The organism is Bradyrhizobium sp. UFLA03-84, assembly GCF_002289535.1.
GTDB classification, from domain to species: domain Bacteria; phylum Pseudomonadota; class Alphaproteobacteria; order Rhizobiales; family Xanthobacteraceae; genus Bradyrhizobium; species Bradyrhizobium viridifuturi.
Map to the genome: position 1 here is coordinate 173,015 of NZ_NSJY01000009.1, position 54,494 is coordinate 227,508.

Sequence of the window (54,494 nt, forward strand, 5' to 3'; positions counted from 1 at the left end):
GCGCGACGGCACGCGGCGCGACCTGATCCGGGAATGCGGCCGCATCGCCGCGGGCGAAGGCCTCTATCAGGGCAGCGCCGAGGAATTGACACCGGTCCGGATCGACTGGCTCAGCGCTGTACCGCTTGGGATAACGGCCGCGCTGCTGCTGGCATCACCGCCGATCGCCGCATCGCTGGCGCGCGGCGGCTTTGGTGCGCACCTGCTCGATCGCGGGAGTATCAGGAAGATCGAGGGGGAGGATTTTTTAAACGGTGCCTCACCGCGTCGTCCTGGCGAAAGCCAGGACCCATAACCACCGCAGCTGATCGTCGACTGGGCTGTGGCCCCAGCCGAACTCAGCCATTACCATCGGTGGTTATGGGTCCCGGGTCGCGCTTCGCTTGCCCGGGACGACAAAAGGAGAAATCTCGTCTCGTCCTCACAACGGCTCATCATCATTGCCGTAGCGGTCCAGCTTCGGTGTGGCGATGTCGCCATCCTCGTAATAATCGTCATCCTGGGCGGCTCGTGGCGGAGGCTTCTTCGCCGGGTCGTCGGTCTTGTCCTTGATCCTGTCGCCGCCCTTGCTCGTCTTTCCGGCCTTGGCCATGCGTTTCCCCTGCACGGGTCAAATCAGCTGCCGGAACTCTACTCCAGTTCCCGGGCGCTTGTAACGTGAGCAAACGGTGCGGCGGGATCACCCGCCGCACCGCGCTTTGTTCGAGCATGATCTTTTCGTAAAACCGGTCCCCACTTTTCCGGATCATGCTCTAAAACGTCGCGCCGGCCTTGACCATGTAGGTGCGGCCGGGCAGCGGGTAGGCCGAGAAGCGGCCGGCCGTGAACGAGCTCGCGATGGCGTAGTCGTAGTACAGCGCGTTGAACAAATTGTTCACGCTGAGCGACCAGAAGAAGCGGTCAACCTGCCCGCTCAGCTTCAAATCGGCGGTGGCGTTGCCGGGAATCCGGCTCTGCGTGTTGCCCTGATCGTTGTCCATGATGCGCGAGCTCCAGGCCCGCACCGTGGCGTCGAACACCAGATAGTTCTGCCAGATATTCCAGGTCACACCGATGTTGCCGGTATAGCGCGACACCAGCGGCACGTCGTTGCCGGCCCACATGCCTTCGCGGAAGACGGCGCGGGTGATCGCCATGCCGCCGCGCAGGGTCACGGTGTCGCTGACCTTGAGCGAGGCGCTGCTCTCTGAGCCGTAGCGGCGGGTCGGATCGAGGTTGACGTTGTAGAACAGCACCGGGTTGAAATGGATCTCGTTCTCGAGGTCCATCAGATAGACGCTGGTCTCGACCTGAAACAGATTGGTCTTGACCCGAAAGCCGCCCTCGATGTCCTCTGACGTCTGGGTCTTGAGCTGGAAGTTCTGCGGGATCGGAGCAAACGTCACCGGGTCGAAAGACGGGCCGGATGCGACGCGCTCATCGACATCGGGGGTGCGGAAGGCGCGGGCGGCGCGGCCGAACACCGAGAACGTGTCGGTGAAGCGATGCTCGACGCCGACATGAGCCGCGTACTGCGTCTCGTTGCTGTCGAGCGGAGCCGCCTGGGTATCGAACGCGAACGGCGCGTTCGGGTCGTAGCGGTCGCGCGCCGAGACGCTGGTGTTCTGAACGCGCGCGCCGTAGGAGAAGTCGGTCGTCGGCAGCAGGCCGAGCGTGTGTTGCCAGTAGCCGGCGACGGTCTGCTGATCGATATTGTAGATGTGGAAGGGGTCGACGCCCTGATAGGCGCCGCGCGCCTCGCGGAACGTCGAATCGTAATAGTCGATGCCGGTCAGGATTGTCGACGGCATTCCGAACGCGACGTTCTTGACGCTGAGCCGCGGCGTCAGCGACCAAGTCTGCAGCGCCGCATCGTTATAGGTCGAGGCGAAGCTGATGGTCGGCACGGCGCCGAAGAAGCCGCTTTGCGTCTCGCGCTGCCGCCAGCCGCCATCGACGATGAGGTCGACGCCGTTGGTCAGCGTCTTGGTGAAGCCGGCCGTGACGCTTGATGTCTGCTGGTTGGCATAGTCGAACGGTGTCGCCGCGCCGCGGCGATCGGTGAGCAGCTCGTTGACGCCGATCGACGGATCGACCAGCCGCCCGCCGGGCAGGCCGAGTTTCTGGTCGCTGCCGGTGACGGTGAGGAAGGCGGACAGGTCCGACGTGTTGTAGTTGACGTTGCCGACCGCGCTGCGCTGGTCGAGCGCGTTGTTGACACGGTAGCCGTCGGACTTGATGCCGTTGCCGTAGAACGATGTGGACCAGGGTCCGGAATTGAGCGCCGCGGACACGGCCGCCATGCGGGTGTTGAAGGAACCGAACCCACCTTCGGCCCGGATCGTGGCCGGCGGACCGCCGGCGCCGGTCTTGGTGATGATGTTGACCACACCGCCCACCGCGTTGTCGCCATAGAGCACCGCGCCGCTGTTGCCTCTGACGATCTCGATGCGCGCGATCGAATCGAGCGGGATCGTGGTGAGGTCGAACCCGGCCTTGTCGACATCGTTGAGGCGGCGGCCATTGAGCAGGAACAGGGTATTGTCGGAGGCGAACGCGCCGAAGCCACGGAGGTCGACCGAGGTCTTGGCGCCGTTCGGTCCGCCGTAGAGCGATTGCAGCTGCACGCCCGGCACCTGCGCGAGAATCTCGGGCAACGACTGCACCGGCGAATGCGCGATGTCGTCGGCGGTGATCACGGTCGAGGAGGAGCCGACGATCCCGGCGAACTGGCGGCCGTCATCCGCGCCGCCTGCTCCGGTGGCGAGGCCGGCCCCGGTCGTGCCCGATCCGCTTCCGCTGCCCGTGTCGTTGCTCTGGGTGGTACCCGGCGCCGGGCGCCGTGGCGCCGGCGTTTCGTCAGCCGCCGGCTTGGCGCGCGTAACATTCTGGTCGCCCGGTTTGGTGACTTCGATCGCGGGCAGCTGATCGGGAGCGGGCGCCTGCTGCGCCTGCGCGGTCGAGACGATGATTGTCGGCACGATCATCGTCGACGCGAGCAGAAACGCGCGGCGCCGACGGGACGGGAAGAGGAACATAGGCGAGACCTCGGCAACGTCAGTGGCACGTCACCGCGAACCAGTCTCACCATGTGCTTGCAGCATCAGGTGAAGCTCATGCCTGTACTCCCCGACCGGCATCCTCGCGTGTGACCACGGCTGACGGCAGGTCTCCTGGCTCGCGGGTCGTTACCCTTCGTCGCCTTCCCAGGACCGAGTTTCCCAGTGGCATCTGACGAAGGATTCACCGCATACAGTTGCGGGGGCAGCCGCGGCCTTGGGGAAGTTTCCCCGCACCGCATTCCCTTTTCATCTCATCAAAGAACCGTCATGTTCATCTAGGGTTCGGCCGCGCAGCAAAGTCAATCCGGCGGAAGTCGGGCAATGACCACACGGCCACGGTTTTTGTCGAGTGTCGCTTGTCTGCCACGGCGATCGCTGTAAGAGCATGGGTCCAATGAGCGTGCAGGATTTTGCCTTGGCGGCCGAGGTCGCGGCGCGGCGCCGGTGGAGCGCCACCGCGGCGCTGCTCGCGCTCGTGGTCCTGCTGCTGGTGATCTCGCTCGGTGTCGGACCGGTGCGGTTGTCGCCGCTTGCGGTGATCGAGGCGCTGTTCGGCGGCGGCAGCGACGTCGCGCAGGTGATCGTGCGCGAGATCCGCCTGCCGCGCACCATCCTGGCGTTCGCCATCGGCGGCATTCTCGGGCTATCGGGCGCGGCGCTGCAGGGCCTGCTGCGCAATCCGCTGGCTTCGCCATCGCTGTTCGGCGCGCCGCAATCGGCGGCGTTCGGCGCGGTGCTGGTGATTGCGCTCGGCCTCGCCGATGTGCGCTCCTACGCGCTGCCGGTGGCGGCGATCATCGCGGCCTTCGGCTCGGTGTTCGCGCTGCTCGCGATCGCCGGCCGCAATGCCGGGCTGTTGATCCTGATCCTCGCGGGGCTTGCGATCTCGAGCTTTGCGGGAGCCGCCACGGCGCTGGTGATGAACCTCTCCAGCAATCCGTTCGTGGTGCTGGAGATCGCGTTCTGGCTGCTCGGTTCGCTGGAGGATCGCAGCTTCCAGCATGTGGCGCTGGCGTTGCCCTTCATCGTTGCGGGCGCCGCTATCCTGCTCAGCCAGGCGAGCGCGTTCCGTGCGCTGACGCTCGGCGAGGAGGCCGCGCAGAGCCTCGGCGTCAATGTCGGACGGCTGCGGCTCTTCGTCATCACGGGCGTTGCGCTCGGCGTCGGCGGCGCGGTCGCGGTGACAGGCTCGATCGGTTTCATCGGACTGGTCGCGCCGCACCTGATGCGACCGTTGATCGGCCACGATCCGGCGCGGCTCCTGGTGCCGAGCGCGTTCACCGGCTCGGCGCTGCTGCTCGCCGCCGATATCGCGGTGCGGATCATCCCCTCGACTTCGGACATCAAGGTCGGCGTGCTGACCTCGATCATCGGCGTGCCGTTCTTCCTTTACCTCATCATGCGCGAGCGCCGCGCGCTCGGCGGAGGCGTGGCATGATCTTGCTCACCGCCGGCGGTCTCCATGCAACGCTCGGCCATCGCGAGGTGCTGCATGATATTTCGCTGTCGCTGGCATCAGGTCACCTGGTTGCGCTGGTCGGCCCGAACGGTGCAGGCAAGACCACGCTGCTGCGCGCGCTTGCCGGGCTGATCCCGTCGGACGGTGAGATCCGGATCGGCGGCGATGCGCTGGGGTCGCTGCCGCTGCGCGAGCGCGCGAAGCGCTTTGCCTATCTGCCGCAGGGGCACATGGTGCACTGGCCGCTGCCGGCGCGCGACATCGTCGCGCTCGGCCGCTATCCGCATGGCGCCACCGACCCGGGGCGGCTGTCGCCGAGGGATGTGGAAGCGGTGCTGCGGGCGATGCAAGCGGTCGACGTCATCGAATTCGGCGATCGCCGCGTCACCGAGCTGTCCGGCGGCGAGCGCAGCCGCGTCGCGCTGGCCAGGGTGCTCGCGGTGGAGGCGCCGGTGATCCTGGCCGATGAGCCGACTGCATCGCTCGATCCACGCCACCAGATCGACGTGATGCAGAAGCTGCGCAATGTCGCCGACACCGGGGTGCTTGTGCTCGTGGTGACCCACGATCTCGGGCTCGCCGCGCGCTTTGCCGATCATGTGCTGGTGCTGTCGGAGGGGCGGCTGGCGGCACAGGGCGCGCCCGCTGAGGCATTGTCGGAAGCGGTGCTCGCCAGCGTGTTCCGGGTCAGTGCCTATCGCGCCGAATTCCGGCGCGAGGCCGTTATCGTGCCGTGGGCGGACGTGTGATGATGCGGCGTCTCGCAGCCTTGGCCGCCGCGGCATGGTTGATTTGCTGTGGTGCCGCGTTCGCCGCCGGACCGCGCATCGTCTCGATGAATGTGTGCAGCGACCAACTCGTGCTGTCGCTGGCCGATCCGGACCAGATCCTCGGTCTCAGCCGCTTCTCGCGCGACGCCTGGCAATCCTGGGCCGCCGAAAAGGCGCGAAACTATCCGCGCCTGTCCGGCGGGGCCGAGGATGTGCTGCCGCTCAAGCCCGATCTCGTCGTCGTCAGCCTGTTCGACAAGCGCGCGACCCGCGACTTGCTCAAGGCCCACGGGTTGCATCTGGTCGAATTCACCGTGCCGCGCACGCTGGACGAGGTGAGGGACCAGATCCGCGCAATGGGCGATGTGCTGCAGCATCCGGACCGCGCCAAGGCCGAGATCGCGCGCCTCGATGCGGCGATCGCCCGTGCGCGGGCGGAGGCGAGCACGCATCATTATCGCGTGCTGCCGGTGGAGCGGCGTGGCTTTGTCTCCGGTGACAGCAGCTTGATCAGCTCGTTGCTGACGGCGACGGGACTGACCAATGCGGCCGGCGAGCTCGGCCTCGGCGCGGGCGGGTTTGCGTCGCTGGAGGCGATCGTCAAGCTGCGGCCGGATTTCATCCTGGTGTCGGAGGCCGGCGATCGTGCCGAGGATGAAGGCCGCGCCTTCCTGCTGCATCCGGCGCTGGAGCGCTTCTATCCGGAGAGCAGGCGCATCGTTCTGCCCGAGCGGCTCACCGTCTGCGGCGGCGTGATGCTGGCGGATGCGTTGGATCGGCTGACGGAAGAATTGCAGCGCGTGACGAAGTAGGTGTTGCCATCGTCATTGCGAGGAGCGACAGCGACGAAGCAATCAATGCTTCCGCAAGCGGAGGAATGGATGGCTTCGCTTCGCTCGCAATGACGGCGAGTGACCTATCCCATCACCACCGGCCCACCGGCCTTCTTCCAGGCATCGATGCCGCCTTCGATATGGGCGGTGTTGGTCAGTCCGGCTTTCTTGGCGGCGGCCACGGCCATCGCCGAGCGCTCGCCGAAGGCGCAGAAGAACACGACGCGGCGGCCGGTCGCAGCTGCCACTTCACGCAACATGCCGCCGGGCTGCAGCGTGGCGCAAATCTGCGGATAGGGAGCGTGCATGGCGCCCGCGAGCGTACCGTGCTTGGCCCGCTCGCCGCTCTCGCGCAGATCGACCAGGAGGATATCGGGCCGGCCGAGGCTCGCGATGGCGTCGCGCGCGTTGAGCGCGAGGCCTTCCTTGGTGAGTTCGTCCTGGTGCAGGCCGACATGCATGTTGGCGGGCACCGCGACGTCCATCATCTTCGGGTTCGGCAGGTTGAGATTGTTCATCAGCTCGACATAGGCGTCGATCGACTTCACCTGGAGCCGCGGATTGTAGCGCTTCTCCTCGCCGATCGTGGAGACGGTGTCGCCCTTGTAGTCATGCGCCGGGAATACCAAGGTTTCCTCGGGCAGCTTGAGCAGGCGGTTGAAGATCGAATCGTACTGCGCCCGCGCGCTGCCGTTCTGGAAGTCGGTGCGGCCAGTGCCGCGGATCAGCAGCGTGTCGCCGGTGAAGACGCGGTCGCCCATCAAGTAACTATAGGAATCATCGGTGTGGCCGGGCGTGTACATCGCCTCGAGGCAGAGCCCCTCGATCGTCACCTTGTCGCCGTCGGAGACGCGCATCGACACCACGTCGGCCTTGCTCTGCTCGCCCATGATGGTGATGCATTGGGTGCGATCGCGCAACTCACCGAGGCCGGTGACGTGATCGGCGTGCAAATGGGTATCGACGGCCTTCACCAGCCGGAGGTCGAGTTCCTGCAGCAGCTTGCAGTAGCGATCGGCCTTTTCCAGCACGGGATCGAGGATCAGCGCCTCGCCGCCCGCGCGGCTCGCGAGCAGATAGCTGTAGGTGCCGGATACGCTGTCGAACAGCTGGCGAAAGATCATGACGGCTTACCTATTCTATGGGTCAAGTCGTTGAAAGCATATTATTTCATAGATGGGGTTGATTCAAAGCAAATCCATCCCCGTGCACACGCCATCCCCGTCACCCCCGCGCAACGGCTTTGCCGTTGTCGCTGGAGGTGCGCGCGAAGCGAGCCTCGAAGGGTGAACGGCCCGGGTCATTTCCGGGGATAGGCAATGCGCGCTGAATCATCCGGGCCGTCCATCCTTCGAGACGCGCGCAAGAGCGCGCTCCTCAGGATGACGGTCCAGGTTCGCGATTCGGGAACGAGAGGTGAGCCTCAAGGCCGAACGTAGCTCCAGCCCTGCTCCTGGAGCTCCATCAGATGGACCACACCCGACGGTACGATGGTGGCGTCGGAGACGACTGATATGGCGTGGCCCTCGGCCTTCTCCATGCCCTGCCTAGTGTTGCCGCAGGCGGAGAACTGGATCTTGCCCGGGAAGACGAAATCCTTGAGGCGCCTGATGCGGTCCTGCACCGGCGAGGTGTCGCTGCGCAGCATGTGCAGGCCGGGACCGTAGGTGACGATGTCGATCTCCACGTCCTCGTTCCTCGCGCGGTAGTATTCGATCACGTTGGTCGCGTTGTTGAGCGCCAGATTCATGACCTGCGGATCGTTCTGGTCGACCTGGATCGCGATGCGATGCGGCTTATCGGCGGCGAGTGCGCTCGTTGCGAAGGCGAGCGAAAGCAGCGCGGCGGCGGCGAGACGGCGAAGCATGGGAAGCTCACTTGAAGAGGCTCCGCTGTCACCTCGTCATTGCGAGGAGCGAAGCGACGAAGCAATCCATTCTGTCCCTGCGGCAAAGCATGGATTGCTTCGCTTCGCTCGCAACGACGGCAGAGCCTTACGGCCTCACCAGCGTGTAGCCGTTCTCGGTCAACAGCAAGATCTGTGCGACGCCGACCTGCACCGGCGTGGCGGCGGCGATGTAGTTCGGCCGCTTGCCGGTGCCGCGCTCGATCGTATCGACGGTGTTGAGGCAGATGTCGACCCGCGCGCCCTGCGCAACCAGGCTTTCCACCAGCTTGCGGTTGGCGTTATCGGGTCTCAGCAGGTCGATGCCCGGGCCGAAGGCGACGATCTCGACCGCGACCTTGTCGGGGTCGTAGTGCTTCATCAGATTGCTGGCGACGCTGAGGACCAGACCCTGTTTCTTCGGATCGTTGTCGGAGAGCTGCAGCACGACCTTGTGCTCGGCGAACGGCTTGTCCTGCAGCGGCGCGAGCTGGGCGCGGGCCAGCGGCGCCGCCAGCACAATCACAGCACAGCCGAACGCCGCGATCAGCGCGCGCCGCGTCATCCGTGCCTCGCAATGCCCAGATTGTCGTCGACGCCTTTCAGCGTCACGCCGGGTTCGTCGCGGTTCGGCGGCCGGCCGGCGCGCAGATGCTTGGCCACGACATCCCAGATCGGCGCGCCGTTCTGCTGGTTGACCGACGCCCAGCCCGCGACCTTGTAATGCTTGCCGGCTTCGAGATGCCTGCCGTTGCCGAGCTTCAGCTCGGAGATGCGCTTGCCGACGCTCTCGGCGGGCGTGCAGGTGTAGGCGAGGCCGCCGACGCGGACCATGTCGCCGCCCTGCTGATAATAGGGATCGGCGTTGAACAGATTGTCGCAGACGTCCTCCAGCACGTCCTTGATCTGGCTGCCGGTCATCGTCGCGACGTAGGTCTCGGGATAGGTGATCGCGGTCTCCGACAGCACGTCTTCCATGGTGATCGGCTGGCCGGCGAGCGTGGTGAGGCCCCAGCGGAAGCCCGGCGACAGTGCGATCTCGGCATTGAGCTCGCTCAGCAGCGCATCGCAGATCAACTGATCGACGGTGCCGGAGAAATTGCCGCGGCGGTAGAGCAGGCGGTCGGCGGTGCCGAGCTTGTCGCTCCATTCGTCGGCATGCGGATCGCGCATCTTGTCGATCAGCGCCTGCATCGCGGGATCTGGCTTCAACAGCTCGGCGAACACCGGCAACAGGCGGTAGCGGATATTGGCCACCTTGCCCTTGGCGAGGTCGAGATCGAGCACTCCGATGAACTTGCCGTTAGAGCCGGCATTAGTGACCAGCGTGACGCCGCCGGCATTGGTCACCGTGATCGGGATCGGGATCGCGTCGTGGGTGTGGCCGCCGAGGATGACGTCGATGCCAGTGACACGGCTGGCGAGCTTGAGGTCGACATCCATGCCGTTATGCGACAGCAGGATCACCGCCTCGACCTTGTCGTTGTTGCGATGGCCATCGACCAGCTTCTGCAGCTCGTCGTCGCGGATGCCAAACTTCCAGTCCGGCGTGAAGCGCTTCGGATGCGCGATCGGCACATAGGGGAAAGCCTGGCCGATGATCGCGACGCGATGGCCGCCGATCTCCTTGATGATGGACGGCTTGAACACCCGCCCCGAGGCCGGATCGAACGCCTTGGCGTCGTTGAATGCGGCTTCCTCGGTCAGGAATACGTTCTGCGCCAGGAACTCGCCCTTGAAGCGGGAGAGATTGTCGCGCAACACCTGCTCGCCATAGGTGAATTCCCAGTGCCCGGTCATCGCCTCGATGCCGAGCAGATTGGCGGCCTCCACCATGTCGGCGCCGTTCATCGCGTTAGCGAGCCCCGAGCCCTGCCAGAGGTCGCCGCCGTCGAGCAGGATCGAGCGCTTCTCGCCGACATCGGCGCGCAGCTTGTCGACCAGCGTCTTCAGATGGGCGAAGCCGCCGAGCCGGCCGAAGCGGACGGCGGCCTTTTCGAACTCGACGCAGGTGAAGGCATAGGCGTCGGCGCTGTCGGGCCGGATGCCGAAGCGGTCGAGGAATGCCTTGCCGACCAGATGCGGCGGCTGGCCGGCCATCGCGCCGACGCCGATATTGACGCCGGATTCGCGGAAGAACACCGGCTTCAGCTGCGCATGGGTGTCGGTCAAATGCAGGATGCGGGCGTTGCCGAAGCGTTCGAGGTCGTAGACGCTGGCGGTATCGGCGCTGCGCGCGAGGCGGGGCAGGCCGGCCACAAACGTCGCGGCAGCCGAAGCTCTCAGGAAATCCCGGCGGCGGATGATCATCGCTCTCTCCGCGCGGCCCGTGGCCTGCGCGCCTTTAACGAACTTCCATGTCCTTCCAGCGTTCCTTTTCGCTGGTGGCCTGGAAGATCGATGCCTTTGCCAGCGCCTCGGCCTCCTTGGCCTGGGCGACTGCGGTGTCGAAATCACCAGCCTCACCGGCCTTTTTTGCGGCGGCGAGCGTCGAGGCCGTGGTGGTCCACTGGTTGCGAAGGGAGCCTGCTTCCTTGTTGGCGGCTTCGGCCGCGGCGTAGGCCGCCTTGTAGTCGGCCTCGGAGGCGGCGAGCGCCGCGGTTGCGGTCGCGATCAGCAGCGCCGATGCCGCGAAGATGGCCCGCATCATGGCCTTGCTCCCGGCCCCGAAATCGGCAGGCCATTGCTGACATAGGACAAATAGTATTCGAGGTTGCGGTACTCGTCGTCCTGCGGATTGAGCGGCACGCCGCGGATCTGGCTGTTGCAGGTGGTGAAGCGGCGGCTGGTGGTGCCCATGCCGCTCCATTCCGAACGGTAGATCGGCATCGCGTTCAGGATGCCGAGCGCCGGCGCCAGCACCTCGGCGCGAATCCGCTGGCCCGGGCTCTGGATGTGGCAGGTGGCGCAGGAGAAATTGAGCTGGCCGCGGCGGGTGTAGAAATACTCCTTGCCCTTTTGATAGGCCTGAAGCGCGCGCGGATCGTTCGGGATCTTGATGTCCATCGGCCTGCCGCGCGAGGTGAAGGCCATGTAGGCGGTGAGCGCCGCCATGTCGTCCTTCACGTAGGAGAACGGCGCCTCGCCATTGGCCTCGCGGCAGCGGTTGAGCGCGAGCTCGAGCGTGACGACCTTGCCTTCCTTTTCGTCGAAATAGGGATAGTTCTGGCGGATGCCGATGCCCTTGTTCGGAAAGCAGTCGGCATAGGTCTTGCCGTTCTTGAACGGCGTCGAGAACATCTCCTTGCCGGCTTCGAGCGAGAACTCGTAGGGCGGAAACTCTTCCTTCTCTTCCCACTGCTTGTGCAGGTCCTCATTCATCGAATAGGGACCGTTGACGAAATCCTCGAGCTTCAGCTTGGGGAATTTGGTCGTGAAGAACTTCTGGAACGCGGCCTTGTCGGCGGCGGGATCGACGCTATCGGCCGCGTGCGCCGGCGCGAGCGCCAGCACGCCGAGCGCAAATGTCGCGATGGCCGCGCGGATTGCGTAGCGCCGCGTCATTGAATCTTCGCCGTCGTGGTGTCGGTTGCGCCCTTGTTGTCGACCCAGCTGATCTTCAGATCGTCGCCCTTCTTGCCGCCCTTGAAGGCGAACTTGACGTACGGGTCCTTTGACACGCCGCCGCCCCAGTCGGCGACGAACACCGGCTTGCCGTCATATTCGAACGTCAGCACCTGGATGAAATGCGGCGGGATGATCTCACCCTTGGCGTCCTTGACGAAGCCGGAATCCATCGGATGCTGGATCAGCGCCTGCACCTCGGTGGTGTCGCCGTTTGACGTGGCGCGCACGCGAATGCTCGATGCCATCTTGATTGTCCCTTGATTGAGCTCAGCCGCCGCAGCCGCCGACGGTGACCTTGATTTCCTTCTGGGCGCTGTAGAGCTTGCCGCCGGCCTCGACGATCACGGTGACGTTGCTGGTCTTGGCCATCTTGATGCGGTTGGCGACGCTCGGCAACGTGCCGGCCGGAATCTTGTACGATGCGATCAGCGAGATCGGGTTCTCGCTGACCAGGAACGAGATCGAGGTGACGTCTGATAGCGTCGTGGTGGCAGAGATCGGCACCACAGCGCCGTTCTCGGCGATCTCGGGCGCGTCCATCTTGACCTTGTCCGAGGGCTCGGCGGTCTTGCCGTAGAGCGCCTTGATCGCGTCGGCCAGGTTCTTCTGCTTGAACGCCTCTTCCGGATATTTGTCGTTGGCGGCGGCGAGCGCCTGCGGGACGTCGAACGGAATGACGCCAAGGCCGATCAGTGCGGCGACACCCGCGCCTTTCAGCAGCAGGCGGCGTGTTCCGGAAAATTCGCTGGTCGTGATGTTCATCGAAACATTCTCCTCAAGCGGTGCGGCGTCACAGCGTCTGCAGGAAGTCCACCACCGCGTTGATTTCCTTCTCGCTCAAGATCCGGTTTCGGCCGAACGGCGGCATCACGGTCTGCGGGTTGCGCTTGGTCTCATCGGTCACGATCGCGATCAGCTCGTCGCGGCTGTACTTCGCCTTCAGGCCGGTCAGCTCGGGGCCGATCGTACCGGGCAGCTCGCCGCCCTTGATGACATGGCAGGTCAGGCAATTGCCCTTGCCGCGGTCGAAAGCGAGCTTCTGGCCTTCGGCAGCAGACTGGGCCTGCGCGGGCATAGCCATGGCGATGCCGGCCAGCAGCGCCAGAACGAAGGCTGGCTTGGAGAAAGTGGCGATCAAGGACGTTTCCCGGGCTTCAATCTCGATGATCCCATCGCAATATAAAGAGTGGAAAGCACAAAGGCCATCGGCTGGCAACTTGGAGAATAGGCGCGTTGCGACGGGGTTAATGCCTTTGCGGAAATGGCCGCGGGCATGAAATCGCTTCCGTCACCCTGAGGTGCGAGCGAAGCGAGCCTCGAAGGGTGGACGGCCCGGCTGGTGGCCGTGCATCCTTCGAGGCTCGCAAGGGCTCGCGCCTCCAGCGACAAGGGCAAAGCCCTTGCGCGGGGATGACGGATCAGGCAGTCCGGCGGTTCCGCTTTTGCCAGGTGCGGCTACATACAGCTAACAGGAGAAGTGGCGTGGCGGAGTTTGTGGTGGAGTTCGGCAAGGACGGCAGGCCGGTCGAGGCGGACGGACGGCTCGACGCGGCGGCCTTCCACCGCAACCATCAGCCCATCTGGGCGGTCCTCAAGAATTACCTCGCCAACCGATCCGGCGACGTGCTGGAGGCCGGCAGCGGCACCGGCCAGCATGTCGTCCATTTCGCCCGCCAGACGCCCGACATCATCTGGTGGCCGAGCGACCTCCATGCCGCGCATCTGCGCAGCATCGAGGCCTGGCGCGTCCACGCCGGGCTTGCCAACATCCGGCCGTCGCAGCCGATCGATCTGTCTGATCCCGACTGGTCGCCGATGCCGCCGGACGGCAAAGGTCCGGACAAGCTGCTCGCGATCTTCTGCGCCAACGTGATCCACATCGCGCCGTGGCGCGTCGCCGAGGGCCTGTTCGCCGGCGCCGCGCGGCATCTGCGTGCCGATGGCCGGCTGTTCCTCTACGGCCCGTTCAAGCGCGGCGGCAAGCACACCGCGCTCAGCAATGCGGTGTTCGACACCTCGCTGCGCGAGCGCGATGCCGAGTGGGGCGTGCGCGACATCGCCGATCTCGAAGCGCTCGCGGAGCGCGTCGGGCTCAAGCTCGACGGCAGCTTCGAGATGCCGGCCAACAACATGATCCTGATGTTCGTGCGGAAGGATGTGGCTCAGTCGTAGGCCAAGCACCACCCATCCCCGCGTAGCCAGCAGCGTTCGTCGGGAATCTCCGCGTCGCGGATGAGTCGCGTCACCTTCTGCCAGCCGCCGCGGGCGAAGGCTTCGGCCAGGGCTTTTTCCGATCGTTCGTCGCGGCCGCCGTCGCAGGGAATGATCGCGACCCCCGATATCCAGTCGGCTTGATACTCCGCACCGTTGCGTTGGACCCGGAACACCGCGCCGGACCGCGCCACCTGCTCCGGCGTACCGCCCTTGAAGCCCTCATCCGATGTCAGCGGCAGGATCAGGCGGCCGCCCTCGGCGAGGCGGTCGAGCCAGCGCGCGGCGGGCCGGGTGCAGCCGGCATTGACGTAGATCACGTCGGCCGGCCCGAATGGCACCTGCGTGCCGTCACCCGCGATGATCTCGACATTCTCATAAGGGGCGAGATTGGCGCGGGCGCGCGCCGCAAGCTCCGGGTCGTATTCAATGCTGGTGACCCGGCCGGTCGCTCCGACCAGATGCGCGAGCAGAGCCGTGTAGTATCCGGTGCCGGTTCCGACATGCACCACGTGTTCGCCGTGAGCGGGTGCGGCCTGGTGCATCAGATGGGCGTGCAGCGAGGGCTGGCCGTTGTTGAGGCGGCGCTCGGGCAGCAGCGCGACCAGATCGTTGGTGTAGAGGTAGACCGGATCGGCATCGGGCGTCGGCACGTAGTCGCGTGTCCACCATCGCAGCATCATCCACGGTCCCGGACCGACGAAGTCCTCGCGGGGAATCGCGGCGAAGGCCGCGGCGAGGCGCGCATCGACGACGTTGGCGGCAGCCAGGATCTGCTTGGCATAGGCGGCGCGCAAGATGCGGAGTTCGGCTTGCGGGTCCATGGCCGCTGCCTCCTCTTTCATTGTGTCATTTGACACACCGGGGTGTGTCAAATAGCATACGTCAACGACGGAGGCCAGAATGAAGAGACGGCTTTATCCGGCTGTGCTGGAACGCGGTCCGCGCGGCGCGTTCGGGGCATGGTTTCCGGACTTTCACGGCTGCGTTGCGGGCGGCAAGTCGCAGGAGGAGGCGATCGAACGCGCCGAGCATGCGCTGGCGCAGGCGGTCGACGGCTGGGTCGAGCAGGGCAACGCGTTGCCGGAGCCGACGCCGATCGAGCGGATCGTGCCGCCCAAGGGCTCCGACGTCGCGGCGTTCTTCATGGTCGGCGTCGATCCGCCCGATCCGTCCGAGCGCGTCAATGTCTACTTGCCGAAAAGCCTGATCGCGCGCATCGACAAGCGTGCCGCCGAGCTCGGCATGAGCCGTTCGAGCTTCTTCGGCTTTGCGAGTTCGCTCGCGCTCGAATGGCCGGGCGGCTATCCGCGCGGCGCCCCGATCGCGCCGCGCTCCAAGGTGCACAAGACCGGCGCGCTACGCGCCGAGAAGCGGCCGGCCAAGAAGCCGGTGCGGTAGGCGGCGCCTGTTGGAATACATGTGACGTCGTCCTGGCTTTCGCCAGGACGACGCCAACGTGTGGGTATTCGAGCGGGCCATCCCCCGTGCGCCTCCCGCATGGCCTACGTCCGTTTGCGCTGGTTGATCGCCCTGCGCCTGCTCTCCATAGTGCCGGCAAATTCGAGGCTCCCGCCGGGGCTTCCATGCGGGAATGCCGATGATCGACGTGACAGCAGCCGATGAGACCAGCGATGACGCGCGGGCGCGCAGCAATGTGTGGCGGCTTGCGGCGGCGCAGGCGCTGACCGGCGCCAATTCGGCCGTGATCTTCGCCACCGGCTCGATCGTGGGCGCGACGTTGGCGCCCGACATCTCGCTCGCGACGGTGCCGCTCTCGATGTATGTGCTCGGGCTTGCCGCCGGCACGCTGCCGACCGGCGCGATCTCGCGCGCCTATGGAAGGCGCATCGCCTTCATCGTCGGCACCTTCTGCGGTACGCTCACCGGCGCGCTCGCCGCCTTCGCGATTCTGCACTCGTCGTTCTGGCTGTTCTGCGGCGCGACCTTCCTCGGCGGACTCTATGGCGCCGTCGCGCAGTCCTATCGCTTCGCGGCGGCCGATGGCGCCAGCGTCGCGTTCCGGCCCAAGGCGGTGTCGTGGGTGATGGCCGGCGGCGTGTTCGCCGGCGTGCTCGGGCCGCAGCTCGTGCAATGGACCATGGACATCTGGCCGCCTTATCTGTTCGCGTTTTCGTTCGTGATGCAGGCGCTGGTCGCGCTGGTGGCGATGGCGGTACTGTCCGGCGTCGACGCGCCGAAGCCCGCGGCGGCGGACCTGCATGGCGGCCGTCCGCTGCTCGAGATCGCCAGGCAGCCGCGCTTCGTCGCGGCGGCGCTGTGCGGCGTGATCGCCTATCCGATGATGAACCTGGTGATGACCTCGGCGCCGCTCGCCATGAAGATGTGCGGGCTCACGGTCAGCGATTCCAATTTCGGCATCCAGTGGCACATCGTGGCGATGTATGGCCCGAGTTTCTTCACCGGCTCGCTGATCGCGCGGTTCGGCGCGCCCGTCATCGTCGCGCTCGGCCTTGTGCTGGAGGCGGGGGCCGCGATGATCGGGCTGTCGGGCATTACGGCGCCGCACTTCTGGGCGACGCTGTTCGTGCTCGGCGTCGGCTGGAATTTCGCCTTCGTCGGCGCCTCCGCGCTGGTGCTGGAAACGCACCGCCCGCAGGAGCGCAACAAGGTGCAGGCGTTCAACGACTTCCTGGTGTTCGGCATGATGGCGATCGGCTCGTTCTCGTCGGGCCAGCTGCTCGCGCATTACGGCTGGAACGCCGTCAACATGGTGGTGTTTCCGCCAGTGCTGCTCGGGCTTGCCGTGCTGTCGCTGGCCTCGTTCGCCAGGCGGCGGGCGAAATTGCGCGCGGTGGAAGAAATCCCGGATCCGAGCATCTAAAGCTTTGTCTTAAGCATGATCTTTTCGGAAAACCGCTTCGCACTTTTCCGGATCATGCTGCTGCCAATTGCTGACACTTCGATCAGCTTCGAAATGATCGGCTTGCACGGCTCCTTACATCGTGAGAACGGATAATCCGGTCCTGACGATGTCGGAAGCAAGAGCAAGAAATGGACGCATCATCACCCACGCTGCCAGATGAATCCTCGCTTGGTTACGAGGGCTGGCGCATCGTCGTCGTCTGCTTCCTGCTTGCGACCTTCGGCTGGGGATTGGGCTTCTACGGCCAGAGCGTCTATGTCGCCGAGCTGCACAAGCTGCACGGCTGGCCGGCGTCGCTGATCTCGTCGGGCACCACCTTCTTCTATCTGTTCGGCGCCGCGCTGGTCGCCTTCGTCAGCGAGGCGATCAAGGCGTTCGGCGCGCGCAGCTGCCTGATCGCAGGCACCTTCGCGATGGCGGTGGCGGCGGTTGCGATCGGCGAGGTGCGCGAACCGTGGCAGCTCTATCTTGCCGACGCGCTGCTGGCGTTCGGCTGGGCCGGCACCAGCCTCGGCATCATCACCAACACGCTCGGCCTGTGGTTCGACAAGAAGCGCGGCATGGCGATCAGCCTGGCGCTGAACGGCGCGAGCTTCGGCGGCATCGTCGGCATACCGCTGCTGGTCGCGGGGATCGGCGCGTTCGGCTTCTCCGGCGCGATGATCGCGGCCGCGGTGCTGCTGATCGTGATCATGGTGCCGGTGATCCTGATCTTCGTCGGGCGGCCGCCGGCGCACCTGCACGCCGTGACGGCTGCGGCCGCCGATGCCCCGTCGGCGACCCAGGTGCGAGCCCGGGCGCTGCGCGACATCCGCTTCCTCTCGGTCTCGATCGCGTTCGCGCTGGTGCTGTTCGCCCAGGTCGGCTTCATCGTTCATCTGATCGCCTATCTCGACCAGGTGATCGGCCGCGAGCGCGCCACGGTGGCGATGGCGCTGCTGACCGCGATGGCCGTGGTCGGCCGGGTCTCCTTCTCCTTTGTGATCGACCAGCTCAACCAGCGCCTCGCGTCGGCGTTGTCCTTTGTCAGCCAGGCGATCGCGTTGGCTCTCATCATCAACGTGCACAATGACGTCGTGCAGATCGCGGCCTGCGCGCTGTTCGGCTTCTCGGTCGGCAATCTGATCACGCTGCCGGCGCTGATCGTGCAGCGCGAGTTCGACCCGCGGGCGTTCGGCGTGCTGGTCAGCCTGATCACCGCGATCAACCAGATCACCTATGCGTTCGGTCCCGGCGTGATCGGGCTGCTGCACGATCTCTCGGGCAGCTACACGCTGCCGTTCTACGGCTGCATCGGCCTGGAACTGATCGCGGCGGTGACGATCATGACCCGCGGACGAAGCCAGCAATCCCGGTTATGATTTTCGACGTGACTTCTTCGTCTTCTTCGGTGCCTCCATCTTCCCGGCCGCAGCGACCCGCAGCAGACGGCGGAAGGTCGGACATTCCATGTGGCTCGGCGCCGGGCAGACGGCGGCGTGGCGCAGGCCGTCGCGCATCGCGTTGAGCCTGCGAATGGTGCGGTCGAGCTCGTCCGCCTTGGTTGCCAGCATCTTCCGGTCGATCCGCGGCCTGCCGTCGGGCGCGAACATTCGTCCGATCTCGTCGAGCGTGAAGCCGGAGGCGCGGCCGAGCGCGATCAGCGCCAGCCGGTCCAGCACGGCAGGATCGAACAGGCGGCGCAGCCCACGCCGTCCATGCGAGGCGATCAGTCCCTTTTCCTCGTAGAAACGCAGCGTGGAGGCGCGAACGCCCGACAGTTCCGCTACCTCCGCGATGTCGATGTCCCGCATGGCTCTTGACCTCAAGTTCACTTGAACTGGCAGTGTGCAGCCTAACGCTTGCCTGGAGCAAGCATCATCGTTGCCAGCCAGGCAAGAAGGACGAGATCATGAGTACCGCATCACAGGACAGGGACGAGCAGGTCAAGCTCTGGAACGGCGCCGCCGGGCGCGCCTGGGTCGAGACACGGGACGTGCTCGAAGCGATGTTCGAGCCGCTCGAAGCGCTGCTGGTACGGGCTGTGTCCGATGTCGGGCCCGGCCGCGTGCTCGATATCGGCTGCGGCACCGGCGCAACGACGTTTGCGGTTGCCCAGGCGCTCGGCCCGCAGGGGCATTGTACCGGCATCGACATCTCCCAGCCGATGATCGCAGCGGCGCGCGATCGCGCCGAGCGGGAACGGCGATCCGCGGGCTTCATCTGCGCGGACGCGCAGACCCATCCGTTCACGCCGGCGAGCTTCGACATGATCATCTCGCGTCTCGGCGTGATGTTCTTTGCCGACCCGGCGCAGGCCTTCGCCAATCTCCGCCGCGCTGCCTGCCCGGGCGCTGCACTCCGTTTGATCGTCTGGCGGAGCGCCGCCGAGAATCCGTTCATGACGACGGCGGAGCTGGCGGCGAAGCCGCTGCTGCCGGATCTTCCGCCGCGGCGCGCCGATGCGCCGGGGCAGTTCGGCTTCGCCGACCGCAAGCGGGTCGAGAGCATCCTGGCGGATAGCGGCTGGGACGCGGTCGCGGTCGCGCCGATCGATATCGCCTTGAGTTTTCCGGCAGCGGAGCTGACCCGTTACGTGAGCTGGCTCGGCCCGGTCGGCACGATGCTGCAGGCGATGGAAGAGCCGCGTCGCTCGCAGGTGATCGACACCGTGCGCAGTGCGTTCGACCGCTATCTCGAGGCCGGTGAAGTTCGCTTCACCGCGGCCTGCTGGATGGTCGCGGCGCGAACGCCGGTGGAGGCTGCCAATGGCTGACGCCGTGGGCTATCTGGCGAGTGCGGTGCTGATCGGCACCGGCGCGACCGTCGCGATGGATATCTGGGGGATGGTCCGCAAGCATCTGCTCGGCATGCCGTCGCTGGATTACGCGTTGGTCGGCCGCTGGCTCGGCCACCTCGCATCCGGGCGCCTGCATCACGACCGCATCGCCGCGTCGCCGCCAGTTGTGGGCGAGCGGGCCGTCGGATGGGCCGCGCATTATCTGATCGGGATCGGCTTTGCCGGCGTGCTGCTCGCAATCTTCGGCCTCGATTGGGCGCGGCAGCCCACGATCGGTCCGCCTTTGCTGGTCGGGATCGGCACTGTCGCCGCGCCGTTCCTGATCATGCAGCCCGCGATGGGCGCCGGCATTGCCGCGAGCCGGATGCCGCATCCATGGTTTGCACGGCTGCAGAGCCTCGTGACGCACACGGTGTTCGGCCTCGGACTCTATGCGGCCGGCTCGCTGGTGCGCGCGCTGCTGCCATAGTCCGTATCACGAAATTACGCTGCGCGCTGCTTCAGCAATTCCTCGAGGTCGAGCCGACGCGTGAACATCGAAAGCTTGCCGTCCGCGCTGCGCGGCCACTCGGCTTCGGGGCGGTCCCAATAGAGCTCGACGCCGTTCTCATCGGGATCGCGCAAATACAGCGCCTGGCTGACGCCGTGGTCGCTGGCGCCGTCGAGCTGGATGCCGGCCGACAGCACCCGATGCAGCGCGTCGGCGAGCGCCGGGCGGGTCGGGTACAGGATGGCGGTGTGGAACAGGCCGGTGGTGCCGGGCGGCGGCGGACGGCCGCCCTTGCTCTCCCAGGTGTTGAGACCGATGTGGTGGTGATAGCCGCCGGCCGAGATGAAGGCCGCATCGGTCCCGAGGCGTTGCTGCAACTCGAAACCGAGCACGCCGCAATAGAAGCCGAGCGCCCGCTCGAGATCGGCGACCTTGAGGTGGACATGCCCGATCCGCGTGCCCGCGACGATGGGGGGATTTTCCGGCATGACCTGGCTCCGTTGGCATCAATGCCGTGCCATCAGGGCAGGGCTTCGCCGCCTGATATAGTCTGGATTTGCCGGGGCCGGAGCGATCCATTCGGAAACGCAGCGTTTCCGAATGACGCCACGGCCGGCCGGATCTAGCATAGCTCCGACAGCTCGCCGCCGGGCAGCTGGAATTCGAACGTGTTCAGCGTCATCGACACCATGGTGTAGTAGCCGCAGAGCCCGATCACCTCGACCAGGCCGCGCTGGCTCAGCACCTCGATCGCCTCGTCATACAGTGCCTTCGGCAGGCCGTGACCTTCGTGCAGCGCCTTGGCGACGTCGTAGATCACCCTGGCCTTGGGATCGTCGAAGGTCGGCGTCCGACGCACGCGAATGTCTTCGATGATCTTCGGGTCGAGCCCGCCCTTCAGTGCGAGGCGCTTGTGGGCATACCATTCGTAATGCGCGGTCCAGTGCCGCGCGGTGACGAGGATCGCGATCTCCGACAGCTTCGGCGGAAAGATCGTGTCGAAGCGCAAGACCTCGCCGAGTCGCGTGGCATGCCGCGCCATCTCCGGGCTGTTGAGCCAGGCCATCATCGGCGCTGGTGGCGCGCCGCGCTTGCCGGCAATCGACTCGTCGTAGGTTTCTTTCTGGGCGGCGTTCATTTCGCTAGGCGAAAGCAGTTTCAGCCGCATGTCCGTTTCCTCTTGTTTTTCAATCGCTACCCCGTCTCGGCGATACACCCGATCGCGCAAGGTGAGTAGCGACGCCAGAGCATGGCGCGGCCGCGAGGCATATTGAATTCGGCGGCTGCGTAGGTCTAAGGTCGAATCCAATTCGTCGATTTTGACTGGAAACGCACCATGGCTGACCTCGAGAAATTCCGCGCTGAGACCCGCGCCTGGCTGGAGCAGAACTGCCCGGCCGAGATGCGCAAACCGATGACCTCGGATGGCGACACCTTCTGGGGTGGCCGCAACACGAAATTCTCCTCCGAGGCGCAGCGGGTCTGGTTCGAGCGGATGCGCGACAAGGGATGGACCGTGCCGCATTGGCCGAAGGAATATGGCGGCGGAGGCCTCGACGGCGAGGAAGCCAAGATCGTGCGCCAGGAGATGGCGGCGATCGGGGCGCGCCAGCCGCTGACCTCGTTCGGCATCTCGATGCTCGGACCGGCGCTGTTGAAATACGGCACCGAGGAGCAGAAGAAGGAGCATCTGCCGAAGATCACCGCGGGTCTGATCCGCTGGTGCCAGGGCTATTCCGAGCCGAATGCCGGCTCCGATCTCGCCTCGCTGCAGACCCGCGCGGTCGGCGACGGCGACGACTACATCATCAACGGCCAGAAGATCTGGACCTCCTACGCCAACTATGCCGACTGGATCTTCTGCCTGGTGCGCACCGATCCCGCGGCCAAGAAGCACGACGGCATCAGTTTTATTCTCTTCGACATGACGTCGAAGGGGGTGTCCACAAAGCCGATCCTGCTGATCTCCGGCTATTCGCCGTTCTGCGAAACCTTCTTCGACAATGTCCGCGTGCCGAAGTCGCATGTCGTCGGCACCGTCAATCGCGGCTGGGATGTCGCGAAGTACCTGCTGCAGCACGAGCGCGCGATGATCTCGGGCATGGGCGAGCGCGGCGTCGGCCGTCCGCTCGGCCAGATCGCGGCCGACTCGGTCGGCGCGGATGCGCAAGGCAAGCTCGACGACGCGCAGCTGCGCAGCCAGATCGCGAATTTCGAGGTCGATGAGGCCGCGCTTGCCGCCGCCGCGGAGCGCGCGGTCGATCTCGCCAAGGCCGGGCAGTCGCATCCGGCGTTCTCGTCGGCGATGAAGTATTACGGCACCGAGCTCAACAAGCGGCGCTACGAGATCCTGATGTCGGCCGGCGGCATCGACGCCCTGGAATGGGAAAGCGACCGTTCCCGCGGCGGCGCCCGCCCGCGCGCCTGGCTGCGCACCAAGGCCAACTCGATCGAGGGCGGCACCTCGGAGGTGATGCTCGGCATCGTCGCCAAGCGCATCCTCGATCTGCCGGGGGCGTAGCTACCGGTCGTTCCGGGGCGGCGCGAAGCGGCGAACCCGGAACCTCGAGATTCCGGGTTCGATGCTGCCGCATCGCCCCGGAATGACGAACTCGGAATTTTTCTGCTTAGAACGTTAGATCGGATCCATCCATGGCCCTCGTCCTCACCGAAGAACAATCCATGCTGCGCGACAGTGCGCGCGGTCTCATCAGCGACAAGGCGCCGGTGGCGCATCTGCGCGGCCTGCGCGATGCCAAGGACACCACCGGCTTCTCGCGCGAGTTCTGGACAACCTTTGCCGAGATGGGCTTCTCCGGCCTCTTGGTGCCGGACCAGTTCGGCGGCAGCGGTCTCGGCTGCGTCGAGGCCGGCATCGTCATGGAGGAGATCGGCCGCACCTTGATGCCGTCGCCGTTCCTTTCGACCTCGGTGCTCGCCGCATCGGCCCTGTCGCGCGGCGGCAGCGAGGCGCAAAAGGCGCAGCATATGCCCAAGATCGCCAACGGCTCGCTGCTCGCGGCGCTCGCGATCGATGAGGGCGCCAAGCATCGGCCGCTGCAGACCAAATTGCAGGCGACGCGTGCCGGCAACGGCTTCAAGCTGTCCGGCGACAAGGCTTTCGTGGTCGACGGCCACACCGCCGACCTGCTGATCGTTGCCGCGCGCAGTGCGGGCAGCGCCGGCGACAAGAACGGGCTGACCCTGTTCCTGGTTGATCCCAAAGCCAAGGGGCTCGCGGTCGAGCGTACCGCGATGGTCGATTCGCACAACGCGGCGCGCATCGTGTTCGACAATGTCGAGGTCAACGCCGACAGCGTGCTCGGCGAGGTCGATCAGGGCTTTGGGCTGCTCGAGGGCGTGCTCAATATCGGCCGCGGCGCGGTCGCATCCGAAATGGTCGGCCTCTCCGACGAGGTGTTCGGCCGCACCGTGACGTACCTCAAGGAGCGCAAGCAGTTCGGCAAGGCGATCGGCGAATTCCAGGCACTGCAGCACCGCGCCGCCGAGCTCTACATCGATATCGAGATCACCCGCGCCGCGGTCCTGAAGGCGCTGCAGGCGCTCGATACCGATATCGCGAAGGCCGCGACTGCGGTCTCGGTGGCAAAAGCGCGTGCCGGCACCACCGCCACGCGGGCCGTGCAGGAAGGTGTGCAGATGCACGGCGGCATGGGCATGACCGACCAGTTCGACATCGGCTTCTTCATGAAGCGCGCCCGCGTCTGCCAGGAGCTGTTCGGCGACAGCAATTTCCACACTGACCAGCTCGCCAGCGGCAAGGGTTACTGAGCCGACGCGTCAGCGCCGCGTAACAGCGCAGCGCAACGACGCCGCACACTGTCATCTCCCGGCTCGACCGGGCGATCCAGTATTCCAGAGACAGTGGTGCTTGAGCGGAGAAGCCGCGACGTACTGGATCACCCGCTTTCGCGGGTGATGAGAGCGGAGGGTTGGCGGCCTGAGTAGGCCCGTCATTGCGGGCGACGCGAAGCAATCCACTTCACCGCGTGTGCGGAGCGATGGATTGCTTCGTCGCTATTGCTCCTCGCAATGACGCCGCAGAAAGGCTACCTGATCGGCGGTGCGTATTGCACGCCGCCGGCGTTCCAGAGCTGGTTCATGCCGCGCGGGATCTTCAGCTTGGAATCGGCGCCGACGTTGCGGTCGTAGACCTCGCCGTAATTGCCGACATGGCGGATGATGCGCACCGCCCAGTCCTTGGTCAGGCCGAGATCCTCGCCATAGGAGCCCTCGGTGCCGACCAGCCGCATCACTTCCGGCTTCTTCGACTTCAGCGCCTCGTCGATGTTCTTCGAGGTGATGCCGAGCTCTTCGGCGTTGATCATGGCGTAGAGCGTCCACTTCACGATCATCATCCAGTCGTCGTCGCGCTGCCGGACCACCGGCGCCAGCGGCTCCTTGGAGATGATGTCGGCCAGGATGGTGTGGTCGTTCGGCTTGGCGAGGTTGAGCCGCAGCGCATAGAGCTGCGAGGCGTCCGAAGTCAGCGTGTCGCACTGGCCGCTGTCATAGGCCTTCACCACGTCGTCGAGCTTTTCGAACTTCATCTCCGTGTACTTCATGTTGTTGGCACGGAAATAGTCGGCGAGATTGAGCTGGGTCGTGGTGTTGGCCTGCACGCAGACCTTGCTGCCGTTCAGATCGAGCGCGGAATCGATGTTGCGCGAGCGCGGGATCATGAAGCCCTGGCCGTCATAATAGGCGACCGCCGGGAAATAGAGGTCGTAATTGGTCTCGCGCGACATGCTCCAGGTGGAGTTACGCGACAGGATGTCGACCTTGCGGTTCTGCAACTCCTTGAAGCGCTCGCTGGCGTCGAGCGGAACGAACTTTGCCTTGGTCGGATCGTCGAAGATCGCCGAGGCCACCGCGCGGCAGAAATCGACGTCGAAGCCGGTCCAGTTGCCCTTGTCGTCCGGATTCGAGAAGCCCGGCAGGCCCTTGTTGACGCCGCACAGCACGTCGCCGCGGCGGACGGTGCGCTTCAGCGTGCGGGTGTCGTAACGCTCATAGGTGATGGCGGCGGCCGCAACCAGCGCGGCGACCGCGAGCCCGATCGTCAGGCCGCCTCGAAATGTACGCATGGGTTCTCTCTCGCGAATGATCGGGGGAAAAACAGGTCGGATATCGAAGGCGGGCGGGTAGCGATTACAGTTCGGGCTTCTGGCGGATGATCACCTTGGTGCCGACGGGGACGCGGTTGTAGAGATCGGCGACGTCGGCATTGACCAGCCGGAAGCAGCCGGACGAGATCGCGGTGCCGATGGTGTCGGGCCGGTTGGTGCCGTGGATGCGGTACACCGTGGTGCCGAGATACATCGCGCGCGCGCCGAGCGGATTGCCCGGGCCGCCCGCCATGAAGCGCGGCAGGTAGGGCTGGCGAGCGATCATTTCCGGCGGCGGCACCCAATCCGGCCACTCGGCCTTGCGGGTGATGGTCACGAGGCCCTGCCACTGGAAACCATCGCGGCCGACGCCGATGCCGTAGCGGAGCGCGCGGCCATTGCCTTGCACGAGGTAGAGATGGCGTTCGGCGGTGGAGACGATGATGGTACCCGGCGCCTCATTGGTCCGGTAGTACACGACCTGCTTCTGCCATTCCGGATCGAGCTCGTAGCTGTCGTCGGCGATCAGGCCCGGCTCGTCGGCGTCCGGGCGGCTCTGGGCGAAGCCATGCGATGTCGACAGCACGAGCGCGCCCGTGGCGATCAACATCCAGACCAGGTGACGAAGTTTCGTCATGCAAAGCTCTCCTTGTTGGCAAGCGGCCAAATGGTTGCTCCACCCAAATCGCTCGGAAGCATCAAATCTCAGCGGCAGCTTGATGGCAAGTTTAGGGCGGGCATCACACTATATCACTGTAATGCTTCCGTTTTTTGTCGGCGGGGCCGTGTGGGGTGCGGCCCCGCCGGCCTTATTTCGGCGCGATCCAGAGTCGCAACGCGAACGAGACCAGGGTCACCGTGCCGACGCCGCCGAGCCACAGCACGGCGAACCACAGCAGGCGCTGGCCGAGCGGCCGCTGACTCGGATCCGGCGGCATCAATGGTATCCGTGGCCGGGGCGTACCTTGCCGCGGAACACCCAATAGGCCCAGGCGGTGTAGCCGAGGATCAGCGGCACCAGGATCGAGACCCCGACCAGCATGAAGATCTGGCTGTTGGCCGGCGCCGCCGCCTGCCAGATCGTGATGCTCTGCGGCACGATGTACGGGTACATGCTGATGCCGAGCCCGGCATAGGACAGTGCGAACAGCGCCAGCGTCAGGAAGAACGGCTGGTGGTCGTTCCTGTTGCCGAGCGCGCGCAGCAACAGCGCGGTGACGGCGGCGACCGCGATCGGCACCGGTGCGGTCAGGATGATGTTGGGCCAGGCGAACCAGCGCTGGGTGTATTGCACGGCCAGGAACGGCGTTGCGATGCTGACGGCGCCGATCGCACAGAGCATCGCGACCAGCAGGATCCAGCTCAGCTGATAGGCGCGCTCGCGCAGCCCACCCTCGGTCTTCATCACCAGCCAGGTCGCGCCCAGCAGCGCATAGCCGATCACCAGCGCAATGCCGGTCAGCACGCTGAACGGCGTCAGCCAGTCCCACCAGCCGCCGGCGTAGTGGCGGCCCTCGACATGGATGCCCTGCAGGATGGCGCCGAGCGCGATGCCCTGCGCCAGGGTCGCGACCAGCGAGCCGCCGGCAAAGGCGAGATCCCATTTGTTGCGCGCCTTCTGGGTGCGCCAGCGGAATTCGAAGGCGACGCCGCGGAACACGAGGCCGAGCAGCATCGCGATCATGGGCGTGTAGAGCGCCGGCATCAGCACCGCATAGGCCAGCGGAAACGCCGCCATCATGCCGCCGCCGCCGAGCACCAGCCAGGTCTCGTTGCCGTCCCACACCGGCGCCACCGTGTTCATGATGACGTCGCGATCCGTCTTCTGCGGGAATAGCGGAAACAGGATGCCGAGGCCGAGGTCGAAGCCGTCCATCACGACATAGACGAACACCGCGAAGGCGATGATGAAGGCCCAGATCGTGGTCAGGTCGATCATCGCGCGCCCTCCACGGCAGCGCCGGCGGCCGGCGTGATGCCGGCGGCGCGCGCGGGGATGTTTGTTGCCGGGCCCTGCTCGCCGGGGTGCGGCGGCTGCGCCATCAGCCGCAGGATGTAGATCACGCCCGCGATGAACACGGCGAAGTAGACGATGATGAAGGCGATCAGCGAGGAGCCCACGGCGGGCGCCGCCAGCGGTGAGGCCGAATCCGTCGTGCGCAGCAGCCCGTAGACCGTGAACGGTTGCCGCCCGGTTTCCGTGGTGATCCAGCCGGCGAGCACCGCGATGAAACCGGCCGGCCCCATCAGCACCGCGAAGCGGTGCAGCAGCGGTGACTGGTACATCAGGCCGCGCCAGCGCATCAGCAGGCTGAACAGGCCGAGCCCCAGGATCAGGAAGCCGAGCCCGACCATGACACGGAACGCCCAGAAGGTGATCGGCACCGGCGGCCAGTTCTCGCGCGGCACGGTGTCGAGGCCGGCGAGCGGCGCGTCGAGCGAATGCTTCAGGATCAGCGACGACAGCTTCGGCACCTCGATCGCGTATTTCACCTTGGCGTCGCGCTCGTCGGGCCAGCCGAACAGGATCAGCGGCGCGCCGTCCTTGTGGCTCTGGAAGTGGCCTTCCATCGCCATCACCTTGGCCGGCTGGTGCTCCAGCGTGTTGAGGCCGTGCTGGTCGCCGGCGAGGATCTGGATCGGCGCCACCAGGGTCGCCATCCACATCGCCATCGAGAACATCACGCGCGCTCCGGCCAGATGCTGGTCGCGCAGCAGGTGCCAGGCGCCGACCGCGCCGACCACCAGCGAGGTGGTGAGGTAGGCCGCCAGCACCATGTGCACGAGGCGATAGGGGAACGAGGGATTGAAGATCACCTTGAGCCAGTCGGCGGCGACGAACTGGCCGTCGGCATTGATCGCGTGACCGGCCGGGGTCTGCATCCAGGAATTGGCCGACAGGATCCAGAACGCGGAGATCAGCGTGCCGATCGCAACCATCAACGTTGCCAGGAAGTGCAGTCTCGGGCCGACCCGCGACAGCCCGAACAGCATCACGCCGAGGAAGCCGGCCTCGAGGAAGAACGCGGTCAAGACCTCATAGGCCATCATCGGGCCGATCACCGGCCCGGTCTTGTCGGCAAAGGACGACCAGTTGGTGCCGAACTGGTAGGACATCACGATGCCCGACACCACGCCCATGCCGAACGCGACCGCGAAGATCTTCAGCCAGTAATTGAACAGGTTGATGTAGACCTCGCGCCCGGTGGCAAGCCACAGCGCCTCCAGCACCGCGAGATAGCTCGCAAGCCCGATCGAGAATGCGGGAAACACGATGTGGAACGACATCGTGAAAGCGAATTGCGCGCGGGCGAGTACGACCGCATCCCAGCCTTCGAACATTCCGCACCATCCATTGCCAATGCTCTGGGGCGCGATCCGGTCACGGCATGCGCATTCGGAATCGCGTCATCCCCGGCGTGGACCCTACCACGCCGGGGATGACGACAATACAGGACGGAACGTCCAATCAGCTATTGGCGTTGAGCAGCCGGGCGACGGTGCGGTCGATCTCGTCGTACTGCCCCTCGCCGGCGTGCTGGAACACGATCTTGCCGTTCTGGTCGATGATGTATTGCGCCGGCCAATACTCGTTGTGGTACGCGTTCCAGGTCTGCGAATTGTTGTCCTGCGCCACCGGATAGAGGATGCCGTGCCGCTTCAGCGCCGCCTGCAAATTGGTGGCCGAATGCTCGAACGGGAATTCCGGCGTATGGACCCCGATCACGACGAGGCCGCGATCCCGGTACTTTGAATAAAGTTGGGTGACATGCGGCAGCGTGTTGACGCAGTTGACGCAGCCATAGGTCCAGAAATCAACCACCACGACCTTGCCGCGCAGGTCGGCCAGCTTCAGCGGCTGCGAGTTGAACCAGTTGCTGATCCCGGCGAATTCGGGCGCGGTCTGGCTCTGTTCAGTCGTCATCGCAACTGCGCGCGGCACCGGCTGAGCCGGTGCGTCGAATTCGGTGCAGAGGCCGGGGATCACGGCGCCGCCGAGGCCAAGGGCAGCGACGAGGGCTGATACGGCGAGCAAGCGGACGGGCATCGATGTCTCCTTTGCGATTCACAGGCCGATCTGGCCGTTGGGATAGAACTGGGTCAGCCACGCCACGATCAGTGTGTCGTATTGCAGGTAGGACAGCGCGGCGAAGCCGATGATCACGACGCCGAAGCCCTGCTGCAGGCGCGGCGCGATCCGCGCCATGCTGCGCACGCGGGTGGTGACGGCCTGTCCGCCATAGGCGATGGCAAGCATCGGGATCGCGGCGCCGATCGCGTAGGTGATGAGCTGCAGGCTCGCCCACGCCGTGTCCTTCGAAGTCGCGACGATGGTCAGGATCGAGCCCAGCACCGGACCGGCGCACGGCGTCCACACCAGGCCGAGCGTCGAGCCGAGCAAAAAGCCGCCGAACAGGCTTTGCGACGGCATGGTCTGACTGAAGCCGCCAGCGGCACCGGTTAGCCGGATCGCCAGCCATTCGAACGGCGCCGGCCAGATCATCAGCAGGCCGAAGCCGGCGAGCAGGACGGCTGCGCCGGTCCGCAGCACGTTCGGATCGAAATCGAAGGCGCGCGTGATCGCGCTCAGCAGCAATGCCACGGCAGAGAATGACATCACGAAGCCGAGCGCGATCATCGCGGGCCGCGCCTTGCCGGTCTGGCCTATCGATACCCCAAGCAGGATCGGCAGCATCGGCAGGGTGCAAGGGGCAGCGACGGTGGCGACACCGGCAAGCAGGGCAAGAGCAAGGCTGAGCATCGTCGTCCGTCCATCAGAAGTCCCGGCGCGCCAGAGGGCCGTGCCGGGTACGCCTGATGGTCTTCGCTGGGGCGGGGCGGCCGTTACGGCGGAGCCATCGCAGGCGCCGTCACGTCCGTGTGAGACAAGCCGTGATCGGCTTCGCGACCATGCGCCAGAAACAGAGCGACCCGGCTGGGGGGCATCCCGGCCGGGTCGTTGGAGGTTTACTTGGGAGGTTAGAACTAGGGAAGTCTCGAAACTGAGTCAGTCACTTGGGTTGGGGTTGCGTTGTTGAATATCGGTATAGAGATCGCGTTTTTCCGGGTGATGTCGTCGATTGTTTCAATTGTTTCGTCGCCTGACTTTTTTGGCTTCGTGGACAATTGCCCGGGCTCCTCAATCTCCTTCTAAGTAACTGAATTTGCTTCGCTTTATGCCGCGACGCTGTCCACGCCGGCGCCCCTCAGGAGGTCGGCGAGCTGCTTGCGGGCATAGAACATGCGGGTCTTCACCGTGCTCTGCGGGATCCCGATGATCTGGCCGGCCTCCTCGACCGACTTCTCATGGTAGTAGACCAGATTGATGATCTCGCGGTGGGCCGGCGACAGCTTGGCGACGCAGGCGCGCAGGATCTCGCTGGTGGTGGCGCGATCGAGCGAGGTTTCCGGCGTGTCGGCGCCGTCGGCGATCTCCAGCACGTCGTCCTGGTCGATGTCCTCGTGCTTGCGCTGGCGCAGCGCGGTCAGCGCCTTGAAGCGGGCGATCGAGAGCAGCCAGGTCGAGACCTGCGAGCGGCCCTCGAACTGGGCCGCGGTGCGCCAGACGTCCAGGAACACCTGGCTGACCAGGTCCTCGGCCATGGTGGTGTCGCGCACCATGCGCAGCACGAAGCGGTAAACCCGGACGTTGTGACGGGCGTAGAGCGTGTGCATCGAGGTGCGGTCGTTCTTGGCGATACGCGCGAGCAGCATTTCATCCGAGGTCGCGCGAGCAGCGTCGATGTGCTTCTTGGCTGCAGAGTTGATGGCGATGACGTTCGGCATGACAGGCTCCCAGTTCGCCGTTGGGCGGCGGTTCGTTGGGAGAAAGCTAGTTAGCGCCCGTTTCCGGATGTCTGCGCCAAAAGCGGAAAATGGTTTCGTGACCGGGAGAATTGTTTCGTCGCAGCCCGGGCGACGAAACATTCGCGGCCAAAAGGCCTGTCATTTCAATGCACGGAAAATTCGAACGGTCGAATCCGGCCCTTGGGGAACGAATCCGGCTTATGACTTTCGGCACTACCTGCGGTCTATTCGGCCGCCTGCAAAGCGGGCGTTGCCTTTTTCGGGGCAATCCAGAACGCATCGGGCCGCTCGAACAGGAAATTGGCCCGGACCGCCAGCGCCAGCCGCCAGATCAGCAGCGAGCCGGCAACGCCGACCGCGGTCACGATCAGCGAAATCAGGCCGATGTCGGGGATGACGTCGAACCGCAGCAGAACCGTCCGGGTCGCAGCCATCGGCAGGAAGAAGGCGAGGTAGATCACGATCGAGTGCTCGCCGCAGAAGCGCAGGAAGCCGAGCCATTGCGCCCGCGCCAGCAGCGTGCCGGTCACGATGATCGCACAGGCACCGGCAAAGCCGAGCACCAGCGAGACGATCGGCCACTCGCTGACATCGAGCGCAACCAAACCGCCATTGACGAGCGCCCAGAGGCCAAGCCCGAGCAGCGCCAGCGCAGGCCGCGATCGCGCACGGTCCGACAGCGCGAACACATGATCGGCCAGCACATAGCCGGTGTAGAAATAGACGAAACGGGCGCTGAACTCGTCGATCACGTACCAGCCGGTCGTGACGTGCGCCGACTCCAATGCGGCTGCGATCAGCCAGATGATGAGCGGGTGGACGTTGCGCGTCAGCTTGGTGACGACGAAGAAGATCGGCAGCAGATAGATGAACCACAGCGTGCCGAACGGCTGGACGAAGGATTCGAGGTATTGCAGTCCGGCCTCGGCCCAGCCGGCCTCGGCAGCTATCAGCGGTGCCTTGAAGCCGAACTGGATCGTCACCCACAGCACGTAGAAATAGGCGAAGTGCATCACCTTGCGGTCGAGATAGGTGCGCCAGTCGCGATCGATCACCACCGAGAGGAACAGTCCCGAGATCAGGAAGAAGTCCGGCATCCGGAACGGCTTCGCGAACATCACGACATAATGCATGAAGCCGGTCTGGTCGGCGGCCTTCTCGACCCCCAGCACCGAGTGCATCATCACGACCATGATGATGCAGATGCCCTTGGCATAATCGACCCAATCGACACGCGCGGCCGCGTTCCCAAGGGATCGATCAAGTGATCGACCGAGGGAACGATCTGTCGCAGCGACTGTGCCGTTTGTGGTCATCCTTGTCCCGTTTCGGCGAAATCGGGCCTATCATTGACCCGACCGGTTGCTTTCTCCTTTATCAATACAAAGGATGTGCCAGCGAACCCTGGGCTCTGTCCCCGGTTCCCTGGACCGGGCGGATGGTCTAAGAGGCCCGGAAATCCTAAGAGAATCCGACGTTCGTTAACCACGGGACGCTGGGCTGGCCGAGTGCCGTGGCCTGCGATGAGACTCCTTGCCGCACCAATTCGATAGCCCGCTGCCGATCGACGCCGTGCTCGATGAACTCGACCGCACGCTCGATCGCCACAACGCCGCCGTGCTGGTGGCGCCGCCGGGCGCCGGCAAGACCACGCGCGTGCCGCTGGCGCTGCTCGATGCACCCTGGGCCAAGGGCAAAAAGATCATCGTGCTGGAGCCGCGCCGCATCGCCGCGCGCGCCAGCGCCGAGCGGATGGCGAAGACGCTTCGTGAGCGCCCCGGGGAGACCGTCGGCTATCGGGTGCGGTTCGGCTCGAAAGTGTCGCGCGCGACGCGGATCGAGGTCGTCACCGAGGGCATCTTCTCGCGCCAGATCCTCGACGATCCCGAGCTCAATGGCGTCGCCGCGGTGCTGTTCGACGAATTCCACGAGCGCTCGCTCGATGCCGATCTTGGCCTGGCGCTGGCGCGTGACGCGCAGACCGGCCTGCGCGAGGACCTGCGCATCCTCGTGATGTCGGCAACGCTCGACGGCGCGCGGGTCGCAAAGCTGCTCGGCGATGCGCCCGTGGTCGAGAGCGAGGGCCGCGCCTTTCCGGTCGAGACCCGCTATGTCGGCCGCAAGGTCGACGCGCCGGTCGAGCGGCAGATGGCCGAGACGATCGCGACCGCGCTGCGCGCCGATGCCGGCTCGGTGCTCGCCTTCCTGCCCGGCGCGGCCGAAATCCGCCGCACCCAGACCTTCCTCACTGAGCGCGTGCATGACGCCTCGGTCGAGATCGTGCCGCTGTTCGGTGCGCTCGACGCCGCCGTGCAGGACCGCGCCATCGCGCCGGCGCCGAAGGGCATTCGCAAGGTGGTGCTGGCGACCTCGATTGCCGAGACCTCGCTGACCATCGAGGGCGTGCGCATCGTGGTCGATTCCGGCCTCGCGCGGGTGCCGCGCTACGAGCCTGACATGGCGCTGACCCGGCTCGAGACGGTGCGGGCATCGCGCGCCGCGGTCGATCAGCGGCGCGGCCGCGCCGGCCGTATCGAGCCCGGGATCTGCTACCGGCTCTGGGACGAGCCGCAGACCGCGTCGCTGCCGGCCTATACCGCGCCCGAGATCCTCTCCGCCGATCTGTCATCGCTGGTGCTCGACCTCGCGCAATGGGGTGTCAGCGATCCCTCAGGCCTCGCCTTCCTCGATCCGCCGCCGGGACCGGCGCTGAAGGAAGCGAGATCGCTCTTGTCCGAACTCGGCGCCCTCGACGCAAACGGCCGGATCACCGAGGAGGGTCAGAGTCTGCGCGCGCTGGCGCTGCCGCCGCGACTGGCGCGCATGATCGTGGATTCCGCCCGCTTCGGCATGGGCGAGGAGGCGGCCGAGATCGCCGCCGTGCTGACCGAGCGCGGGCTTGGCGGCGACAGCGTCGATCTCGACGTCAGGCTCGACCAGTTCCGCCGCGACCGTTCGCAGCGCGCCTCGAGCGCCCGCAGCATGGCCGCGCGCTGGGCCTCGCAGGTGAAGGCGGCGGTGAGCGAGCAGAAGGATCTCTCGACCGGCGTCATGCTGGCCTTCGCATTCCCGGATCGCGTCGCGAAGAACCGCGGCAATGGCAGCTTCGTGCTGGCCAACGGCCGCGGCGCGGCCGTCGAGCAGACCGCGGCGCTGGCGCGGCTGCCCTATATCGCGGTCGCCGAACTGACCGGCACGGCGGCGAGCGGCCGCATCCTGCTGGCGGCGCCGATCACCCAGGACGAGATCGAGCAGCGCTTCGCCGACCAGGTCGAAAACGTGGAGGAGGTGACGTTCGACCGCGGCGCGATGGCGCTGCGCGCGCGCCGCCGGCGTTCGCTGCACGCGATCACGTTCTCGGAAGCGCCGATGTCGCTCAAGCCATCGGCCGAGACCGCGCGGGTGTTCGCCGACGGCCTGATCGCTGCGGGTCTCGACCGCCTGCCGTGGTCGAAGCAAGCAAAGCAATGGCGCGATCGGGTGATGTTCCTGCGCAAGGCCGAGGACGACAGTTGGCCCGATCTGTCGGATGCCGCGCTCGCCGCGCGCGCCGACGACTGGCTGGTGCCAGCGCTGTACGACAAGACGGCGCTGAAGGATCTGTCGGCCGGTGACCTGTCGGACGCGCTGATGGCGCTGCTGCCGTGGGAGCTGCGCGCCCGGCTCGATCGCGAGGCGCCGACGCATTTCGAGGCGCCGACCGGAACGCAGCTTGCGATCGACTACGAGGCCGAGCAGGGCCCGACCATTGCCGTCAGATTGCAGGAGCTGTTCGGTCTCAACACCCATCCCTCGATCGCCAGGGGTGCGGTGCCGCTGGTGCTGGAGCTGCTGTCGCCGGCGCAGCGGCCGGTGCAGGTGACGCGCGATCTGCCCGGCTTCTGGCGCGGCAGTTACGCCGCGGTGCGTTCCGACCTGCGCGGCCGCTATCCGCGCCATCCCTGGCCGGAAGATCCCGCCAGCGCGCTGCCGACCAGACGGGTGAAACCGCGCGGCACTTGAGGTCTTGTGAATTCCTCATGACCCGTCATCCTGAGAGAATGGGATCCACGAGTAGCACCGAACATTCAGTGTCGTCCCTGCTTTCGCAGGGGCGACGGGTCGCAAAGGTTCACACCTCGGAGGTCTGGGGCTGGCGAGCATCCGCAAACGGTGGTTAGATTTGCGGGCTGGGATGGGATCACGGGCTCGCAATTGGGGAGGCCGCCATGAACCTCGAAAATCCTGAGATCAAGAACGCATCGCCGTCGCTGTACAACGAGGATCTGGCGCCGGCAAAGGAGCGCAACTGGGGCGCCTTCAGCATCTTCAACGTCTGGACCTCCGACGTTCACAGCCTCTGGGGCTATTACCTCGCCGCCAGCCTGTTCCTGCTCTGCGGCAGCTTCGTCAATTTCATCCTCGCGATCGGTGTCGGCTCGCTGGTGATCTTCGTGCTGATGAGCTTGATCGGCAATGCCGGGGTGCGGACCGGCGTGCCCTATCCGGTGTTGGCGCGGGCCTCGTTCGGGGTGTGGGGCGCCAACATCCCGGCGCTGGTGCGTGCCATCGTCGCCTGCTTCTGGTACGGCGCGCAGACCGCGGCGGCATCAGGGGCGATCGTCGCGCTCTTGACGCGGATCGATAGCTTCAAGGCGTTCCACCAGTCGAGCCACATGCTCGGCCATTCCACGCTCGAGGTGATCTGCTTCGTCGTGATCTGGGCGCTGCAACTCCTGATCATCCAGCGCGGCATGGAGACGGTGCGCCGCTTCCAGGACTGGGCGGGACCCGCAGTGTGGCTGATGATGCTGATCCTTGCGATCTATCTCTGCATCGCGGCCGGCGGCATCTCGCTCACCGCGCCGATCCCGCAGGATGTGCTGCTGGAGAAGACCAAGGAGGCCGGCGTGCCCGGCGTGCCCGGCTCGTTCCCGGCGCTGTGCGCCGTCGCCGCGACCTGGATCACCTATTTCGCCGCGCTCTATCTCAACTTCTGCGACTTCTCGCGCTACGCGCCTGACGTCAACGCGCTGCGCAAGGGCAATATCTGGGGCCTGCCGGTCAATCTGATCCTGTTCTCGCTGGTCGCCGGCGTCACCACGATCGCAGCGTTCAACGTCTATCACGAGGTGCTGCTGCATCCCGACCAGATTTCGGCGAAGTTCGACAGCTGGTTCCTGGCGCTGCTCGCCGCCGTCACCTTCGCGGTCGCAACGCTCGGCATCAACGTCGTCGCCAATTTCGTCTCGCCGGCGTTCGATTTCTCCAACGTGTTTCCGCGGCAGATCGACTTCAAGAAGGGCGGCTACATCGCGGCGCTGATCGCGCTGGCGCTGTATCCGTTCGCGCCCTGGGAGGGCAGCGCGGCCTCGTTCGTCGGGCTGATCGGCGCGACCATGGGGCCGATCTACGGGATCATGATGGTCGACTATTATCTGATCGCGAAGGGCCGCGTGAACGTGCCGGCGCTGTACCAGGAGCACGGCGAATATCGCTTCCAGAACGGCTGGAACGTCAGCGCCCTGATCGCCGCCGCGGTCGGCGCCCTGTTCTCGTCGGTGCTGCCGAACTTCACCTCGATCCTTCCGGCCTGGTGGGCGGTCTATGGCTGGTTCTTCGGCGTCACCATCGCCGGCGTGGTCTATTACGCGCTGCGCGTGGCGATGCCGAGCCCGGTCGCCAAAACCGCCTGAAGGCGGCCTGAGGGCCGCCAAATTGCTGCATGGGCGGGGCGTCCGATGTCATTCGGCCGCTTCAGTGGGCTCGCATTAACCCTTCGCTCATCCTTTTCGCCAAAATGGCATTCTCGCGCTGCCGCCCTCGCTCGCGGCGGGGCGTTCGGCGTGGTGAAATTGCGTGTTCGGTTTTCCGAGTATGGTGTCATGCGTAACCTGATGATTTTCGCGGCCATCCTGATCGGGCTGGGCACCTTCATGGCCCAGATGGCCAGCAAGATGTCGCCCGCCGCCGCGACCACCGCAAAGCAGACCATCGCTCCCGCCGTTACGGTGGCGCAGGCCAGCGCCCGCACGTTCAGCATTGCGCCCGACCCGCGCGGTCATTTCGCGACCGACGGCCGGATCGACGGCCAGCGCATCAACTTCATGGTCGACACCGGCGCCTCCGTGGTGGCCCTCAACGAGACCTCGGCTGCGCGCTTCGGCCTGCGCCCGGTGCCGGGCGACTACACCTCGCGCGTCACCACCGCCAACGGCACCATCAAGGCCGCACGCGCACATATCGCCATGATCGAGATCGGCGGCCTGACCGTGCGCGACGTCGACGCGCTGGTGCTGCCGGACGAGGCGCTGTCGGAAAACCTGCTCGGCCTGTCCTTCCTGTCGAAGCTGAAGCGCTTCGAATACGCCAATGGCAAATTGTTGCTGGAGCAGTAAGGCCGATTGGCATCAGAGCGCTATCCAAGTCTTCCGCTGGATGTCTTTCTCCATGATGCGGATCGTCTCCTCAGAACGGCAGAAAATTCCGCTGATACTGAGGAGGGTGGACATCCAAGGAGCCTCGAGGGAGCTCAGGGCGCGGCTTGTTCACATTTTGGGAATGAGAGGGCATCGAGTCGATCTTCGCAACGGCGCGGTATTTGCGTCAGACGCCCGCGGACAACATCAGACCTGAAGCGCTTTCGCAGAGTGTCGAGCCGATCTCCCGGCGTGCTCACCGCAAATCCCTGCTGCACTCTCTAATATAGCCGGGCGGATCGTCGAGATTCGGGCATCGCACGACCTGATCGCAAAAGACTTCATCACCGTGTTTGAACATCAAGACTTTTAAACGCTCGTCTCTCTCCGTCGGCTTCCCAATAATAGCTATGCCTAGACCGCGATCGTCACGCTGATAGCGACACCTCATCTACGCCAAAAGCAAAAACGGATAGACACTCTTTCGGCACATCGGTCCATTGCCCATTGTGCTCGATACGCATCGACCGTTCCAGGCCTACCCCAAATCCTTTTTTTCCGGGTTTCGGTCGCGAACTGCGTTGAGGGTGCGAAGTTCGATCTTCGCAAGATTCCCGCCTTGTTGATTTTTGAAAGTCAAAGTCACGACATCCGGCTTACACCAGGGGCCGGAGTTTGCCCTGCATACCGTTGAACTGGAGAGCAGAAGGCATAACGCTCCGGCGAGCGCGAGCATTTTCATCGGCATGACTCAATATTTGTATCGATTCCAATCAGGCATTCTCGACCCCGTTAGCTTGCCGTGAAGCCAATACAAATAGCTTCCATCCCAAGATCCAACCCACGCTCGATAATCTGGAGTTTTCTGGGAATAGGCTTTCGCATTGTCTATATCTCCATCACTTTCAAGCTGATTTTCCCAGTGCATGTGCCCACGTGCCACCGCACCGCTGTCGCCAAGCCCCACACCACCGCCGAGCGCGCCGTCTTGGAATCCACGCGCTATCTGATCGTAGTAATATAGTCCGTTGCGCTTATGAATTTCCACGCTCAACTCCGGGATGAAGCCCATCCTCTTGGTCTCTTCCGGGTAATGTTGGGTACCAAGGTCTATCATTTCCTTGCGGGCAGCGTCCCATGCGCGTTCCGCGCTCTCGAAAACGATCCCCGCATTGCGGCTCGGATAGTCACCACCTTCGTCGCCGCCGAAACGCTTGATGCCGACGATGCCACCCGATCCGCTGGGGCTGTTGCCAGTCGCGGGCCCGTTGAGGCCGGGTTGACCGGCTCCTGTCGCAGGCTGTTGCAGTTGGGTTTGCGGCTGTGGCTGCTGGTTGAGCCGGTGTCGGCGGCTGTTGAAACTGCGCCTGTTGAGCAGGGCCATCCGCGGCGAACGGATCGTGGTCAACGGGAACGAGCGAGTAGTCATCGAAGTCCGGCTGATGGTCCACCGACACCAGAGAGTAATCAGGCATGATCATCACCTACAGATATTGCGGACACGTCGGATGAGCCCGTGCGTGATCGCACCTCGCGGAGAGGGCTGGGTTGGCTTTGGATGTTTGAAGGCAAGTGCTTGAAGGCAAAGCGCTTGAAGGATGGCTTGCGCGATGGCGCGGAAGTGTCGCTTCCGGCTTGGCTTGCCCATCGTCTTCGCCGGGCGCCCGTCTGTCGGTGGGGCGGCCCTGGCTATCAGCCAGTTAGGCTCGCTGCGGCGGCCAATTTCGGCGCGCTCGGCAGTCTGATGCAAAAAGCCCGCAGCGGCTTTTCCGGTGCGGGCTCAATTGTTGCGATGATGAAAATGTATCGGTGAGTTGCCCGACGTGTCAACTCTTCGACGCGCAGATTTGTTCGACAGGCAGATTGCAGAGCGGCGGGAGAAGCTGGAATAACAACCGCACGGCAATGCCTGTCCTTGCCTGGCGCCACCCCTGCAGAAACCATGGGTCGGAGCGATGAGCAGTCAGGCAGCTTGCAGGGCACAACAGCGCGGCGGATTGCGCCGGCGTGCAAGTCTTTCGCCGACGCCAAATCTGCCGTAATTATTCGCCACAAGCCGTCAATCCCGCCTTCCGCTGCGGCGATGCATTCGCTAAAGCCAGCGGCATTGTTCCTCCGCATTTCCACGAGGCCGTTTCTGATGTTTCCGAAGCCGAAATCCGCGCTGGTCCCGAACACCTATGCCTTCGAATCCGAGCCGATGGTGAAGTCGACCGGGTTTCGCGAGTACGACGCGCGCTGGCTGTTCAACAAGGAAATCAACCTGATGGGCGTGCAGGCGCTCGGCATGGGGCTCGGCGCGCTGATCGCGGAGCTCGGCGTCAAGCAGGAGATCGTCACCGGGCATGATTTCCGCGGCTACTCGGCCTCGATCAAATACGCGCTGATCTCGGGTCTGATGGCGGCGGGCTGCAAGGTGCACGACATCGGGCTCGCGGTGACGCCGATGGCGTATTTCGCGCAGTTCGATCTCGACGTGCCCTGCGTCGCGATGGTCACCGCCTCGCACAACGACAATGGCTGGACCGGCGTCAAGATGGGTGCCAACCGTCCGCTCACCTTCGGCCCCGACGAGATGACGCGGCTGAAAGAGATCGTGCTGAACGCCGCATTCAACAACAAGGCCGGCGGCTCCTACCAGTTTCACGAGAACTATCCGGCGCGCTATATCGCCGACCTCACCAGCCGGCCGAAGCTGAAGCGCAAGCTGAAGGTGGTGGCGGCCTGCGGCAACGGCACCGCGGGCGCGTTCGCGCCGCAGGTGCTGGAGGCGATCGGCTGCGAGGTGATCCCGCTCGACACCGAGCTCGATCACACCTTCCCGAAATACAATCCGAATCCGGAAGACATGGAGATGCTGCACGCGATCCGCGATGCGGTGCTTCTGCACAAGGCCGATGTCGGGCTCGGCTTCGACGGCGACGGCGACCGCTGCGGCGTGGTCGACAACACCGGCGAGGAGATCTTTGCCGACAAGGTCGGCGTCATGCTGGCGCGCGACATGTCGGCGATCAACGCCAACGCGCAGTTCGTCGTCGACGTGAAGTCGACCGGGCTGTTCGTGACCGACCCCGTGTTGCAGAAGCAGGGCGCCAACACCGTGTACTGGAAGACCGGGCATTCCTACATGAAACGCCGCACCAATGAGCTCGGCGCGCTCGCCGGCTTCGAGAAGTCCGGCCACTTCTTCTTCAACAAGCCGTTCGGCCGTGGCTATGACGACGGCCTGGTGTCGGCGATCGCGATCTGCGAGATGCTCGACCGCGCCCCCGGCAAGTCGATGGCCGACCTCAAGGACGCGCTGCCGAAGACCTGGTCGTCACCGACGATGTCGCCGCATTGCGCCGACGAGGCGAAGTACGGCGTGGTCGATGCCGTGGTGAAGCACTTCGAGACATTGCAGCAGCAGGGCGGCAAGGTCGCGGGGCAAAGCATCCGCGATCTCGTCACCGTCAACGGCGTCCGCGTCACCGTCGCAGACGGCAGCTGGGGCCTGGTGCGCGCATCCTCGAACAAGCCGGAGCTCGTGGTCGTGGTGGAAAGCCCGGTCAGCGAGCAGCGCATGCGCGACATGTTCGAGGCAATGGATTCGGTACTGCGCACGCATCCCGAGGTCGGCGAGTACAATCAGAAGATCTGAGGCGGCCCTTTTCCGCAAGCCGACTCGTCATCGCCGCTTTCGCAGGCGACTACACCGCGTTGCTTGGCGGGCGATGCCAAATCAAATTCGATGTCGTCCCTGCGAAAGCAGGGACCCATAACCACCGAAGTTCATTGTTGCGCGACGCCGGAATGACGAGTCCCATCCATCGCATCCGCTGCGGCGTATGGGTCCCTGCTTTCGCAGGGACGACAAGCGGAAGGAGTCTTGATCCTCCACACCTGTCATTACCCGGCTTGACCGGGTGATCCAGTGTTCCAGAGACGGTCGTGATTGAGCCGCGAGGCTGCGGCGTACTGGATCGCGCGGTCAAGCCGGGCGATGACGGCGCGGTAGGTCGCCGATCTTACCTTCCTCACGCCGCCCGCAGCGAGGCGAGGAAGCGGTCGAGCTCGGCCTTCAGCCATTCCGACTGCGAGGTCAGGCCGTTCGCCGCGTCGAGCAGTTGCGCGGTGGCGCCGCCGGCCTGTTCGGACGCGCGGTTGACGTTGAGGATGCCCTTGTTGACGTCGCGGGTGCGATCGGCAGCCTGCTGCAGATTGCTGGAGATCTCGCGGGTCGCCGCGCCCTGCTGATCGACCGCGGCCGCGATCTCGCCGGAGACGTGGTCGATTTCCGCGATGGTGGTCCCGATGGTCCCGATCGCGCTGACGGCGGCGCCGGTCGCGTTCTGGATATCCTGGATCTGAACCGAGATCTCCTCGGTCGCCTTGGCGGTCTGATTGGCCAGCGCCTTGACCTCGCTCGCGACGACCGCAAATCCGCGGCCGTGCTCGCCGGCGCGCGCCGCCTCGATGGTTGCGTTCAGGGCGAGCAGGTTGGTCTGGCTGGCGATGTTCTGGATCAAGGTCACCACCTCGCCGATCTTCTGGGTGCCGGCGGCAAGTCCCTGCACCACGCTGTTGGTGCGGCGCGCGTCGTCGGCGGCCTTGGCGGCGATCTTCGCCGAGCGCGTCACCTGCTCGGCAATGCTGTTGATCGAGGCCGTCAGCTCCTCGGTTGCCGACGCCACGGTTTCGACGTTGCTCGAGGCCAGCGTCGATGCGGAGGCGGCCGCGGTGGCCTGGCGGATGGTTTCCGCGTTGCTGCCGTCCATCGTCGTCGACAGGCCCTGCATCGCGTTCGCCGCCACCGCGACGGCTTCGACGACCTCGCCGATCTTGCGCTCGAAGCCGGCAGCCAGCTCGCGTCGCGCGGCGTCACGGCTCTGCTTGGCTTGTTCGGCCTCGATGCGGTCGGCATTGGCGCGCGCTTCGGCGGCAACGGCGGCCTCGGCTTCGGCCGCCTTCTGCGCCGACGTCCTGAACAGTTCGGCAAGCGTGTGCGCCAGCCAGATCAGCACGCCAGCCTCGATCAAGAGGATCACGGCGTGCAGGACGACGCGGCCGAAATCGGCGCCGCCGGGATAGATCGCGGCCGGCAGGATGAAGTTCAGCGTCAAATGGTGCAGGGCGACCGCCGCGGTGCCGGCGACGATCGGCCGGTAGTCGCAATAGGCGACCAGGCACGCCAGCGCGGCGAAGAAGTACATGTGCATGTCGACCTGCCAGCGGTGGCCGGCGAACTGGTAGACCAGCATCGACACGCCGGCCATCAAGGCCACGGCAACGATCAGTCGCGTCGAAACGCCGTTCCCCGACAGGCGCCACGAGGCCGTCGCCGTCACCGCCATCGCCACCATGAAGCCGGCCGGGATCAGCCAGTCGGTGTGCAGCGTGATGCCGACGATGATCGCGATCGGAACGTGCAGCCAGAGCACCACGAGCAGGATCTTGCTGGCGGTCTCGCGCAGTGCGGCCATTTCATCGCCTTCGAAGGTCATTCCCAACCCCCAGATCGTCGTCCGACTTGAAGCAGCCGGCGATCGCCTGCGGATCCATGGTCAGCAGCGCGCCCGCCTCGTACAGCCGGCGCAGCCCGCCATCGCGGTCAGGCCGCACCACCAGCAGGGCCGGGATCGCGGTCATCCGAACGATCGACGCATTGGCGGAAGCGGCGGCCAGCAGCGCGCGCTCGGCGCGCCACCACGGCGGAAACGCCACGGCCACCACGTCGCTGCCCGCACGCACCTGCAACGACAGCATTGCGACCGCGATCCAGCTCGCAATCAGCAATGCAGCCGCGCCTAGCCATGCGGGCCGTCGCCTCGCTGGGATGATCTCCCCCGGCACCATGGCAGCACAATACCGCTGCCGGCGCTAACTTCCGGTAAATGCCGCGCCGGCGGACTACCTGGGGGCGTATCGACGTTCGTATGAAATGGTGCGGCGGCGTTTACGCCGCGGGCACCGGCAGCGCCGTCACCGACTTGATCTTCTCCATCGCAAAGCGCGAGGTGACGTTCTTCAGCGGCACGGCACTGATCAGCTTCTTGTAGAACACGTCATAGGCCTGCATGTCGGCGACCACGACGCGCAGCATGTAGTCGACGTCGCCGGCCATCCGGTAGAACTCCATCACCTCGGGCATGGCGCTGACGGCGTCGGCGAATCTGCGCAGCCAGGCTTCCGAATGGTCGGCGCTCTCGACCGAGACGAACACCGAGATCCCGAGCCCGATCTTGTTCTGGTCGACCAGCGCCACGCGGCGCAGGATCACGCCGTCGGCCTCGAGCCGCTGGATGCGCTTCCAGCACGGCGTCGACGACAGCCCGACCCGGTCGCCGATCTCGGCGACGGAGAGCGAGGCATCCTCCTGCAACACGGTCAGGATCTTGCGATCGATCGCGTCGAGGCGGCGGCTGTTGTCATGAAGCTGAATGGCGACATCGGTCATAGAAGAAAGTTCCACATGAAGGTTCAAACTCCCTCATATAGAGAAAAATCTTCCAAATCAAGCGGGTCGTGACCGGTCAGGCCGGCGGGGCGTCGGCGTGTTCGCCCAAAAACGCTTCAACTTCAGTACGTTGCGGTGCGGCATAAGCGCCGCCGAAGCGGGTGCATTTCAGTGCTGCGGCCGCGGACGCAAAGCGCAGCGCCTGCCGCAATTCCTGCTTCTCGGTGATGGCGAGGGCAAACGCGCCGTGGAAGACGTCGCCGGCCCCGAGCGTGTCGACGGTATGGACCGGGAAGGCCGGGCTCTCCTCGAGCTCGCCCTTCTCATTGAGAAAGATCGTGCCCTTCGGGCCGCGGGTGCCGGCCAGGAAGGAGGGGGTGAGCTTGGCGAGCTTCTGCAGCGCCTGGCCGTCGTCGGTGACGTCGGCGGTCTCCTGCAGCGGCTCGCTGGAGAACACCAGATGCGAGGAGGCGGTCAGCAGCCCTTCCCGCATCGACATCGCGCGGTCGACGTCGACCACGACAGGAATCCCGCGTTTGACGGCCTCTGCGCACAGCTCGGTGCAGAACGGCGCGCAGCGGCTCTCGGTCAGGATCGCCGCGCAATCCTCCAGCAGCAGCTCGGTCGGCGGCAGCTTGACCTTCCAGAGCTCGGGATCGCGGAAGGTGACGATGGTGCGCTCGCCGGTGTCGTCGATCATGATCGCCGAGATCGGGGTGACCAGGTCCGGCATGTGGATCAGATGGTTGGTCTCGATGCCTTCCTCGGCGAGCTTGTCGAAGATGAAGCGGCTCGAGGTCTCCCGCGAATCGCCCATCGGCCCGCAGATCGAGGCGCGGCCGCCCAGCCGGACGATGCCGATCGCGGCGTTCAGCGCATTGCCGCCGCAGATCTCGTCGAAATGCGTCGCATTCTCCTTGGAGCCGCGCGCCGGAACGTTGACGCGGAAGGTGAGGTCGCGCACCGGCAGGCCGATGCAGAGGATGCGGGGCGGGACTTTCGGGGCGCCGTCTTGAAAATTCATGCAGGGATCCGTCGCAATGGTTCCAAGCGCGATGATCGTCATCGCGCTCTAGCTCATTGTTTGAGCATGATCTTTTCGGAAAACCGCTTCGCACTTTTCCGGATCATGCTCCCACTTACACAATCAGTGTCCGAATTTAATCGGCAGAACGATGTCCGGTTCCCGCTATTGGTCCAACGGATTCCGGTGGTGCACCCAGCGGCCGAGCAAATGATGGGCAATCGCGAACGGATGCGGGCCGGCGAGGCCATCGGGGTGCTGGCGCTTCAGCATCAGCGCCGCCTCGGCATGGTCGAACCAGCGCGCATCCTCGAGCTCGGAGCGGTCGACCACGATGTCCTCGTTGGTCGCCCGCGCGGTGCAGCCGATCATCAGCGATGACGGGTAGGGCCAGGGCTGCGTCATGTAATAATTGACGTCGGTGCAGCGGATGCCGCTTTCCTCGAAAATCTCGCGCCGGACCGCATCCTCGATGGTCTCGGCGGCTTCGACGAAGCCGGCGAGGCAGGAGTACATCCCGGGCATGAACTGCTTCTGGCGGCCGAGCAGCACCTTGTCGCCCGATGTCACCAGCATGATCACGACCGGATCGGTGCGCGGAAAATGCTCGGCCTTGCAGCTCGGGCATTCGCGCTTCCAGCCGCCCTCCCGCATCGCCGTGCGGGTGCCGCAATTGGCGCAGAAGCCGTGGCGCTGATGCCAGGTCACCATCGATTTCGCCATCGCGATCGCCGACAGCTGCTCGGGCGGCACCACGCCCTGCATCGCCATGCCGCGCAATTCGGTGATCGCAACATCGCTGCGTCCGACCAGCTTCTCGGCCGCCTGCGGCGCGATCCCCATGCCGAAGATCGGCGCGGCATCGCGCAACCCTAAGAAGATCGTGCCGGGATTGGCGCCGTAGCTGCGGGCTTCTTCCAGCGAGAGCAGCGCGCGGGCGCCGCCATCCTCCTGCTTCACCACAAGCGAGTCGCGATAGATCACATAGGCGCGCGCCTCGCGGTGGCCCTCCAGCGCGAACAGTTTTTCGTCATTGCTGCGCAGATGCGCGGCGCGGTCGAGCACATGGGTGACGAAGGCCGGCTGGCCGAGCGGAAATGAATCGGATGCAGACATTGAATTTCAACCCAACCAGATCTTGCGGCGAAGCGCGCTGATGAAATTCTGCACTTCCTCGGCGTCATGCGCCAGCGGCGGCATCACGCCCCAAACGGGACGCGGCCATGCAGCGTCGCTGGTGCGGCGGGCGACGACGTGGACGTGAAGCTGCGGGACGAGGTTGCCGAGCGCCGCGACATTCAGCTTGTCGCATTTGGTGACCTCTTTCAGGGCCCGCGAGACGCGGGTGATCTCGGTCATCAGCTGCGCCTGCTCGACCTCGTCGAGGTCGATGATCTCGACCGCGCCGTCCCGCCGCGGCACCAGCAGCAGCCAGGGATAATGCGCATCCTTGATGACGAGCACCTTGCACAGCGGCAGGTCGCCGATGTCGATGGTGTCTTTCTTGAGCTGCGAATGCAGCGACCAGTTGGAGGCGGGCATGGAGGGCAAGTAATGCCTTTCCGTGTTCCCAGACAAGCCCCACAAAGCCGGCCTCACAAAGCCGGGTCAGGCCGCTTGCTTTCCGGCGCTTTTGGCCCCAAATAGGGACCGGGAGATTGGCGGTGGACGAGCCACTCGCCAACCGGGTCAGGTCCGGAAGGAAGCAGCCCTAACGAGGTCCGGATCGGGTCGCTCGTCAGTCTCCTACCTGTTTTTTCCGAGCGAATCGCGCTGGAATGGCGGTCTCCGCGCCCGGCGCTCGATTTCGGCTCCCATCCGCACGCCGGCTGAAGAGACACCCAAGTTGCGGATCGACGCATGAATGACGCTGGCGACCCCTCCCGACCGTCCGACGGCGCTGGCCAGAGCGGCTTCGATCTCGGCGGGGCGCCGGATGCCAACAAGCCGTACCGCGTCCTCGCCCGCAAATACCGCCCTTCCAGTTTCGAGGACCTGATCGGCCAGGAGGCCATGGTCCGCACCGTCTCGAATGCGTTCGAGACCGGGCGGATACCGCAGGCCTGGATCCTCACCGGTGTCCGTGGGGTCGGCAAGACCACCACCGCCCGCATCCTCGCCCGCGCCTTGAACTATGAGAAGCCGGACGGCTCGGTGAAGGGGCCGACCATCCACATGCCCGACCTCGGCGTGCACTGCCAGGCGATCATGGAAAGCCGGCACATGGACGTGCTGGAGATGGACGCCGCGTCCCACACCGGCGTCGACGATGTCCGCCAGATCAATGACAGCGTGCGCTATGCGCCGGCGAGCGCGCGCTACAAGGTCTACATCATCGACGAAGTCCACATGCTGTCGACGGCGGCCTTCAACGCCTTCCTGAAGACGCTGGAGGAGCCGCCGGAGCACGCCAAGTTCGTGTTCGCCACCACCGAAATCCGCAAGGTTCCGATCACGGTGCTGTCGCGCTGCCAGCGCTTCGACCTGCGCCGCGTCGAGGCCGACGTGCTGATGAAGCATCTCGGCAACATCGCGGCCAAGGAAGGCGTCGAAGTCGAGCCAGAGGCGCTCGGCATCATCGCCCGTGCGGCCGAAGGTTCGGTGCGCGATTCGCTGTCGCTGTTCGACCAGGCGATCGCGCATGCCGCGGGCAATGTGAAGGCCGACGCGGTCCGGCAGATGCTCGGCCTTGCCGACCGCACCCGCGTGATCGACCTGTTCGATTCGCTGGCGCGTGGCGATATCGCCGCTGCCTTCGCCGAGTTTCGCGCGCAGTATGATGTCGGCGCTGATCCGGTCGTGGTGCTGTCCGATCTTGCCGAGTTCGTGAACTTCGTCACCCGCGTCAAGTTCGTGCCGGCGACCGCCGACAATGTCGCGTTCGGCGAGACTGAGCGGACGCGCGCGCGCGAATTCGCCGCCAAGCTGTCGACGCGGGTGCTGTCGCGGATGTGGCAGATGCTGCTCAAGGGCATTGCCGAGGTGCAGACCGCGACGCGCCCGGCGGCTGCCGCCGAGATGGTGCTGGTGCGGATCGCCTATGTCGCCGACCTGCCGACGCCGGATGAAGTGATCCGGATGATCGAGCAGAACGGCGGCGGCGCGGCGTCCGCGACATCAGGTTCCGCCGCATCGTCATCGCCACGCGGCGCGCCGGCTTCGGCGATATCGGCAATGCCGTCGGCGCCGGTGCGCGCACCGCAGGCTGGCCCGCGCGCCGATCTCGCTGCGCGTCCGCAGATGGCATCGCCGGTCGCCGATGCCGCGCCGGTGCTGCGGGTCACGAGCTTTTCGCAGCTGATCGCGCTCGCCGGCGAGAAGCGCGACATCATGACCAAGAGCGCGCTGGAGGCCGATGTGCGGCTGGTGCGCATCGAGGACGGCCAACTCGAGATCGCACTCGAGCCGAAGGCGCAGCGCGCGCTCGTCACCGACCTGCCGCGCAAGCTCGAATTGTGGACCGGGCGGCGCTGGACCGTGATCATTTCCAACGAGGCCGGCCAGCCGACGGTACGTTCGCAGAACGAACAGGCGCGCAGCGAGCATCAGCGCGCGGCCGAAGCCGATCCGCGCGTGCAGGAGGTGCTGGCGCGCTTTCCGGGCACCAAGGTAGTCGAGGTCCGCCGCCTTGCCGCAGAGGTTCCGGTGGCGGATGCGACTGGCGAAGACCCGATTGAAACTTCCGACAGCGACGACGATTGATCTGATTACAGGAACGCACGCATGGCTGATTTTCTCGGCATGATGAAGCAGGCAGCGCAGCTGCAATCCAAGATGCAGGAGATGCAGGAGCAACTCGGCAATGTCGAGGTCGAAGGCATTTCCGGCGGCGGCCTGGTCGCGGTGCGCATGACCGCGAAGATGGAAGTGAAGGGCGTCAAGATCGATCCGTCGCTGATGAAGGCGGAGGAGCGCGAGGTGCTCGAGGATCTCCTCGTCACCGCGCATGGCGATGCCCACCGCAAGGCGGAGGCCGCGATGCAGGAGAAGATGGCGGCGCTGACCGGCGGACTCGGCCTGCCACCGGGACTTGGTCTCACCTAAATGGCCGCAAGCGTCGCCGGCCCCGAGATTGAACGCCTGATCCAGTTGCTGGCGCGGCTGCCGGGCTTAGGTCCGCGTTCGGCGCGGCGCGCGGCGCTGCACCTAATCAAGAAGCGCGAAGCGCTGATGACACCGCTGACCGCGGCGTTGCAGGTCGCGATCGACAAGATCCAGGTCTGCAAGACCTGCGGAAACATCGATACACAAAATCCCTGCACGGTGTGCACCGATCCGCGCCGCGATCCCTCGATCATCGTGGTGGTCGCCGACGTCGCCGATCTCTGGGCGCTGGAACGCGCCAATGCGACCAACGGCCGCTATCACGTCCTCGGCGCAACGCTGTCGCCGCTCGACGGCGTCGGTCCGCAGGATCTCACCATCGACCAGCTGGTGGCGCGCGCCCATGCGCCTGAGGTGACCGAGATCATTCTGGCGTTGAATGCGACCGTCGATGGCCAGACCACCGCGCATTACATCACCGACCTGTTGTCGGAGGCCAATGTGCGGGTGACGCGGCTGGCGCATGGCGTACCGGTCGGCGGAGAGCTTGATTATCTCGACGAAGGTACGCTATCCGCAGCCATGCGGCAGCGGACGCTGTTCTAGCAAGCGATCCAGGGCCGGACCCGGCTGATTTCCTAAGCGATCCGTCACAAGTCGAAAAGATCGCGCCGAAACAAAATGATAGGGTGGATGACGATTCGAGGATGGTCATCCACGCTCTGACGAATCAAATACGGAACACCTGAAAATGACAACACACCGATTCGGCGCACGGTTCGGCTTTGCGTTTTTGGCGGCGACCTTGGTCGCGCCGTGTGCGATCGCGCAACAGAGCGACGCGCCGCAGAAGCCCGGCAAGATGATCCATGCCGGCGACGTGCTGTCGGGGGAACTCGGCGTCATGAAGGTGCGCGATGCCAAGAATCGCGGCAAGCGCGTTGCGACCTACCAGATCACCAGCGAGCCGCGCCGCCTGCCGCCGCCGAACGGCCTGTGCAATCTCGAAACCGGGCCGGAAACCTTCCAGCTGGTTCCGACCAACGACGCCCAGGCCGCGCAGCTCAAGAGCCTCTCCGGCAAGGCCATCTCGGTGAAGGTCGACGAGGTCGCCTGCGCCAAGGACGCCGGCGAGATGAGCGAAGCCATCGTCACCAAGTGGAGCGTGGTGGCGAAGTAGGTCTCATCGAATCGAGAACCATCCGCATCGTCGTCCTGGCGAAAGCCAGGACCCATTACCCCAACTGTCGGTTATTGCGCGACGCTGCGGCCAGAATCCCTGTCACGACCATGTGCGGTGGTTATGGGTCCTGGCTTTCGCCAGGACGACGCGGGGAGAGCTAAACCCGCACCGGCCCCAGCTCATCAAAGTGCCCGCGCCGCTGCAGCCAGGCCAGCAGGATCAGGCTCGGGATCGCGACCAGCACGCAGATCACGAAGAACGTCTGCCAGCCGACCGCCTTGGCGACATAGCCCGCGCCCGATGACAGATAGGTGCGGCCGACTGCCGCGAGCGCAGTCAGCAGCGCGTACTGGGTCGCGGTGTGCAGCGGATTGCGGCACAGCGCCGACAGATAGGCGACGAAGATCACGGTGCCGATCGCGCTGGTGAAATTCTCCGCCGTGATCGCCAGCGCCAGCGCCCATTGATCGACGCCGACATGGGCGAGCCAGGAGAACGACAGGTTGGCGACCGCCTGCAGCACGCCGCCGATCCAGAGGCTCTGCGCAAGCGAATAGCGCCGCGCCACGAAGCCGCCGGCAAAGCCGCCGATCAGGGTCGCGGCAAGGCCGACGCCTTTCACGATCGCCGCGTAATCGACCTTGGAAAAGCCGATGTCGATCACGAACGGTGCGGTCATGGTGCCCGAGAACGCGTCGGTGAATTTGAACAGCACCACGAAGGCGAGCGCCGCGAAGGCATCCTTGCGGCTGAGGAACTCGGAGAACGCGCCGAGCGCCGCGTGCAGCACGCGCTCGGCGGCGTTCTGCGCATGCGTGGCGGCCTCCGCGCCTTTCGATTGGGCGGGCTCGGTCGCGGCGAGCGCGGTAACGATGCCGATCACGACCAGCGCGGCCATCACCACATAGCCCCACATCCACGCCGACGGGCGCGCGAGCCCGGCGGATTCGAAGCCGCTGACGATGAACAGCGCGCCGGCGGTCGAGACCAGCATGCCGACCCGATAGGCTGCGACATAGGACGCCATGCCGGCGGCCTGCTCGCTCTCGGGCAGGCTCTCGACGCGGAAAGCATCGACCACGATGTCCTGCGTCGACGACGCCGTTGCGACCAGCAGCGCGGCGAAGGCCGCAAACCATGGCGACCGCGCCGGATCGGCCACCGCCAGCACCAGGATCGTCGCGATCAGCACCAGCTGCGAGAGCAGCAGCCAGCCACGGCGGCGTCCGAAAACCTGCGTGAACAGCGGCACATGCAGCGCATCGACCAGCGGCGCCCAGAGGAATTTCAGCGTGTAGGGCGTGCCGATCAGCGCCAGCAGCCCGATGGTGCCGAGATCGACCCCGGCCTCCTTCATCCACACCTGCAGCGTCGAGCCCGACAGCGCCAGCGGCAGCCCCGAGGAGAAGCCGAGCAGCAGCACGATCAGCACCCGCGGCTGCAAGTACACGGCGAAGCTGTCGCGCCAGGAGGTGGCGGCGGAGGGCTTTTTCGGCTGGGGCGCGGTTGTTTCGGGCGCGATCATGCCCCCCTGTTAGCAGATTCGAGCCGCAAAGACGGTGTCATCACCCGGTCAAGCCGGGCGATGACACCGACTAGGAGGTGAGATCAGTGCCAACTACTCCCCCGCCTGCAGCTTGCGCGGGGCGGGGAACAGGTCGGTCGTGCTGGGCTTGGCGAAGCGCGGCACCTCGATCGGGGTCTCGGACTTGCTGAAGTCGAGCTCCTCGATGCGGCCGGCGCGCTTCTCGATCTTGTCGGCGGAGATCAGGATCTGCCTGACGTCCTCGTTGACCTGGCCGAAATGGGTCTGCAGCTTCAGCACGCGCTCGCGCAGGCGGCCGAGGTCATCGCCGAGATGCATCACCTCGTTGCGGATCTGGTCGGCGGCGTCGCGGATGCGGGCGTCCTTCAGGATCTGCTGCATCACCTGGATCGCCAGCATCAGCAGCGACGGCGACACCAGCACGACGCGGGCGCGATAGGCCTTCTGGATCACGTCGTCGAAGCCGTCATGGATTTCGGCATAGACCGATTCCGAGGGCACGAACATCAACGCGGTGTCCTGGGTCTCGCCCGGGATCAGGTACTTCTCCGCGATGTCGCTGACATGCTTCAGCACGTCGGTGCGCAGCCGTTGGCTGGCGAATTTGCGCTCCTCGTCGCTGCGCGCGTCGTGCAGCGCGGTCATCGCCTCCAGCGGAAATTTTGCGTCGATGCAGAGCGGGCGCTGGTCGGGCAGGAACACGACACAGTCCGGCCGCTTGCCCGATGTCAGCGTATACTGGAACTCGAACGAGCCCTTCGGCATGCCGTCCTGGACGATCGCCTCCATCCGCGCCTGGCCGAAGGCGCCACGCGACTGCTTGTTGGCGAGCACGTCGCGCAGTGTCGTCACCTGGGTGGTGAGCTCGTTGAGGTTCTTGTGGGCGTGATCGATGATGCCGAGCCGCTCGTGCAGCGCGCGCAGCGAATCCATCGTGTTGCGGGTCGATTGTTCCATCGACTGGCCGACCCGGTGGGTCACCGAATCCAGCCGCTCGTTGACGGCGCGGGCCATCTCGGCCTGGCGGCCGGCCAGCGCCTGCGCCATCGCGTCGACCCGTCCGGAGGATTCGCTCTGGGCCCGCAGCATGTCGGCGAGCCGCTCCTCCAACTCGTCGGCGCGAATGGTCTGGGCCATCGCGAGTTCCGCGCCGCGCCGGCTTCCGCGCGCGATCACCACGGCGATGGCGAACAGCAGGACCAGCGCCAGCGCGCCGAGGCCGATCAAGGCGTCCGAGACGCGGACCGGGAGGTCGCCAATCGTGAGCAGAATCTCGTTCATGCCGGTCCTTGTAGCCGATTCGGCGCCGCCATCGAACGAAAAGGGAACGGTTATGGTAAACACTCCCTTAAATTCCTTGGTTAACGTCGCGTAAAGAAACGTGGTTAAGGCCGCCTTAACAGGTTCCTGAGCGCATTGACCGCATCAGGCCCGCAGCTTAAATCGCCGCCATGGCATTAAGAGAAATCATCATCCTGCCGGACAAGCAGTTGCGGCTGGTGTCGAAACCGATCGAGAAGGTGACGCCGGAGATCCGCAAGCTCGCCGACGACATGCTTGAGACCATGTATGACGCGCCCGGCATCGGGCTCGCGGCGATCCAGGTCGCGCAGCCGCTGCGGCTGATCACCATGGATCTCGCCAAGCGCGACGAGAACGGCGAGACCACGCCGCAGCCGCGGGTGTTCATCAATCCGGAGATCATCTCGCATTCGGAGGAGCTGTCGGTCTACGAGGAGGGCTGCCTGTCGATCCCCGAATATTACGAGGAGGTCGAGCGTCCGGCGCGGGTGCGCCTGCGCTTCATAGACCTCGACGGCAAGCTGCATGAGGAGGATGCCGAGGGGCTCTACGCCACCTGCATCCAGCACGAGATCGACCATCTCAACGGCGTGCTGTTCGTGGACTATCTGTCGAAGCTGAAGCGCGACCGCGTGTTCAAGAAATTCGAGAAAGCCGCCAAGCGCGCGGCGGAGTAGCGGCCCGATCGAGCCTGTCTCATGCCTCTCCGTTTGATCTTCATGGGCACGCCGGATTTCGCGGTGCCGACGTTGCTGGAGCTCGTGGCCCATGGCCACGAGGTCGTGGCCGTCTACACCCGCGCGCCGAAGCCGGGCGGGCGGCGCGGCCTGCAATTGCAGCCGACGCCGGTCGAGCAGGAGGCGCGCCGCCTCGGCATTCCGGTACTCACGCCGAAGACGCTCAGGACGCCGGAGGCGCTCGAAGAGTTTCGCGCTCATGATGCGGATGCCGCCGTCGTCGTCGCCTACGGCATGATCCTGCCGCAGGCCATCCTCGATGCGCCCAGGCTCGGCTGCTTCAACCTGCACGCCTCGCTCTTGCCGCGCTGGCGCGGTGCCGCGCCGATCAACCGCGCCATCATGGCGGGTGATGCCGAGAGCGGCGTGATGGTCATGAAGATGGATGTCGGGCTCGACACCGGCGACGTCGCGATGGCCGAGCGGCTGCCGATCACGGACAGCATGACGGCATCCGACCTGCACGATGCGCTGGCGCCGCTCGGCGCCGATCTGATGGTGCGCGCGATGGGCGGGCTCGAGCGCGGCGGGTTGCAGCTGACCAAGCAGAGCGAGGACGGCGTCACCTACGCCGCCAAGATCGAGAAGGCCGAGGCGCGGATCGACTGGAAGCAGCCGTCGCGCGCGGTGTTGCGGCACATTCACGGGCTGTCGCCGTTCCCCGGCGCCTGGTGCGAACTGACAGGTGAAGGCGAGCCGGTGCGGCTGAAGATCCTGCGCTGCGAGCTCGCCAAGGGTTCGGGCCAGCCGGGCGATGTGCTCGACGACAATTTCGCGATCGCCTGCGGCGACGACGCGGTCCGGATCCTCGAATTGCAGCGCGCCGGCAAGACGCCGACGAAGGCGGCGGACTTCTTGCGCGGCACGCCGCTGAAGCCGCCCGCGCGGCTCGGCTGATGCCCCGCTACAAGCTCATCATCGAATATGACGGCACGCCGTTCTCCGGCTGGCAGATCCAGGACACC

General features: G+C 65.3%; 57 protein-coding genes, 1 other RNA gene and 1 riboswitch (2 of these 59 running past the window's edge). Of the genes, 25 read left to right on the forward strand and 33 right to left on the reverse strand.

What is annotated here, in order from left to right; genetic code table 11:
• A protein-coding gene (locus CK489_RS10895; protein ID WP_095732318.1) for an ATP-grasp domain-containing protein crosses the window boundary here: on the forward strand, positions 1-295 show its end. 995 nt of this gene lie to the left of the window's left edge; 295 of the gene's 1,290 nt are visible here — the last part of the coding sequence; the start codon falls outside the window, past its left edge; it ends in the stop codon at positions 293-295.
• A gap of 126 nt (positions 296-421) precedes the next feature.
• On the opposite strand, the gene CK489_RS41685 is transcribed toward CK489_RS10895, so the two are convergent.
• Together CK489_RS41685 and CK489_RS10905 are read right to left on the reverse strand one after the other, a co-directional pair.
• Positions 422-592, reverse strand: coding sequence for a hypothetical protein (locus tag CK489_RS41685; protein WP_094193756.1), 171 nt, complete (start codon positions 590-592; stop codon positions 422-424).
• A 160-nt stretch (positions 593-752) separates the two neighbouring features.
• On the reverse strand, positions 753-2,966 hold the full coding sequence (locus CK489_RS10905) for a TonB-dependent receptor (RefSeq protein ID WP_245350318.1): 2,214 nt from the start codon (positions 2,964-2,966) through the stop codon (positions 753-755).
• A 159-nt stretch (positions 2,967-3,125) separates the two neighbouring features.
• A riboswitch (cobalamin riboswitch) is annotated at positions 3,126-3,323 on the reverse strand.
• Positions 3,324-3,435: 112 nt separating this feature from the next.
• Between CK489_RS10905 and CK489_RS10910 the strand changes: the two genes are divergently transcribed.
• The 3 genes from CK489_RS10910 to CK489_RS10920 are packed head-to-tail and all read left to right on the forward strand — an operon-like array spanning position 3,436 to position 6,082.
• Positions 3,436-4,479: a FecCD family ABC transporter permease gene (locus CK489_RS10910; protein ID WP_095732320.1), complete on the forward strand. Its 1,044-nt coding sequence runs from the start codon at positions 3,436-3,438 to the stop codon at positions 4,477-4,479.
• Entirely contained in the window at positions 4,476-5,249 is a 774-nt protein-coding gene (locus CK489_RS10915; RefSeq protein WP_095732321.1) for an ABC transporter ATP-binding protein, read from the forward strand. The genes CK489_RS10910 and CK489_RS10915 overlap by 4 nt, the downstream gene beginning before the upstream one ends.
• Positions 5,250-5,251: 2 nt before the next feature.
• A complete protein-coding gene (locus CK489_RS10920) occupies positions 5,252-6,082 on the forward strand; it encodes an ABC transporter substrate-binding protein (RefSeq protein WP_095732432.1) in 831 nt (276 codons plus the stop codon).
• 104 nt (positions 6,083-6,186) lie between these two features.
• Here the strand turns inward: CK489_RS10920 and CK489_RS10925 are convergent, their stop codons facing one another.
• From CK489_RS10925 to soxX, 9 genes are all read right to left on the reverse strand, one after another.
• A complete protein-coding gene (locus CK489_RS10925; RefSeq protein WP_095732322.1) occupies positions 6,187-7,227 on the reverse strand; it encodes an MBL fold metallo-hydrolase in 1,041 nt (346 codons plus the stop codon).
• Positions 7,228-7,526: 299 nt separating this feature from the next.
• Positions 7,527-7,970 (reverse strand): DsrE family protein, encoded by a 444-nt coding sequence (locus CK489_RS10930; RefSeq protein ID WP_095732323.1) that lies wholly within the window; start codon positions 7,968-7,970, stop codon positions 7,527-7,529.
• A gap of 127 nt (positions 7,971-8,097) precedes the next feature.
• Positions 8,098-8,553: a DsrE family protein gene (locus CK489_RS10935; RefSeq protein ID WP_095732324.1), complete on the reverse strand. Its 456-nt coding sequence runs from the start codon at positions 8,551-8,553 to the stop codon at positions 8,098-8,100.
• A complete protein-coding gene (soxB, locus tag CK489_RS10940) occupies positions 8,550-10,298 on the reverse strand; it encodes a thiosulfohydrolase SoxB (RefSeq protein ID WP_095732325.1) in 1,749 nt (582 codons plus the stop codon). The genes CK489_RS10935 and soxB overlap by 4 nt, the downstream gene beginning before the upstream one ends.
• Positions 10,299-10,332: 34 nt before the next feature.
• Positions 10,333-10,638 (reverse strand): hypothetical protein, encoded by a 306-nt coding sequence (locus CK489_RS10945; RefSeq protein WP_095732326.1) that lies wholly within the window; start codon positions 10,636-10,638, stop codon positions 10,333-10,335.
• Positions 10,635-11,492: a sulfur oxidation c-type cytochrome SoxA gene (gene soxA, locus CK489_RS10950; protein ID WP_095732327.1), complete on the reverse strand. Its 858-nt coding sequence runs from the start codon at positions 11,490-11,492 to the stop codon at positions 10,635-10,637. The genes CK489_RS10945 and soxA overlap by 4 nt, the downstream gene beginning before the upstream one ends.
• A complete protein-coding gene (soxZ, locus tag CK489_RS10955; protein ID WP_050626790.1) occupies positions 11,489-11,800 on the reverse strand; it encodes a thiosulfate oxidation carrier complex protein SoxZ in 312 nt (103 codons plus the stop codon). The genes soxA and soxZ overlap by 4 nt, the downstream gene beginning before the upstream one ends.
• Positions 11,801-11,822: 22 nt before the next feature.
• Positions 11,823-12,317, reverse strand: coding sequence for a thiosulfate oxidation carrier protein SoxY (gene soxY, locus CK489_RS10960; protein ID WP_050626791.1), 495 nt, complete (start codon positions 12,315-12,317; stop codon positions 11,823-11,825).
• A 28-nt stretch (positions 12,318-12,345) separates the two neighbouring features.
• Positions 12,346-12,636 (reverse strand): sulfur oxidation c-type cytochrome SoxX, encoded by a 291-nt coding sequence (gene soxX / locus CK489_RS10965; RefSeq protein WP_095732433.1) that lies wholly within the window; start codon positions 12,634-12,636, stop codon positions 12,346-12,348.
• A 401-nt stretch (positions 12,637-13,037) separates the two neighbouring features.
• Here soxX and CK489_RS10970 point away from each other — a divergent pair, with 401 nt between their 5' ends.
• Positions 13,038-13,727: a DUF938 domain-containing protein gene (locus CK489_RS10970; protein WP_095732328.1), complete on the forward strand. Its 690-nt coding sequence runs from the start codon at positions 13,038-13,040 to the stop codon at positions 13,725-13,727.
• Here CK489_RS10970 and CK489_RS10975 read toward each other — a convergent pair.
• Complete coding sequence (locus tag CK489_RS10975; RefSeq protein WP_095732434.1) at positions 13,718-14,590, reverse strand: protein-L-isoaspartate O-methyltransferase family protein; 873 nt, start codon at positions 14,588-14,590, stop codon at positions 13,718-13,720. The genes CK489_RS10970 and CK489_RS10975 overlap by 10 nt on opposite strands.
• 79 nt (positions 14,591-14,669) lie before the next feature.
• On the opposite strand from CK489_RS10975, the gene CK489_RS10980 reads away from it, so the two are divergent.
• The 3 genes from CK489_RS10980 to CK489_RS10990 all read left to right on the forward strand — a co-directional run bounded on the left by CK489_RS10980 (position 14,670) and on the right by CK489_RS10990 (position 18,014).
• The gene (locus CK489_RS10980; protein ID WP_095732329.1) at positions 14,670-15,167 is read left to right on the forward strand and encodes a type II toxin-antitoxin system HicB family antitoxin; all 498 of its coding nucleotides are present in this window, start codon (positions 14,670-14,672) and stop codon (positions 15,165-15,167) included.
• A 199-nt stretch (positions 15,168-15,366) separates the two neighbouring features.
• Entirely contained in the window at positions 15,367-16,611 is a 1,245-nt protein-coding gene (locus CK489_RS10985) for an MFS transporter (protein WP_198960898.1), read from the forward strand.
• A gap of 170 nt (positions 16,612-16,781) precedes the next feature.
• Positions 16,782-18,014 carry an MFS transporter gene (locus tag CK489_RS10990; RefSeq protein WP_095732331.1) on the forward strand — a complete coding sequence of 411 codons (1,233 nt, stop codon included), beginning with the start codon at positions 16,782-16,784 and terminating at the stop codon, positions 18,012-18,014.
• On the opposite strand, the gene CK489_RS10995 is transcribed toward CK489_RS10990, so the two are convergent.
• Complete coding sequence (locus CK489_RS10995; RefSeq protein ID WP_050626795.1) at positions 18,009-18,446, reverse strand: helix-turn-helix domain-containing protein; 438 nt, start codon at positions 18,444-18,446, stop codon at positions 18,009-18,011. The genes CK489_RS10990 and CK489_RS10995 overlap by 6 nt on opposite strands.
• A gap of 98 nt (positions 18,447-18,544) precedes the next feature.
• Between CK489_RS10995 and CK489_RS11000 the strand changes: the two genes are divergently transcribed.
• On the forward strand, positions 18,545-19,408 hold the full coding sequence (locus CK489_RS11000; RefSeq protein WP_095732332.1) for a class I SAM-dependent methyltransferase: 864 nt from the start codon (positions 18,545-18,547) through the stop codon (positions 19,406-19,408).
• Positions 19,401-19,901 carry a DUF2938 domain-containing protein gene (locus tag CK489_RS11005; RefSeq protein WP_095732333.1) on the forward strand — a complete coding sequence of 167 codons (501 nt, stop codon included), beginning with the start codon at positions 19,401-19,403 and terminating at the stop codon, positions 19,899-19,901. The genes CK489_RS11000 and CK489_RS11005 overlap by 8 nt, the downstream gene beginning before the upstream one ends.
• A 14-nt stretch (positions 19,902-19,915) precedes the next feature.
• Here the strand turns inward: CK489_RS11005 and CK489_RS11010 are convergent, their stop codons facing one another.
• Positions 19,916-20,410 carry a VOC family protein gene (locus CK489_RS11010; protein ID WP_050626798.1) on the reverse strand — a complete coding sequence of 165 codons (495 nt, stop codon included), beginning with the start codon at positions 20,408-20,410 and terminating at the stop codon, positions 19,916-19,918.
• A 134-nt stretch (positions 20,411-20,544) separates the two neighbouring features.
• A complete protein-coding gene (locus CK489_RS11015) occupies positions 20,545-21,090 on the reverse strand; it encodes a carboxymuconolactone decarboxylase family protein (RefSeq protein ID WP_050626799.1) in 546 nt (181 codons plus the stop codon).
• A gap of 168 nt (positions 21,091-21,258) precedes the next feature.
• Here CK489_RS11015 and CK489_RS11020 point away from each other — a divergent pair, with 168 nt between their 5' ends.
• Positions 21,259-22,443: an acyl-CoA dehydrogenase family protein gene (locus CK489_RS11020; protein ID WP_095732334.1), complete on the forward strand. Its 1,185-nt coding sequence runs from the start codon at positions 21,259-21,261 to the stop codon at positions 22,441-22,443.
• A gap of 131 nt (positions 22,444-22,574) precedes the next feature.
• A complete protein-coding gene (locus CK489_RS11025) occupies positions 22,575-23,714 on the forward strand; it encodes an acyl-CoA dehydrogenase family protein (RefSeq protein ID WP_095732335.1) in 1,140 nt (379 codons plus the stop codon).
• A 278-nt stretch (positions 23,715-23,992) separates the two neighbouring features.
• Here the strand turns inward: CK489_RS11025 and CK489_RS11030 are convergent, their stop codons facing one another.
• The 9 genes from CK489_RS11030 to CK489_RS11070 all read right to left on the reverse strand — a co-directional run bounded on the left by CK489_RS11030 (position 23,993) and on the right by CK489_RS11070 (position 32,175).
• A complete protein-coding gene (locus tag CK489_RS11030; protein ID WP_050626802.1) occupies positions 23,993-25,030 on the reverse strand; it encodes an amino acid ABC transporter substrate-binding protein in 1,038 nt (345 codons plus the stop codon).
• A gap of 64 nt (positions 25,031-25,094) precedes the next feature.
• The gene (locus tag CK489_RS11035) at positions 25,095-25,688 is read right to left on the reverse strand and encodes a L,D-transpeptidase (RefSeq protein ID WP_050626803.1); all 594 of its coding nucleotides are present in this window, start codon (positions 25,686-25,688) and stop codon (positions 25,095-25,097) included.
• A 172-nt stretch (positions 25,689-25,860) separates the two neighbouring features.
• The gene (locus CK489_RS11040) at positions 25,861-25,989 is read right to left on the reverse strand and encodes a DUF2474 domain-containing protein (protein WP_094193759.1); all 129 of its coding nucleotides are present in this window, start codon (positions 25,987-25,989) and stop codon (positions 25,861-25,863) included.
• Positions 25,989-26,990 (reverse strand): cytochrome d ubiquinol oxidase subunit II, encoded by a 1,002-nt coding sequence (cydB, locus tag CK489_RS11045; RefSeq protein ID WP_095732336.1) that lies wholly within the window; start codon positions 26,988-26,990, stop codon positions 25,989-25,991. The genes CK489_RS11040 and cydB overlap by 1 nt, the downstream gene beginning before the upstream one ends.
• Positions 26,987-28,393, reverse strand: coding sequence for a cytochrome ubiquinol oxidase subunit I (locus tag CK489_RS11050; protein ID WP_050626804.1), 1,407 nt, complete (start codon positions 28,391-28,393; stop codon positions 26,987-26,989). Before CK489_RS11050 ends, cydB begins: the two co-directional genes overlap by 4 nt.
• Positions 28,394-28,520: 127 nt before the next feature.
• Positions 28,521-29,099 (reverse strand): thioredoxin family protein, encoded by a 579-nt coding sequence (locus CK489_RS11055; protein ID WP_095732337.1) that lies wholly within the window; start codon positions 29,097-29,099, stop codon positions 28,521-28,523.
• 18 nt (positions 29,100-29,117) lie between these two features.
• Positions 29,118-29,813 carry a cytochrome c biogenesis CcdA family protein gene (locus tag CK489_RS11060; protein ID WP_095732338.1) on the reverse strand — a complete coding sequence of 232 codons (696 nt, stop codon included), beginning with the start codon at positions 29,811-29,813 and terminating at the stop codon, positions 29,118-29,120.
• 413 nt (positions 29,814-30,226) lie between these two features.
• A complete protein-coding gene (locus CK489_RS11065; RefSeq protein WP_050626807.1) occupies positions 30,227-30,838 on the reverse strand; it encodes a sigma-70 family RNA polymerase sigma factor in 612 nt (203 codons plus the stop codon).
• 245 nt (positions 30,839-31,083) lie between these two features.
• The gene (locus CK489_RS11070; protein ID WP_095732339.1) at positions 31,084-32,175 is read right to left on the reverse strand and encodes an acyltransferase family protein; all 1,092 of its coding nucleotides are present in this window, start codon (positions 32,173-32,175) and stop codon (positions 31,084-31,086) included.
• Between the two features lie 217 nt (positions 32,176-32,392).
• Here CK489_RS11070 and hrpB point away from each other — a divergent pair, with 217 nt between their 5' ends.
• From hrpB to CK489_RS11085, 3 genes are all read left to right on the forward strand, one after another.
• Entirely contained in the window at positions 32,393-34,861 is a 2,469-nt protein-coding gene (gene hrpB / locus CK489_RS11075; protein WP_198960899.1) for an ATP-dependent helicase HrpB, read from the forward strand.
• 206 nt (positions 34,862-35,067) lie between these two features.
• Positions 35,068-36,534 (forward strand): NCS1 family nucleobase:cation symporter-1, encoded by a 1,467-nt coding sequence (locus CK489_RS11080; RefSeq protein WP_095732340.1) that lies wholly within the window; start codon positions 35,068-35,070, stop codon positions 36,532-36,534.
• Between the two features lie 189 nt (positions 36,535-36,723).
• The gene (locus tag CK489_RS11085; protein ID WP_094193760.1) at positions 36,724-37,236 is read left to right on the forward strand and encodes a TIGR02281 family clan AA aspartic protease; all 513 of its coding nucleotides are present in this window, start codon (positions 36,724-36,726) and stop codon (positions 37,234-37,236) included.
• Positions 37,237-38,008: 772 nt separating this feature from the next.
• Here the strand turns inward: CK489_RS11085 and CK489_RS11090 are convergent.
• Positions 38,009-38,641: a hypothetical protein gene (locus CK489_RS11090; RefSeq protein WP_143278122.1), complete on the reverse strand. Its 633-nt coding sequence runs from the start codon at positions 38,639-38,641 to the stop codon at positions 38,009-38,011.
• A gap of 174 nt (positions 38,642-38,815) precedes the next feature.
• Here CK489_RS11090 and CK489_RS11095 point away from each other — a divergent pair, with 174 nt between their 5' ends.
• Positions 38,816-39,070: a hypothetical protein gene (locus CK489_RS11095; RefSeq protein WP_095732342.1), complete on the forward strand. Its 255-nt coding sequence runs from the start codon at positions 38,816-38,818 to the stop codon at positions 39,068-39,070.
• A 327-nt stretch (positions 39,071-39,397) separates the two neighbouring features.
• Complete coding sequence (locus CK489_RS11100) at positions 39,398-40,897, forward strand: phosphomannomutase/phosphoglucomutase (protein ID WP_095732343.1); 1,500 nt, start codon at positions 39,398-39,400, stop codon at positions 40,895-40,897.
• Positions 40,898-41,273: 376 nt separating this feature from the next.
• Here the strand turns inward: CK489_RS11100 and CK489_RS11105 are convergent, their stop codons facing one another.
• The 6 genes from CK489_RS11105 to CK489_RS11130 form a co-directional block, all read right to left on the reverse strand.
• The gene (locus CK489_RS11105) at positions 41,274-42,740 is read right to left on the reverse strand and encodes a methyl-accepting chemotaxis protein (protein WP_095732344.1); all 1,467 of its coding nucleotides are present in this window, start codon (positions 42,738-42,740) and stop codon (positions 41,274-41,276) included.
• On the reverse strand, positions 42,721-43,002 hold the full coding sequence (locus CK489_RS11110; RefSeq protein ID WP_349626923.1) for a hypothetical protein: 282 nt from the start codon (positions 43,000-43,002) through the stop codon (positions 42,721-42,723). Before CK489_RS11110 ends, CK489_RS11105 begins: the two co-directional genes overlap by 20 nt.
• 190 nt (positions 43,003-43,192) lie before the next feature.
• Positions 43,193-43,693 (reverse strand): Lrp/AsnC family transcriptional regulator, encoded by a 501-nt coding sequence (locus CK489_RS11115; RefSeq protein WP_095732346.1) that lies wholly within the window; start codon positions 43,691-43,693, stop codon positions 43,193-43,195.
• A 76-nt stretch (positions 43,694-43,769) separates the two neighbouring features.
• Positions 43,770-44,717 carry a sugar kinase gene (locus tag CK489_RS11120; RefSeq protein ID WP_095732436.1) on the reverse strand — a complete coding sequence of 316 codons (948 nt, stop codon included), beginning with the start codon at positions 44,715-44,717 and terminating at the stop codon, positions 43,770-43,772.
• 165 nt (positions 44,718-44,882) lie between these two features.
• Positions 44,883-45,833, reverse strand: coding sequence for an NAD(+) diphosphatase (gene nudC, locus CK489_RS11125; protein ID WP_095732347.1), 951 nt, complete (start codon positions 45,831-45,833; stop codon positions 44,883-44,885).
• Positions 45,834-45,839: 6 nt separating this feature from the next.
• Entirely contained in the window at positions 45,840-46,259 is a 420-nt protein-coding gene (locus tag CK489_RS11130; RefSeq protein WP_050626814.1) for an HIT domain-containing protein, read from the reverse strand.
• Positions 46,260-46,370: 111 nt separating this feature from the next.
• On the opposite strand from CK489_RS11130, the gene ffs reads away from it, so the two are divergent.
• From ffs to CK489_RS11155, 5 genes are all read left to right on the forward strand, one after another.
• Positions 46,371-46,467: signal recognition particle sRNA small type (ffs, locus tag CK489_RS11135), an RNA gene on the forward strand.
• Between the two features lie 110 nt (positions 46,468-46,577).
• Positions 46,578-48,419, forward strand: coding sequence for a DNA polymerase III subunit gamma/tau (locus CK489_RS11140; RefSeq protein WP_095732348.1), 1,842 nt, complete (start codon positions 46,578-46,580; stop codon positions 48,417-48,419).
• Positions 48,420-48,440: 21 nt separating this feature from the next.
• The gene (locus CK489_RS11145; protein WP_095732349.1) at positions 48,441-48,761 is read left to right on the forward strand and encodes a YbaB/EbfC family nucleoid-associated protein; all 321 of its coding nucleotides are present in this window, start codon (positions 48,441-48,443) and stop codon (positions 48,759-48,761) included.
• Complete coding sequence (gene recR / locus CK489_RS11150) at positions 48,762-49,367, forward strand: recombination mediator RecR (RefSeq protein ID WP_021079588.1); 606 nt, start codon at positions 48,762-48,764, stop codon at positions 49,365-49,367. It begins immediately after the preceding gene.
• Between the two features lie 145 nt (positions 49,368-49,512).
• Positions 49,513-49,941 (forward strand): hypothetical protein, encoded by a 429-nt coding sequence (locus CK489_RS11155; protein ID WP_095732350.1) that lies wholly within the window; start codon positions 49,513-49,515, stop codon positions 49,939-49,941.
• A 160-nt stretch (positions 49,942-50,101) separates the two neighbouring features.
• Here the strand turns inward: CK489_RS11155 and CK489_RS11160 are convergent, their stop codons facing one another.
• Complete coding sequence (locus tag CK489_RS11160; protein ID WP_095732351.1) at positions 50,102-51,469, reverse strand: AmpG family muropeptide MFS transporter; 1,368 nt, start codon at positions 51,467-51,469, stop codon at positions 50,102-50,104.
• Between the two features lie 93 nt (positions 51,470-51,562).
• Positions 51,563-52,771 (reverse strand): DNA recombination protein RmuC, encoded by a 1,209-nt coding sequence (locus CK489_RS11165; protein ID WP_095732352.1) that lies wholly within the window; start codon positions 52,769-52,771, stop codon positions 51,563-51,565.
• Positions 52,772-52,941: 170 nt separating this feature from the next.
• On the opposite strand from CK489_RS11165, the gene def reads away from it, so the two are divergent.
• The 3 genes in view from def to truA are tightly spaced (at most 21 nt apart) and all read left to right on the forward strand, a layout consistent with a single transcriptional unit that may run on beyond the window.
• Positions 52,942-53,469, forward strand: a complete 528-nt coding sequence (def, locus tag CK489_RS11170) for a peptide deformylase (protein ID WP_024578808.1) — start codon at positions 52,942-52,944, stop codon at positions 53,467-53,469.
• Positions 53,470-53,490: 21 nt separating this feature from the next.
• Positions 53,491-54,426, forward strand: a complete 936-nt coding sequence (gene fmt / locus CK489_RS11175; protein ID WP_095732353.1) for a methionyl-tRNA formyltransferase — start codon at positions 53,491-53,493, stop codon at positions 54,424-54,426.
• Positions 54,426-54,494 carry the beginning of a tRNA pseudouridine(38-40) synthase TruA gene (gene truA, locus CK489_RS11180; protein WP_095732354.1) on the forward strand. 669 nt of this gene lie beyond the right edge of the window, so the window shows 69 of its 738 coding nt (coding positions 1-69); its start codon is at positions 54,426-54,428; the stop codon falls past the right edge of the window. Before fmt ends, truA begins: the two co-directional genes overlap by 1 nt.

Bases quoted from the DNA above. Each gene is read 5' to 3' on its own strand.
- CK489_RS11080 (WP_095732340.1), top strand. From the start codon at position 35,068: ATGAACCTCGAAAATCCTGAGATCAAGAACGCATCGCCGTCGCTGTAC.
- CK489_RS11085 (WP_094193760.1), top strand. From the start codon at position 36,724: ATGCGTAACCTGATGATTTTCGCGGCCATCCTGATCGGGCTGGGCACC.
- soxY (WP_050626791.1), bottom strand. From the start codon at position 12,317: ATGAACATCACGACCAGCGAATTTTCCGGAACACGCCGCCTGCTGCTG.
- CK489_RS10920 (WP_095732432.1), top strand. From the start codon at position 5,252: ATGCGGCGTCTCGCAGCCTTGGCCGCCGCGGCATGGTTGATTTGCTGT.
- soxZ (WP_050626790.1), bottom strand. From the start codon at position 11,800: ATGGCATCGAGCATTCGCGTGCGCGCCACGTCAAACGGCGACACCACC.
- CK489_RS11065 (WP_050626807.1), bottom strand. From the start codon at position 30,838: ATGCCGAACGTCATCGCCATCAACTCTGCAGCCAAGAAGCACATCGAC.
- CK489_RS10910 (WP_095732320.1), top strand. From the start codon at position 3,436: ATGAGCGTGCAGGATTTTGCCTTGGCGGCCGAGGTCGCGGCGCGGCGC.
- CK489_RS11120 (WP_095732436.1), bottom strand. From the start codon at position 44,717: ATGAATTTTCAAGACGGCGCCCCGAAAGTCCCGCCCCGCATCCTCTGC.
- CK489_RS11165 (WP_095732352.1), bottom strand. From the start codon at position 52,771: ATGAACGAGATTCTGCTCACGATTGGCGACCTCCCGGTCCGCGTCTCG.
- CK489_RS10925 (WP_095732322.1), bottom strand. From the start codon at position 7,227: ATGATCTTTCGCCAGCTGTTCGACAGCGTATCCGGCACCTACAGCTAT.
- CK489_RS10915 (WP_095732321.1), top strand. From the start codon at position 4,476: ATGATCTTGCTCACCGCCGGCGGTCTCCATGCAACGCTCGGCCATCGC.
- CK489_RS41685 (WP_094193756.1), bottom strand. From the start codon at position 592: ATGGCCAAGGCCGGAAAGACGAGCAAGGGCGGCGACAGGATCAAGGAC.
- CK489_RS11035 (WP_050626803.1), bottom strand. From the start codon at position 25,688: ATGACGAAACTTCGTCACCTGGTCTGGATGTTGATCGCCACGGGCGCG.
- soxB (WP_095732325.1), bottom strand. From the start codon at position 10,298: ATGATCATCCGCCGCCGGGATTTCCTGAGAGCTTCGGCTGCCGCGACG.
- CK489_RS10935 (WP_095732324.1), bottom strand. From the start codon at position 8,553: ATGACGCGGCGCGCGCTGATCGCGGCGTTCGGCTGTGCTGTGATTGTG.
- CK489_RS11090 (WP_143278122.1), bottom strand. From the start codon at position 38,641: ATGGCCCTGCTCAACAGGCGCAGTTTCAACAGCCGCCGACACCGGCTC.
- recR (WP_021079588.1), top strand. From the start codon at position 48,762: ATGGCCGCAAGCGTCGCCGGCCCCGAGATTGAACGCCTGATCCAGTTG.
- CK489_RS10990 (WP_095732331.1), top strand. From the start codon at position 16,782: ATGGACGCATCATCACCCACGCTGCCAGATGAATCCTCGCTTGGTTAC.
- CK489_RS10975 (WP_095732434.1), bottom strand. From the start codon at position 14,590: ATGGACCCGCAAGCCGAACTCCGCATCTTGCGCGCCGCCTATGCCAAG.
- CK489_RS11030 (WP_050626802.1), bottom strand. From the start codon at position 25,030: ATGCGTACATTTCGAGGCGGCCTGACGATCGGGCTCGCGGTCGCCGCG.
- CK489_RS11155 (WP_095732350.1), top strand. From the start codon at position 49,513: ATGACAACACACCGATTCGGCGCACGGTTCGGCTTTGCGTTTTTGGCG.
- CK489_RS11015 (WP_050626799.1), bottom strand. From the start codon at position 21,090: ATGCGGCTGAAACTGCTTTCGCCTAGCGAAATGAACGCCGCCCAGAAA.
- CK489_RS11060 (WP_095732338.1), bottom strand. From the start codon at position 29,813: ATGCTCAGCCTTGCTCTTGCCCTGCTTGCCGGTGTCGCCACCGTCGCT.
- CK489_RS10995 (WP_050626795.1), bottom strand. From the start codon at position 18,446: ATGCGGGACATCGACATCGCGGAGGTAGCGGAACTGTCGGGCGTTCGC.
- CK489_RS10905 (WP_245350318.1), bottom strand. From the start codon at position 2,966: ATGATCGTGCCGACAATCATCGTCTCGACCGCGCAGGCGCAGCAGGCG.
- CK489_RS11115 (WP_095732346.1), bottom strand. From the start codon at position 43,693: ATGACCGATGTCGCCATTCAGCTTCATGACAACAGCCGCCGCCTCGAC.
- CK489_RS11145 (WP_095732349.1), top strand. From the start codon at position 48,441: ATGGCTGATTTTCTCGGCATGATGAAGCAGGCAGCGCAGCTGCAATCC.
- CK489_RS11100 (WP_095732343.1), top strand. From the start codon at position 39,398: ATGTTTCCGAAGCCGAAATCCGCGCTGGTCCCGAACACCTATGCCTTC.
- CK489_RS10930 (WP_095732323.1), bottom strand. From the start codon at position 7,970: ATGCTTCGCCGTCTCGCCGCCGCCGCGCTGCTTTCGCTCGCCTTCGCA.
- CK489_RS11105 (WP_095732344.1), bottom strand. From the start codon at position 42,740: ATGACCTTCGAAGGCGATGAAATGGCCGCACTGCGCGAGACCGCCAGC.
- CK489_RS11040 (WP_094193759.1), bottom strand. From the start codon at position 25,989: ATGCCGCCGGATCCGAGTCAGCGGCCGCTCGGCCAGCGCCTGCTGTGG.
- CK489_RS11095 (WP_095732342.1), top strand. From the start codon at position 38,816: ATGTTTGAAGGCAAGTGCTTGAAGGCAAAGCGCTTGAAGGATGGCTTG.
- CK489_RS11020 (WP_095732334.1), top strand. From the start codon at position 21,259: ATGGCTGACCTCGAGAAATTCCGCGCTGAGACCCGCGCCTGGCTGGAG.
- CK489_RS10985 (WP_198960898.1), top strand. From the start codon at position 15,367: ATGATCGACGTGACAGCAGCCGATGAGACCAGCGATGACGCGCGGGCG.
- fmt (WP_095732353.1), top strand. From the start codon at position 53,491: ATGCCTCTCCGTTTGATCTTCATGGGCACGCCGGATTTCGCGGTGCCG.
- CK489_RS11005 (WP_095732333.1), top strand. From the start codon at position 19,401: ATGGCTGACGCCGTGGGCTATCTGGCGAGTGCGGTGCTGATCGGCACC.
- soxA (WP_095732327.1), bottom strand. From the start codon at position 11,492: ATGACGCGGCGCTACGCAATCCGCGCGGCCATCGCGACATTTGCGCTC.
- soxX (WP_095732433.1), bottom strand. From the start codon at position 12,636: ATGGCTATGCCCGCGCAGGCCCAGTCTGCTGCCGAAGGCCAGAAGCTC.
- CK489_RS11140 (WP_095732348.1), top strand. From the start codon at position 46,578: ATGAATGACGCTGGCGACCCCTCCCGACCGTCCGACGGCGCTGGCCAG.
- CK489_RS11130 (WP_050626814.1), bottom strand. From the start codon at position 46,259: ATGCCCGCCTCCAACTGGTCGCTGCATTCGCAGCTCAAGAAAGACACC.
- CK489_RS11050 (WP_050626804.1), bottom strand. From the start codon at position 28,393: ATGTTCGAAGGCTGGGATGCGGTCGTACTCGCCCGCGCGCAATTCGCT.
- nudC (WP_095732347.1), bottom strand. From the start codon at position 45,833: ATGTCTGCATCCGATTCATTTCCGCTCGGCCAGCCGGCCTTCGTCACC.
- CK489_RS10945 (WP_095732326.1), bottom strand. From the start codon at position 10,638: ATGATGCGGGCCATCTTCGCGGCATCGGCGCTGCTGATCGCGACCGCA.
- CK489_RS11055 (WP_095732337.1), bottom strand. From the start codon at position 29,099: ATGCCCGTCCGCTTGCTCGCCGTATCAGCCCTCGTCGCTGCCCTTGGC.
- CK489_RS11110 (WP_349626923.1), bottom strand. From the start codon at position 43,002: ATGCTGTCGTTGCAGGTGCGTGCGGGCAGCGACGTGGTGGCCGTGGCG.
- CK489_RS11070 (WP_095732339.1), bottom strand. From the start codon at position 32,175: ATGACCACAAACGGCACAGTCGCTGCGACAGATCGTTCCCTCGGTCGA.
- CK489_RS11160 (WP_095732351.1), bottom strand. From the start codon at position 51,469: ATGATCGCGCCCGAAACAACCGCGCCCCAGCCGAAAAAGCCCTCCGCC.
- CK489_RS11000 (WP_095732332.1), top strand. From the start codon at position 18,545: ATGAGTACCGCATCACAGGACAGGGACGAGCAGGTCAAGCTCTGGAAC.
- cydB (WP_095732336.1), bottom strand. From the start codon at position 26,990: ATGATCGACCTGACCACGATCTGGGCCTTCATCATCGCCTTCGCGGTG.
- CK489_RS10980 (WP_095732329.1), top strand. From the start codon at position 14,670: ATGAAGAGACGGCTTTATCCGGCTGTGCTGGAACGCGGTCCGCGCGGC.
- CK489_RS11025 (WP_095732335.1), top strand. From the start codon at position 22,575: ATGGCCCTCGTCCTCACCGAAGAACAATCCATGCTGCGCGACAGTGCG.
- def (WP_024578808.1), top strand. From the start codon at position 52,942: ATGGCATTAAGAGAAATCATCATCCTGCCGGACAAGCAGTTGCGGCTG.
- CK489_RS11010 (WP_050626798.1), bottom strand. From the start codon at position 20,410: ATGCCGGAAAATCCCCCCATCGTCGCGGGCACGCGGATCGGGCATGTC.